This is a genomic window from Ruegeria sp. H9 (assembly GCF_056532915.1).
Genome location: NZ_JBQFNX010000003.1, coordinates 1 through 55,954 on the forward strand (window position 1 = coordinate 1; position 55,954 = coordinate 55,954).

Genomic DNA, 55,954 nt, shown 5'->3' on the forward strand with positions numbered 1-55,954 from the left:
GCGCGCCACTGGCGCGCTGCCGGGCCCAACGCGTTTGACGGCATCTTTGATGCAGGCAAACGGAGCGGGAGCTTTCCCTGTGTAATTCTTGCTTATCAAAGCTGAGCGAACAGCTCCGACAAGCGGCGCGTTTCGTTTTCGATCCCGAAGGGTGCATTCAACATGAACATACCTGATCCGACCATGCGATGACCTTCCCGCGCCGGAGGGAACGTGACCTCATGGCAAATCGTTTTGGGATATCCAGCGGATTTCAGAGACGAAATCATAGCCTTGTGACGTGCATCCGTCAGGATTGGATACCAAAGTGCGATCACACCCACGTTCCATTTGCGGTGCAGCTTGGCGATCACCCCGGGCAATCGGTCATACTCGGCCTTCACTTCATAACTGGGATCGATCAGCATCATCCCGCGCCGAGGGGTCGGGGGTAGCAACGATTGGGCCAACTCAAACCCATCCTGCTGATAGACCTTCGCACCGAACGGCGACAATGCCAGTGAAAGTGCCGAATGTTCCTGCGGATGCAGCTCGGCGAAATGCAGGCTATCCTGTTTTCGCAACAGGTTGGCCGCAATCAGGGGTGAACCGGGATACGCTTGCACGCCGTGACTGGCCTGTATGGTATCCAGCACCCGCGCCATTGGATGATCGGAATCAAACCAACCTTCGCGCCTGACGCGCCCGATCCCGGCGACAGCTTCACCCGTTCGAACCGCCTCAGCCGCGTCAAGGTGATATAGTCCACGCCCGGAGTGCGTTTCGATATAGCTGAGGGGTTTGTCCTTTTGGGTCAAATAACGCAGCGTCCACGCCAATAAAGCGTGCTTTTGCACATCAGCCAGATTTCCAGCGTGGTAAATGTGTTGATATGAGAGCATTATGCCTTCTAAAGTCTCCATCAATAAGGCGGAAAGGTGCTGATTGTCGCGGAATCAGCTCTTTAACCGGGCGAGTTGGCACCCTATAAGGCATCCGTCCCGGAACCGTCGAGTCGCGGGCAGTGGAAATTCTGACAAACGGGATCGGGGAAATATGGGCATCTTTGGCAATCTGGGCGGCCTGTTCACAGCCGACATGGCTATCGACCTTGGAACAGCGAACACGCTGGTTTATGTCAAAGGGCGCGGAGTGATCCTGTCTGAGCCCTCGGTCGTTGCCTACCACGTCAAGGATGGGGTCAAGAAAGTCCTTGCTGTTGGCGAGGACGCCAAGCTGATGTTGGGCCGGACCCCCGGCTCCATTGAAGCCATCCGTCCGATGCGCGAGGGTGTCATCGCGGACTTCGATACCGCCGAAGAGATGATCAAGCATTTTATCCGCAAGGTGCATAAACGCTCAACCTTCTCGAAACCCAAGATCATCGTTTGCGTCCCTCATGGCGCAACCCCGGTTGAAAAACGCGCAATCCGCCAGTCGGTTCTGTCTGCAGGCGCGCGCCGCGCGGGCCTGATTGCCGAACCGATTGCCGCTGCGATTGGTGCAGGAATGCCGATCACCGATCCAACCGGCAACATGGTTGTGGATATCGGCGGCGGGACCACCGAGGTTGCGGTTCTGTCGCTGGGCGACATCGTCTATGCCCGCTCAGTCCGCGTTGGTGGCGACCGGATGGATGAGGCGATCATCTCGTACCTGCGGCGTCAACAGAACCTGCTGGTGGGTGAATCAACTGCGGAACGGATCAAGACCACCATCGGTACCGCACGGATGCCAGACGACGGGCGTGGCCAGTCGATGCATATTCGCGGGCGCGACTTGTTGAATGGTGTACCGAAGGAAATCGAGATCAGTCAGGCTCAGGTGGCCGAAGCACTGTCTGAACCCGTGCAGCAGATTTGCGAGGCGGTGATGACAGCTCTGGAAACCACGCCGCCCGATCTGGCGGCTGATATCGTGGACCGGGGCGTGATGCTGACCGGTGGCGGTGCGCTGCTGGGTGATCTGGATCTGGCGCTGCGCGAGCAAACCGGTTTGGCAGTTTCTATTGCTGATGAAAGCCTGAATTGTGTGGCTTTGGGCACGGGCAAAGCACTCGAATACGAAAAACAACTGCGCCACGCGATTGACTACGAAAGCTAAGGCGCGCACCCTGATGGGGTGAAAACTCGGGCACGAGCAGCACGGGAAGGTAACCTGTGGCAAAGGACCGATCACAGCGCGATGAATACACGACACCTCTGCGTCGACTGTTGCTGGGGATTGTTGTACTGTGCCTGCTTGGTATCTTTCTGGTCTGGCGCATCGACAGCCCGCGCGTCGAAAGGTTCCGCGCACAGGTGGTGGACAAGGTTGTCCCCTCGATGGAGTGGGCAATGGTCCCGGTCACTGCGCTGGTGAACCTGTCTCGTGATTTCCAAAGCTATCAGCGGCTCAGCGAGCAGAACCAGGAATTGCGCAGCGAGCTGCGCCTGATGCGCGCCTGGAAAGAGGCCGCGCTGCAGCTGGAACAGGAAAACGCCCGCCTGCTGGACCTTAACAATGTTCGGCTCGATCCGCGCCTGACCTATGTCACCGGGGTGGTGATGGCGGATAGCGGCTCACCCTTCCGGCAATCTGTGCTGCTGAACGTGGGGGAGCGTGACGGGATCGTGGATGGTTGGGCAACAATGGACGGGATCGGAGTGGTCGGGCGCATATCGGGTGTTGGCCCGGATACCGCGCGCGTGATCCTGATGACCGATGCCTCAAGCGCGATCCCGGCGACGATCCAGCCTTCGGGGCAGACGGCGCTGATCGCAGGTGACAATACTTCGGCCCCTGCAGTGGAGTTTCTGGAAAACCGGGAACTCGTGCGACCGGGCGACCGGGTCGTTACATCAGGCGATGGTGGCGTGTTCCCCGGTGGCTTGCTGATCGGTCAAATCACGGTTGATCCCGGTGGCAGGTTGCGCGTGCGGCTGTCGGCAGATTTCGAGCGGCTCGAGTTTCTGCGCGTACTACGCTATCAGTCGGCCCCACCAATCACGGAATCCGGTGATATCGTCGGCCCCCGTCAACCCGAAGCATCCTTGACCCCATCCGAGGTCAATGATGGATAGGTCGGTCTCAGATCTGTGGGCCAAGCGCGGTCTCTATGTCGCTCTGGCGGTATTTGTGGTGTTTCTGCACCTGTTGCCGCTGGATACAAAACCTGATCGCCTGCCCTTTCCTGACATACTGATCGCTCTTACTTACGCTTGGGTTTTGCGGCGGCCGGAATGTATTCCGATCCTGATCATTGCCATCGTCATGTTCATGGCCGATCTGCTTTTGCAACGCCCACCCGGGTTGCTTGCTGCGTTGGTGGTTCTGGGTGCAGCCTATCTGCATTCCGCTGCGGCTGGCATGAAAGACAGCGGGTTTGTGGGCGAATGGGCAACCGTCGGGGCCGTGATCACGGTTGTGTTTGTGCTCAATCGACTCATTCTTGCTATCCTCTCGGTGCAACAGGCAACTCTGGGACCGGTAGTGGTGCAAGTTATTCTGACAATCGCAATCTATCCTGTGATGGTTTTGATGAGCCAAACTGTGTTTGGCGTAAGGCGCAAATCTGTTGCCGACAGCACGATGCCACGGGTGCGGCCATGAAGCAGCGCAAATCAAAGCCCAAGGGCCTTGCTTACAAACGTTTGCCGCGCCGCGCCTTGATCCTCGGTGGGCTACAAGCGGCCTTTATCGGGGGGCTGGCAGCCCGGATGCGGTTCATGCAGGTGGATCAAGCGGATGAATACCGTCTGCTGGCCGAAGAAAACCGGATCAACATCCGTCTGATCCCACCAACCCGGGGCCGGATATATGACCGGAACGGGCAGATCATAGGATTAAACTCTCAGTCCTATCGCATCGTCATCGTGCGCGAGGATGCAGGCGATATCGACAAGGTTATCGCCAAGCTTTCGGAACTGATCCCATTGACCGAGGATGAGATCGAACGTGCCAAAACCGAGATGCGTCGATCGGCCCCGTTTCTGCCGGTCACACTGGCTGATCAGGTAACTTGGGAGGATATTTCAAAAGTCGCAGTCAATGCCCCTGCATTGCCTGGCGTCACGCCCGAGGTCGGCATGACGCGCCAGTATCCACGTTACGAGGATTTTGCCCACGTTGTTGGCTATGTCGGCCCGGTCAGCGATTACGATCTAAGCCAAATTGAAGACCCTGAACCGGTACTACGTATTCCAAGGTTTCAGATCGGTAAGGTCGGGCTGGAAGCCAAGCAAGAGATCACATTGCGCGGTAAGGCGGGCGCCAAGCGGGTTGAGGTCAACGCCACAGGCCGGGTGATGCGCGAGCTGGACCGCCAGGTCGGTGAAGCCGGGGCAGATTTGCAATTGTCAGTCGACGCCAATCTGCAGCAATACGCGCAGGCGCGATTGGCTGGGGAAAGCGCCGCTGCGGTCGTGATCGATTGCGAAACCGGCGACATTCGCGCCATCAGCTCGGCCCCCAGCTTCGATCCGAACCTGTTCGTGCGTGGGATCTCGGTGGCGGACTATCAGATGCTAACGCAGGACAAGTATCGCCCGCTTGCCAATAAAACGGTGCAGGGCACCTACCCTCCTGGATCGACTTTCAAAATGATTACCGCCATGGCTGCGCTCGAAGCCGGGGTGATCAGCCCTTCCAGCACGGTGTACTGTCCGGGTCACATGAAAGTGGGCAGCCGCCGCTTTCACTGCTGGAAACGCGGCGGGCACGGGACGGTTGACCTTGAAACCTCGCTGAAGCGCAGTTGCGACGTCTACTATTACGACGTGGCAATACGTGTCGGGATCGACAGGATTTCCGAGATGGCACGCACCTTCGGACTGGGTATCAAACATGACATTCCGATGTCTGCCGTTGCCGCCGGGCTTGCCCCCAATCAGGAATGGAAGCAGCGGGTTCACGGACAGGACTGGCTGGTAGGCGACACCGCAAACGCGTCGATCGGTCAGGGGTTCATGCTTGCCTCACCGCTTCAATTGGCCGTGATGACCGCGCGTTTGGCGACAGGTCGCGCCGTGCAACCACGCCTTGTTCGATCAATCAATGGGGTTGAGCAGCCCTCGGGCGCGGGTGAACCGCTGCAGGTGAACCGCAACAACCTTGAGCAAGTGCGCAAAGCCATGTTCACAGTCTCGAATAACAGGCGTGGCACCGCGTATCGCAGTCGCATCATTGCCGATGAGTTCCGCATGGCGGGCAAAACCGGCACTAGTCAGGTGCGCAATATTACCAAGGCAGAACGCGCCGCAGGTGTAATCCGAAACGAAGACCTGCCATGGGAGCGTCGAGACCACGCCCTGTTCGTCAGCTTCGCCCCCTATGACAATCCGAAATACGCCGTGGCTGTGGTGGTGGAACACGGCGGCGGCGGCTCCAAAGCCGCGGCCCCAGTGGCGCGCGATATCATGCTGCAGGCACTCTACGATGGCACGCCACCGCTCGAAGCGTATCCGGCCGGAGATCGAGAACGCATAAAGGAACAACAGAAACGGCTGGAGGGTGACCGTCGCCCCAAAGCGCGTCCTGACGAGAAGGACCGCGCATGAGCTATCTTGAATATGCCGTCAAATCCACGCCGTCGGGGTTTCGCAAGTTCCTTTATATGAACTGGCCGCTCACCCTGTTGCTGATCAGCGTGGCAAGCGCGGGGTTCCTGATGCTCTACTCGGTCGCGGGTGGATCCTGGATGCCGTGGGCGGAACCGCAAATGGAACGGTTCGGTCTGGGCTTGGCAGCCATGTTTATCATTGCGCTGGTGCCCATCTGGTTCTGGCGGAACATGTCGGTTGTAGCCTATCTGGGCGCGATCGGTCTACTGATCGTGGTCGAACTGTTTGGAACGATCGGCATGGGGGCGCAGCGCTGGATTGATCTGGGCTTCATGCGGCTGCAACCCTCAGAAGTAATGAAAGTGGCGTTGGTGATGGTGCTGGCCGCCTATTACGACTGGCTGCCGGCGCACAAAACCTCGCGCCCGCTCTGGGTGATTATCCCGGTCATTCTGATCCTGATCCCTACATTCATGGTGCTGCGCCAGCCCGACCTAGGCACATCGATCCTGTTATTGGCTGCTGGTGGTGGTCTGATGTTCCTTGCCGGGGTGCATTGGGCCTATTTCGCTGCCGTGATTGCAGCGGGGGTTGGCCTGATTGCTGCAGTGTTCAACAGCCGAGGGACTGAATGGCAGTTGCTCAAAGATTACCAGTTCCGACGCATCGATACGTTTCTGGATCCTTCAACCGATCCGTTGGGAGCGGGATATCACATCACGCAATCGAAGATCGCTCTGGGTTCGGGGGGCTGGAATGGGCGCGGTTTCATGCAGGGAACGCAATCACGTCTTAACTTCCTGCCCGAAAAACACACCGATTTCATCTTCACCACCTTGGCCGAAGAGTTCGGCTTTGTCGGCGGCATCACACTGTTGATCCTTTACGGTCTGATCCTGATCTTCTGCATGGTCACGGCGCTGTCGACCAAGGATCGTTTCTCGTCTCTGGTGACACTTGGGATCGCGCTGAATTTCTTCCTGTTCTTTGCCGTCAATATGTCGATGGTGATGGGGCTGGCCCCAGTGGTCGGAGTACCGCTGCCGATGGTCAGTTATGGCGGCTCGGCCATGCTGGTCCTGATGGCCGCCTTTGGCATCGTTCAAAGCGCCCATATACATCGTCCCCGCTGAAAGGTTTCCCATGCCCGTGAATGTCCTGTTTTCCGCGCGCCCTGAGTTGTGGCCCGAGTATGAAGCTCTGATGCATCAATATTTGTCGGACGCAGGGCTAGATTTTCATCTGGCCACGGACATCCCAGCAGATCAGGTCGACTACATCGTTTACGCCCCGAACGGAGGGGTACAGGATTTCACGCCCTTCACACGGCTCAAGGCGGTGCTGAGCCTCTGGGCGGGGGTTGAGAAAATCTCGGGCAATGAAACCTTGACCGTTCCACTGGCGCGTATGGTTGACGGGGGGTTAACGCAAGGCATGACGGAATGGGTGGTGGGCCATGTGCTGCGCTATCACCTTGGGATGGACCAACACATTACGCTACAGGATGGGGTCTGGACACCTGATGCGCCACCACTGGCCCAGCAACGCACCGTCTGCATCTTGGGTTTGGGCGCATTGGGTGAGGCATCGGCCCACGCGTTGGCAGCGTTGAATTTCCGTGTCATCGGTTGGAGCCGTACCGCCAAGACTATTCCCGGCGTGACCTGTCTGCATGGTAAGAACGGGCTGCGCGATGCACTGTCCCAGGCCGAGATAGTGGTTTTGCTGCTGCCAGATACTCCGGCGACCGAAAACACGCTCAACGCCGAAACACTGGCGCTGTTGCCGGAAGGGGCCAAGATCATCAATCCGGGTCGCGGGCCGCTTATCGATGATGAGGCCCTGCTGGCCGCGCTGAATTCAGGGCAGGTCGGGCACGCCACGCTGGATGTCTTCCGCACCGAACCTCTGCCGACCGAGCATCCCTATTGGGCACATCCCAATGTGACGGTGACGCCACATATAGCCTCGGAAACCAGACCTGTTACCGCAGCTCAGGTGATCTGCGAGAACATTCGCCGAGGTGAAGCGGGTGAACCCTTTCTCCACCTCGTTGACCGAAAGCTTGGGTACTAGGCCGCGATCAGCCCGCGGCCTTTCAGCAAGGCTTCGACGCCAGGCAGACGTCCACGGAAGGCCAGATACAGCTCTTCCGCCTCGCGGGATCCGCCAGTTGACAGGATGTGTTCCTCCAGTGCCTTGGCGCGTTCGGGATCAAACGCACCGCCCGCTTCTTCAAAGGCGGCAAAGGCGTCGGCATCCATAACTTCGGACCACATATAACTGTAATAGCCCGAGCTATAACCGTCGCCCGCAAAGACATGGGCGAAATGCGGGGTGGCGTGGCGCATTCCAATGGCCCGAGGCATGCCGATTTCGGCCAGCACCTCGGCCTGTTTCTCCATCGGATCAGCGGGGGCAGCCCCCTCATGAAACGCCAGATCGACCAGGGCCGAGGCAACATATTCCACCGTCTGGAACCCCTGATCGAAATTGGCGGCCTGTAGCACCTTCTGCAACATCTCCTGCGGCATCGATGCGCCCGTTTCGGCATGAGTGGCGAACTCAGCCAATATCTCGGGCACTTCCAGCCAATGTTCGTAAAGCTGGCTGGGCAGTTCAACGAAATCACGCGCCACCGAGGTGCCCGAGATACTCTCATAGGTCACATTGGACAGCATCTGGTGCAGGGCATGGCCGAACTCGTGAAACAACGTTCGGGCGTCATCATAGGACAAAAGCGCTGGTTCACCTTTGGCAAAGTTACAGACGTTGATCACGACCGGAGCCTGTTCTTTCGGGTATTTCGCCTGCCCGCGCATTGCGCTGCACCATGCACCCGACCGTTTCGATCCGCGTGCAAAGTAGTCACCGATGAACACCGCAATATGCTGCCCGTCACGGGTCACCTCCCATGCACGGCAATCGGGATGATAGAGCGGCACATCAAGCGGCGCGAACTCCAGCCCGAACAGCCGTGTGGCGCAGGCGAAAGACGCCTCGATCATCCGGTCCAGTTGCAGGTACGGCTTCAGCGCCGCTTCATTGAGATCATGTTCGGCCTTGCGGCGTTTCTCGGCATAGTAGCGCCAATCCCACGCTTCCAGCGGGTCATTTACGCCCTCCTCTTGCATCATTGCCGTCAGCACCTCGGCATCTGCGTCGGCGCGGGATTTGGCGGGCTCCCACACATCCAGCAGCAACTCTCGCACGCGATCTGGTGTGCGGGCCATCTCGGTCTCAAGCTTGTAGGCGGCGAAGCTGGCATACCCCAGCAGCTTGGCGCGTTCTTCGCGCAGGCGCAGGATGTCCGCCGCAATCTCGCGGTTGTCGGTCTCACCTCCATTTGCCCCCCGTGCAGTCCACGCGCGATAAGCCTTTGCACGCAAATCCCGGCGGGGCGAGAATTGCAGAAAGGGCACGATAATCGACCGAGAGAGGGTCACCACCGGGCCATCCGCCCCCTTTTCCTGACCCGCTGCGCGCGCTGCATTGATAACAAAATCCGGCAAGCCTTGCAGGTCTTCTTCGGTCAAGTCCATGAACCAGTCGCGTTCATCCGCCAGCAAGTTCTGCGTGAAGGACGTGCCCAGAGACGCCAAACAGGCCTTGATCTCTTGCATTCTTGCATCGTCGGCGCCGGTCAACGCCGCCCCCGCCCGCACGAACCCGCGATGAGACAGCATCAAAACGCGCGCCTGTTCATCGGTCAGGTCCAGATTATCGCGCCGGTCCCATAAATCCGCCACCCGCTTAAACAGTGCTTTGTTTGATGAGATGCGCGAGTAGTGTGCCGCCAGTTTGGGCGAAAATTCGCGTTGCAGTTCTTCACGCTTGGGGTTGCTGTCCGCACCTGCAACGGTGAAAAAGACCGACAGAACCTTATCCATCTGCTCGCCTGTAGCCTCCAGCGCTTCGATCGTATTGGCGAATGTGGGCGTGTCCGGATTCGCTGCTATCGCCTCAATCTCGGCATCATGTGCGTGCATCGCCTGATCCAGCGCAGGGGCAAAGTCATCATCCGTGATCGTTGCAAAGGGCGCGATTTCGAAGGGCGTGTTCCAGTCGGACAGGATCGGGTTGGTCATTGAGGTCTCCTTTGACCTCATAGCTAAGACCGTCCGTCGAAATGATCCAGAGCTACCCGAGAATTTGAGCCCGCCTTAATGAGATGCCCCGCAGATCGGGCAATCGGTGCGACGCGCCAGGGTGATCTTGCGGCTTTCGCCGTATAGCGCATCGTAGATCAACATCTCACCTCGCAATGCCTGCCCGGCGCCGGTGATCACCTTGATCGCCTCAACCGCCATCATCGAGCCGACCACACCCGGCAGTGGGCCGATTACTCCAGCCTCGGCGCAAGAAGGCGCAAGGCCGGGGGCGGGTGCTTCGGGGAAAATGCACTGATAACATGGGCCGGTGGTGGCAGGGTCAAAGACGCTGAGCTGCCCTTCCCACTGCGACAGCGCGCCAGATATCAGGGGTTTTCCCAGTGCAACCGCCGTACGGTTTGCAAGGTAGCGGGTGTCGAAATTGTCAGTGCCGTCGAGGATCAGATCAAAATCAGCAAACAGATCTGCTGCAATCTCTTCGGTCAGGCGACGGTGGTACGGCAAGACGACCACGTTGGGATTCTGCGCCAACATAGACTGCTGGGCTGAAAACACCTTGGGCATACCGATATCAGCATCGCGGTGGATCACCTGCCGCTGTAGGTTGGCGTTCTCGACCACGTCATCGTCGATCACGCCGATTGTTCCCACTCCGGCGGCAGCCAGATATTGCAGGGCGGGCGCGCCGAGCCCCCCCGCACCGATTACCAGCACGCGCGCCTGTTTCATTCGCTTTTGGCCGGGACCGCCCAGTTCACGCAGAACGATGTGGCGGGCATAGCGTTCAAGCTCGGTCTCGCTGAACTGTTCGGATGGCTTGGCGGGCTCCGACGTCTGGCCGGACGCGGCGCGATTTCGCAACGCCTTCAAACCCCGCCCATAAAGCAGCACCAGCACAGCCGCTCCAGCGAGGATCAGCCACATCGCTGCCGACCCACCGGTCGCCTGACGCAACGGGTTTCCCTCAGGCAGCAGAAGTTGAGCAATAATCACGCCTGTCAAGAGCGCGCCAACAGAAACCAGCCGCGCGCTGCGCGACACCCCGGCAATATAGCCAACACCCCAAAGCCCGGCAGCAAGGATCAGAACCAGCAGCATCAGCCGCGCCCGGTCGAGCCGAAGCCACCCGCGCCGCGATCAGTCTCGGTCAGAGCCTCAACGTCCTGGAACATGGCCTGCACCACCGGTGCGACGATCAGTTGCGCGATACGTTCGCCATGCGTAATCTCGAAGGGGTCCTGACCCGCATTCATCACGATCACGCCCAACGGCCCGCGATAGTCGCTGTCGATTGTACCCGGAGTGTTGGGCAAGGTGATCCCGTGTTTCAAGGCAAGGCCCGATCGTGGACGCACCTGAACCTCGAACCCCTGCGGAATTTCGATCCTAAGGCCTGTCGGTATCAGCGCACGACGGCCCGGTTCAAGAATAACAGACTCACCATCCGGCAGATTGGCGCGCACATCCGCCCCGGCAGCACCCGCGGTTTCGTATGAAGGCAAGGGCACCAACGGGTCAGCCCCCTCCTCTCGGATCACGCGAATTGCCACCATACCTGTACCTCTTGTCTTTATGGCTGCTATCTGGTCAACGCGCCGGCGATCTTGGCTGCTAACCGCTTTGCCACATCATCCTTGCCCATACGCGGCCATTCTTCGGCACCTTGCTCTGAGATCAGGATCACCGCATTCTCAGAACCGCCCATGATACCTGTCGCGGGGCTGACATCATTCGCAACGATCCAGTCACATCCCTTGCGGGCACGTTTGGCCGTAGCATGTTCGATCACGTTGTCTGTTTCGGCGGCAAAACCCACCACCAAATCGGGCCTGCCACTTCCCATTCGCGCGATGCGCTTCAAAATGTCGGGATTCTCGGCAAACTCTAGCGCGGGCACCCCGTCGCGGCTTTTCTTCAGCTTCCGGTCCGAGGCACTGGATACCCGCCAATCGGCCACTGCAGCTGCAAATACCCCCGCATCCACCGGAAGCGCCGCGTCGACCGCATCCGACATTTGCAGCGCGGTCTCTACACGCACGACCTTTATGCCGTCTGGCGGAGGCACGTCAGCCGGACCCGTAACAAATGTAACATCGGCCCCCAATGCAGATAGCGCGCGTGCAACAGCTGTTCCCTGCGCGCCCGATGATCGGTTGGCGATGTATCGTACCGGATCAATTGGTTCATGTGTCGGACCCGATGTCACCAGAATACGTTTGCCAGCCAAAGGCCCATCCCCGAACTGCGCCTCAATCGCCGCGACAATTTCAAGTGGCTCCGACATGCGGCCCGGACCGTATTCACCGCAAGCCATATCGCCTTCGTTCGGGCCGACAAAACGCACGCCGTCTGCTTCCAGTTGCGCATGGTTACGCCGGGTTGCGGGATGCTCCCACATGCGGACATTCATCGCAGGCGCACACAGAACCGGCGTATCGGTCGCCATCAAAAGGGTCGAGGCCAGATCATTAGCTAACCCGCCTGCCATCTTACCCATCAGATCGGCCGTTGCCGGAGCAACCACGATCAGATCAGCCGAACGGGAAAGCTGAATATGACCCATCTCCGCTTCATCGGTCAGATCAAAGAGATCTCGATAGACCTTTTCACCGGCCAGGGCAGACACGGATAACGGAGTTACGAATTCTTCGGCAGCACGCGTCAAAACCGGCGTGACCGCCGCACCACGTTCCCGCAACCGCCGGATCAGGTCCAGCGACTTGTAGGCCGCAATCCCACCGCCGATAATCAGCAAAATACGTTTCGATGACAGCATGGCTCGCCCTTCCCGTCCCGGTCGGCCCTGACATTAGGCAACGCTGGCGGGCAGTTCCAGCAGTTAATTCTGCACCTCAAAGGCTTTGCAGGGGTCTTCTCGCTCGACTGTGGGGCTATCGATAACAGCATCAAAATCCCCGCTCACGACCCCATCTTCGGATTGTCCAAGCACAAAGACCTTCAAACCGGGGCGCAGTCGCGACAGAAAAGTCGGAATTCCGCGATCCTTACGGGCATGGCCATTGCCAGTGATGACCGCGACAGGCCCACCAGTTTCGTCGGTGGCGCGCAGAATGGCTCGGGTCAACACAGCGTCCCTCAGACGTTGAATGGCGACCATCTGCGGTAGAACTTCAGCGGGCAATGCGTCGCAATGTGCCGCCAGTTGATCAGCCTCGCGTGCGGCTTGATCTTCATCCGACAGGGGTACAGTCAATCCATATCTGGCCGCATCAGCCCCCAACGCTGTGGCCGCCCCGCGTTCCATAGCAGCGCGGGCCGCTTCACGCGGAACCATCGCGCCATACACCGGCACATCCGCGGCCTGAAAAATGGGGTAGTACATTCTAAGAGGCGGCCAGCCGGATTCTGCCCAGCGCAGAATTCGGGACAGCTCCTCGGGATTGGTTGCCGCTTTTTGAGCCAACCGCTGAGCACCTTCTTCGGTCACCATCTCCCAGACAACCGCCGTGGGCGTGATTGCTTCAACTGCTTCGGCTTGGACCAGATGATGCTGAGGGTTGTCATGTATCTCGCCCAGAATGACGACATCCGCGGCCCGCATGTCGGCCAACACGTCCTGAGGGATAAATTCAGCAGCTCGAACCGTTTGAGGCAAAGTGGCGAGCAACACAAAAGCTGTAAGAATCGCAAGAGGTTTCATGCGAAGAAGTGTTGCACCTCGCGCGATTGCGCTTCAAGGTTCTTGCGCATCTTTGTGAACGCTGCCGCCTCGAGCTGGCGCACACGCTCTTTCGACAGGCCAAGCTCTTTCCCAAGACTTTCCAGCGTCCGGGCAGGCTCACGCAGTTTTCTTTCGCGAACGATAAACCGCTCGCGATCGTTCAAAGCTTGCATCGCCGCCACCAGCCATTCGCGCAGTTGCTGGTTGTCGTGGCTGTTCTCTACTACCTCGGCGGCTTGTTCGCTGTCATCTTCCAGCGCATCAATCCACTCGCGCCCGTCCTCATCTGCAGACTGCACCGCATTCAGCGAGAAATCGGACCCTGCCAGACGGCCTTCCATCATCTCGACATCACGCAGCGGGACTCCGATTTCGGCGGCAATCTTCTGATGCAACTGATGGCGATCCAGCTCCAGCCCCTCAGTCGCGGCTTCGCGCTCCAGACGCGCCTGTACCCGACGCATGTTGAAGAACAGCGATTTCTGGGAAGAGGTCGAACCAGTGCGCACCATCGACCAATTGCGCATCACGTAATCCTGAATGCTGGCCTTGATCCACCACACTGCATACGTTGAAAACCGCACACCCCGATCCGGATCGAACTTGTCGGCGGCTTTCATCAAGCCCAGTCCCGCCTCCTGAATCAGATCATTCATCGGCGCGCCGTAGCGTTTGAATTTCGCCGCCATTGATATCGCCAGCCGCATATAAGCTGTAATGAGGCGATGCAGCGCCTGCTCATCGCGTTCGTCGCGCCAGGCATAGGCCAGTTTCAATTCAGTCTCCGCATCCAGCAGCTCGGCCTTCATTGCCTGCCGGGACATCGAAAAATCATGTGCGTTGTCGAGTGCCATGCAATTCTCCCCTTTTATCACAGGCGATGGGCCGGGCTTGCCTTGCCGACTTGTGGTCGATACGCAGGACAAAACCGGGTGGATCACCAGAAAGGTAATAAAAGTGCATGCCGATTTAACCTTTATCTTGGGCGGGGCGGCATCCGGAAAATCTGCTTTTGCGGAGCAACTTGCTGTTTCAACTGGGAAAAACCGCGTTTACCTTGCGACATCACAAGTGTTTGATGACGAGATGCGCCTAAAAATCAGGCAACATATTGCACAACGCGGCAGCGGGTGGACGACGATCGAAGCGCCATTTGATCTATCGCCGGAACTCGCAAAGCTGACAAATGATCAGATTTGCCTGATCGATTGTGCAACCATGTGGCTGACAAATCACCTGCTGGCAGAAAATAACCTAGAGGAAGCACAGGCCGGACTGCTTGAGGCGATGAAGACCTGTGCCGCCCAGATCGTTATCGTATCAAACGAGGTGGGCCATGGGATCGTCCCCGACAACGCCTTGTCCCGTCGATTCCGCGAGGCGCAGGGACGGCTGAACATCGCTCTGGCTGCGCAGGCAGATCGGGTGGTGCAGGTTACGGCCGGGCTGCCGCTGGTTCTCAAAGGGCAACCCCTATGACGCGCCTGCATTTGGTACGGCACGGCCCCACCCATGCTAAAACTATGGTAGGCTGGTCCGACCTTCCTGCCGACTTGAGTGATAAGGCCGCGATTGCACGGCTTGATGCGCATCTGCCTTCCAATGCCGTCGTAATCTCATCAGACTTGTCACGCGCCAGCGATACGGCCAGCGCCATTCAAGGCACGCGACTCCGCCTTCCGCACAACCGCGATCTGCGCGAAATCAATTTCGGCAACTGGGAGATGCGCCCCTTCGCCGAGATCGAGGCGGAAGATCCCGAGCTTTGCTTTGCCTACTGGGATAATCCGGGCGAGGTCAGGCCTCCAAACGGAGAAAGCTGGAATGAGGTCCGCGCGCGTGTCGATAGGGTCGTCGACACCCTGATCGCGGCCCATACTGGATGTGACCTAGTCCTGGTCGCCCATTTCGGAGTGATCCTGACTCAGGTCCAACGCGCTCTGGACATGGACGCCCAACACGCATTTGGTCACCGCATCGACAACCTGTCCGTCACCGAGATCACGCGCCATAACGATGGTTGGACCGTAGGTCGGATTAATCACCGACCGTGATAAGTGTGCGCACAAATCTCTGATTTACCGACAGGCCTCTGTCCGACATCGTTGCTGTATGACATTTGATCTCTTTATCGGTGACCGGTTGTTCTCCAGCTGGTCCATGCGCGGATGGCTGATGCTTGAGAAATTCGGCCTGCCATACCGCACCCATATGATTGGCCTTTATTCCGGCACAATGGCGGCGGATATGGAACCCCTGGCCCCGGCGCGCCTTGTTCCTGCGCTGCGTCTTCCAGATGGAACCGTGGTCGGCGAAAGCCTCGCGATGGCAGAGACATTGGCCGAACGTCACCCCGAAGCAGGGCTTTGGCCGTCAGACCCCGCAGCGCGCGCCACAGCACGGTGGCTTTGCGCTGAAATGGTAGCCGGTTTCACAGCGCTGCGGGGGCAATGCCCCATGCAGTTGAAGCATTGCTGGGAAGGGTTCAAACCTTCACCTGAAACGATGACTGATTTGCAGCGGATCGAAACCCTCTGGGCCCATGCACGGAAGGTCTCTGGCGCCGCGTCGGGCCCGCTGTTTGGTGCCTATTCTCTGGCTGATGTTTTCTACACGCCGGTCGCTGCGCGGATTGTCGGCTATGGCCTGCCCGTGTCCGAGGTCAATCGTGCATACTGCATGCACCTGCTCTCTGATATCGCAGTTCGGCAATGGCGCGCCATGGGCATGACGGTCGCGTATGAGCCCTTCCCGTATACGCAAGACCTTCCCGCACACAGCTGGCCAATTGGCGGGGATTCAGGGGCATTGGCGGTCAGCAACGGCCCCTCGGTCAACACAGCCTGCCCCTATTCCGGCAAGCCTGTGCAAGACTATCTGGAACTCGATGGCAAGATTTGGGGCTTTTGTAATCCGTTTTGCCGAGACAAGACCATTGCCGACCCTGAGGCGTGGCCGAAATTTACGGCGATTGTTGCTGACGTTAACGATTCTTAAACTGCAGCCATGGCAGCAACGTCCTGTTAACCAAGAACAGGATTGCCATGGTCGCCCGCGCCCACACCGTTGCCTTTCAAGGGGTCGATGCCCGCCCGGTCGAGGTGCAATGCGCCGTCTCACCCGGCCTTCCGGCCTTTTCCATCGTGGGATTGCCGGACAAGGCAGTCTCCGAAGCACGGGACCGGGTGCGCAGCGCGCTAAGTTCGATGGCGATCGCGCTGCCGTCGAAACGGATCACGATTAACCTTTCGCCTGCCGATCTGCCCAAAGAGGGCAGCCATTTCGACCTGCCTATCGCCGTCGCTTTGTTGACTGCGTTGGAAATCATTCCAGCGGATGCTGCCGAGGGCGCTGTCGCGTTGGGCGAGTTGTCTTTGGATGGTTCTCTGGTACCCGTCGTCGGCGCGCTGCCCGCCGCAATGACAGCAGCCGCCGATGATCGCAGCTTGCTTTGTCCCAGCGCCTCTAGCGCCGAAGCCGCGTGGGTTGACACCACGCAGGTAATCGGAGCGGGCTCGTTGGGGGATGTGGTGCGGCATTTTACCGGTCAGTCTGCGCTGCCCGCTGCGACACCGGGCGAAGTGAAACTATCACCCAATGCACGGGACCTGCGGGACGTGAAGGGGCAAGAGCGCGCCAAACGCGCCTTGGAAATCGCCGCAGCCGGGCGGCATCATTTGATCATGATCGGGACACCGGGTTCCGGCAAATCCATGCTGGCGGCGCGTCTGCCGGGTATTTTGCCGCCTCTGAGCCCGGTCGAAGCTTTAGAGACATCGATGATCCAGTCGCTTTGCGGCTTACTGGACGAAGGGGGCATCAGCCGCGCCAGACCGTTTCGCGAGCCGCACCATACCGCTTCGATGGCGGCGATCGTGGGCGGTGGCAAAGGTGCGAAACCCGGTGAGATATCACTGGCGCATAACGGCGTCCTGTTCATGGACGAGTTTCCCGAATTTCCGCGCACAGTTTTAGAAACCCTGCGCCAACCTATTGAAACCGGCAAGGTAATGGTCGCCCGCGCCAACGCCCATGTGAAATACCCATGCCGCTTTATGCTGGTAGCCGCCGCGAACCCGTGCAAATGCGGATACCTGACGGACCCATCCCGCGCCTGTTCACGCGCGCCGGTCTGTGGTGAGGATTACTTGGGGCGTATCTCAGGGCCGTTGATGGACCGGTTCGATCTGCGCATCGAAGTCCCTCCGGTCGGATTTACCGATCTCGACCTGCCGCCTACTGGCGACAGCTCTGCGAACGTCGCAGAGCGGGTTGAAGCGGCGCGCGCCATACAAGCAGATCGCTTTCGCGACACGCCAAATACCCGTCAAAACGCAGATGTCGAAGGCAATATGCTGGAAGAAATCGCCGCCCCTGATGCCCAGGGCAAAGAACTATTACTGAAAGCCGCGGAACGCTTTGGCCTGTCGGCCCGCGCCTTTCACCGCATCCTACGCGTGGCCCGCACCATTGCCGATCTCGAAGGTGAGCCGGATGTGCGCCGCCCCCATGTCGCCGAGGCGCTGAGCTTTCGCATCAGCGCCAAAGCAGGAGCTTAAAGTTTCGCCTCAATCGCTTGCCAGATTTTCTCGGCGATGTTCACGCCATTGAACCGCTCAAGCTCCTGAATACCAGTGGGTGAGGTCACGTTGATCTCGGTCAGGTAGTCGCCAATTACATCGATCCCCACAAAGATCTGACCACGTTCCTTCAATAACGGTCCAATCGCAGCGCAGATTTCCATATCTCGCTCGGACAGGCCGATTTTCTCGGGGCGCCCGCCCACATGCATGTTCGAGCGGGTCTCGCCCTCAGCCGGAACGCGGTTGATGGCGCCCACCGGCTCACCATCGACAAGTATGACCCGCTTGTCGCCATTGCGCACATCGGGCAGGAATTTCTGCGCGATCAGAGGCTCACGAGAAAAGCCGGTGAACAGCTCATGCAGCGACGTCAGGTTGCGGTCATTCGCATCAAGACGGAATACGCCAGCACCTCCGTTGCCGTAAAGCGGCTTGAGGATGATATCGCCATGCTTTTCCTTGAACGCCTTGATGGTTCGCAAATCCCGCGCAATCGTGGTGGGCGGAGTCAGTTCAGGGAAATCCAGAACCAGCAGCTTTTCGGGATAGTTTCGCACCCAAAACGGATCGTTAACCACCAGGGCCTGCCCCTTTAGCCGGTCAAGCAAATGGGTCGAGGTGATGTAGTGCATGTCAAACGGGGGGTCTTGGCGCAGCCAGACGACATCAAATTCAGCAAGGTCCACTTCACACTCAGGGCCCAACACTGCCGGGTTCCCAGCGACTCGTTGCACCGTCATGTCATGGCCGCGCGCCGTGATCTTGCCTTCCTGGTAAGCCAATTGATCCGGGCCATAATAAAACAGCTGGTGGCCGCGCGCCTGAGCCTCTTCTGCCAGACGGAAAGAGCTGTCGGCGTTGATATCCACGGCCCCGATTGGGTCCATCTGAAAGGCGATCTTCATGGTGTATCCCTCAATTCCACGCTCGATACATGGCGCAGAGGCTTGACGGGTTCAATGGGGGTCAGTCCAAACCAAAGGCGTTTTCGATGATTTGAACAGTTCCAGTGTCATCAACCAGTGCCGCATCAAACCGAGTATTCGTCAGCTGACCAGCAGGCTCCTGTTCAAGAAACTGGGCAGCGGATGCGCAAATTCGATCCATCTGTCGGCGACTAATCCGAGCGGCTGCACGGTCAAAACTACGGCTTTTCTTAACCTCAATGAAGACCAACCCATCTGCGTTGCGCGCGATCAGATCTATTTCACCGCCAGCACCGCGCCACCTGCGTCTTGCGATTGAATAACCCCGGCGCACGTATTCGGCGGCCACGCAAAGTTCGGCGGATTGTCCAGCGTGATAAGATACAGAACCCCGAACGGATCTCTGTGCCATATCATCCCTTTCCCAGCTTCAGAGCCATCTGATAGATCGGGCGGCGCGGCAGGCTGAACATCTCTGACACCAAATCTGCCGCATCACGCACCGAATGCGTTTGCAAAGCTTTTATCAATGCCTCTTCTACGTCAGAGTCCTTAACAGATTGCGAATGGGCGCGATCCACAAGCAGAACCACCTCGCCCTTAACCGATAAGCCCTCGTACTCTGTTGCCAGATCAGCGAGCGTCCCTCGGCGAGTTTCTTCAAACTTTTTGGTGAGTTCACGGCACAGGGCCGCCTGTCGGTCTCCACCCAAAATATCCGCGAGATCAGAGAGGCAGGCAGCCACGCGCTTCGGTGATTCATAGAAGACAAGCGTTCCGGGGACGCTGCGCAGGGATTCGATTCGTGAACGCCGTGCGCCAGAGGCATTGGGCAAGAACCCGGCAAAGAAAAATGCATCCGTGGGAAGCCCCGCCAATGTCAGCGCCGTCAAAACAGCAGACGGTCCCGGAGCACATGTCACGTTGTGCCCAGCCTCAGCCGCCTGACGGCCCAAATCATAGCCGGGATCGGCGATCAGCGGCATTCCCGCCTCGGACGCGTAAGCCACCGATTGCCCTTGTTCCAGCGCCTCAAGTATTTTGCCCCGCGCGCCCGCGCCGCTGTGATCGTGATAGGCCAATATACGGCGCCCTTCGAGCGGCACGCCATGGATTTCCATCAAACGTCGCAAGCTGCGTGTATCTTCGGCAGCAATCATGTCCGCCGAGGCCAAAACATCGAGCGCCCTGAGCGTAATATCGCGTGCCGTCCCGATTGGGGTGGCAATAAAGTACAGCCCAGCGGCCAATCTGATCTTTTGGAAATTCAAAGCTGGACCCTCACAGCGTGACGTTTATTATCGCGGTTCAATAGACCAAGGTGCCCTCAGACGCCGGATCAGGGAGTTTTCTTTTAGATGTTTACCGTTTGCAAGCCCGCACGCAAACTGGCGAAATCCGCCATAGTACTGGCCACGGCCGCTTTTCTGGCCGCCTGTGAAGTCGGCGGCATCAGCGGAGGCCCCTCGATCGACACCTCTGACCCGGTTCCGGTGGCCCTGTTGGTCCCAAGCGGATCACCTCAGTCTGGCGATGCGGCCCTTGCCCGTAGCCTTGAGAACGCAGCGCGGCTGGCTATCGCGGATTTGCCGAACGTCAAGATTGATCTGCGCGTCTACGACACGGCCGGCAATGCCGGAACGGCCTCGGCGGTTGCACAGCAAGCTGTAGCGGACGGGGCCAAGATCATTCTTGGGCCAGTGTACGCACAAGCCGCAAACGCGGCAGGACTTGCGGTGCTAAACAACAATGTGAACGTGCTGTCCTTCTCGAACAACACCAGCATTGCGGGCGGCAATGTCTATGTGCTTGGCCCCACTTTCCAGAACACGGCCAACAGACTGGTGAACTACGCCGGACAGCAGGGTAAAAACAGTACTGTCATTGTGCACAGCAATGACTCAGCGGGCCAGCTAGGCCAGTCTGCCATCGCTGCCGCGCTCAGCAACAGCCGCGTCAACAATGCGGGCACAGTTGGATATGACCGGTCTCAGCAGGGCGTGATCGATTCTGTTTCGGCGATTAAAGCAACGGTCGATTCGACCGGCGCAGATTCGATTTTCCTGACCGCGACAACCGCAGGCGCGCTGCCGCTTTACAGCCAGTTGTTGCCCGAGGCTGGTGTGTCTCCTGCGACAACTCAGTATATCGGCCTGACACGTTGGGACATTCCAGCCCAAACGCTGGAATTGCCTGGCGTACAAGGTGGCTGGTTCGCACTTCCCGATCCGGCAAAGGCACAGGCGTATCGCCAGCGTTACAACAACACCTACGGTGAGGCACCACACCCGATCAGCGGGCTTGCCTATGACGGAATCGCTGCGATCGGAGCCTTGGTTAGCCAGGGCAAATCGAACGCGTTGACAGGTGCAGCATTAACCCAGAACGCCGGTTTTCAGGGTGTCGGCGGTATTTTCCGCCTGCGACCGAACGGTACGAACGAACGCGGTCTGGCTGTTGCCACGATCCAGAACAAACAGGTGGTTGTGATTGACCCTGCCCCACAAAGCTTCTCTGGCGCCGGATTCTAATCGACCGGCGCAGGGCTCTGCGCCCGATGTCAATCTGATCTGCGCGGCTGACGAGATTTTTAACAACGCCGAGGTCAATGCCAACCTGTCCGCCGCTGTTGAAATCAGTTCGGACAACGCAGCCTTGCGCGCCGAGACGGTGCGCATTCTGCGAGAGGCGCAAAAGACAGGCCGCAAGGCGATTGCGGACGCCTTTGCCGAGCGCCCATTTGATGCACTGCCGCTGACGCATTCCTATACCTATCTGACGGATCAGATGGTCGGGACAGCAATGCGCATCGCCAGCGAGCATCTGCATCCGCTGGCAAATCCAACGCAAGGCGAGAAAATCGCTGTGCTGGCAGTGGGAGGTTATGGCCGGGGTGAGATGGCCCCGTCATCCGATGTAGATCTGCTTTTTCTGACGCCGTACAAAATCACCGCCTGGGCCGAGAGCGTGATCGAATCCATGCTCTATATTCTCTGGGATCTGCGGCTGAAGGTCGGTCACTCTTCACGCACGATCAAAGATTGCCTGCGTCTGGGGGCCGATGATTTCACCATCCGTACCGCCATGCTGGAACAACGGTATCTCGTCGGGGATCAGCCCCTTGCGCAAGAACTTGAAGCGCGCCTGAAGACCGATCTTTTCAAAGGCACCGAGCGGGAATTTATCGAAGCCAAGCTGAAAGAGCGCGATGAGCGGCACCTGAAGCAGGGTGAACGCTATATGGTCGAACCCAATGTCAAAGAGGGCAAGGGCGGCTTACGCGACCTGCAATCGCTCTACTGGATCGCAAAATACATCTATGGCGTAACGGACGTGGCCGAACTGGTCCCTATGGGCCTCTTTACGCCCGAAGAGTTTGACGAGTTCGCGCAAGCCGAAGAATTCCTCTGGGCCGTCAGGTCTCATTTGCATCTGGTGACGGGCCGCGCGACGGAACAACTGACCTTCGATCTGCAGGTCGAGGTGGCCGATCGTATGGGATATCAAGACCGCGCCGGTCGGCGCGCCGTCGAGGTGTTCATGCAACGCTATTTCCGCGAAGCGACCCGTGTGGGCGAATTGACACGGATTTTCCTGACCAAACTGGAAGCCTCGCACATGAAGGGCGCGGCCTTGCTGGAACGTATTTTCCGCCGTCGCCCCCGCGTCAAGGCCGGTTACCGCGTGGTCCATGGCCGCCTGGATATCGCGGACCCTGACACGTTCCTGTCAGACAAGGTCAACCTGTTACGGTTGTTCGAAGAGGGTTTGCGCACGGGTATGCTGATCCATCCCGACGCAATGCGGTTGGTAACGGCCAACCTGAACCTGATCGACGATGAGATGCGCAACGACAAAGAGGCGCGGCGCATCTTTCTTGATCTGATGCTGAAACACGGCAACCCCGAACGTGCCCTGCGACGCATGAACGAGTTGGGGGTTCTGTCAGCCTTTTTGCCCGAGTTTGAGCACATCGTGGCGATGATGCAGTTCAATATGTATCACAGCTATACGGTGGACGAGCATACGATCCAGTGCATCGTCAATTTGGCGCAGATCGAGCGAGGAGAGTTAATCGAGGAACTGCCCTTGGCGTCATCCATCCTGGAGGGTGGTGTTAGCCGAAAGGTTCTATACGTGGCTCTGTTGCTGCACGACATCGGCAAAGGACGCCCCGAAGATCATTCGATTCTGGGTGCGCAAATCGCGCGCAAAGTGGCACCACGATTAGGGCTGAGCAAGGCGGATTCTGAAACCGTCGAATGGCTTGTACGCTATCACTTGCTGATGTCCGATATGGCGCAAAAACGCGACATCTCAGACCCGCGCACAATCCGCGATTTCGCGAAAGCTGTTGCAACCGTCAAACGGCTGGACTTGCTGACGGTGCTGACAGTCTGTGACATCCGCGGTGTCGGACCAACGACCTGGAACAACTGGAAGGCTACATTGCTGCGCGCTTTGCATGCTGACACCAAACACGCACTGGAATCCGGGATGGAGGCGCTTAACCGAGCCAATCGTGGAGATGGGGCGAAAAAGCGGTTGCGGGCCGAATTGGAAAACTGGTCCAAATCTGACCTGAAAACCGAAACCGGGCGGCATTATGATCCGTATTGGCAGGGACTGAACCTTTCGACACATGTCGAATTCGCGGAAATGTTGAAATCGCTGGAGGACAGCGGCGATCCGGGTGCCGTAGAAATCCGTCTGCATCCGGATGAGGACCGCGACGCCACCCGCGCGTGTTTTGCCATGGGTGATCATCCGGGTATTTTTTCTCGCATAGCGGGGGCACTTGCCCTTGTAGGAGCCAACGTGGTTGATGCCCGCAGCTATACGACGAAAGACGGATATGTAACTGATGCGTTCTGGGTTCAGGACGCCGAGGGCCATCCCTTCGAGGCCACGCGCCTGCCTCGGCTGACCCAGATGATTCACAAGACACTCAGGGGTGAGGTTGTCGCACGGGACGCATTGAAATCCCGCGACAAGATCAAGAAGCGCGAACGCGCCTTCAACGTCCCGACCCATATCACCTTCGACAACGAAGGTTCAGAGATTTACACGATCATCGAAGTCGACACCCGCGACCGGCCCGGACTGTTATATGATTTGACGCGCACGATGGCAGCCGCCAATGTCTATATCGCGAACGCAGTGATCGCCACCTATGGCGAACAGGTGGTCGACACGTTCTATGTCAAGGATATGTTCGGCCTGAAATACCACTCTGAGGCCAAGCAACGCGGGTTGGAAGCCAAGCTGCGTGCGGCCATCACCGAAGGTGCCGAGCGGGCCGCATCATGAAGCCGATCCGCCTGATTTCGGGCTTTTTCACCGTTGGGTTCTGGACCTTGGCAAGCCGCATTCTGGGCTTTTTGCGGGAAATCCTGCTGACCGCTTATATCGGGCCCGGACCGGTGATGGACGCTTTCGTCGCAGCCTTCCGACTACCCAATATGTTCCGCCGCTTCTTTGCCGAGGGCGCATTCAACGCAGCCTTTGTTCCAATGTTTTCAAAACGCCTTGAAGGCGGTGAAGACGCCGAAGGTTTCGCACAGGATGCGTTTAACCTGTTGGCAGTGGCGGTGCTGGCGCTAGTCGGTCTGGCGATGGTCTTCATGCCCGCGTTGGTTTGGATAACCGCCGAAGGATTCTATGGTGATGAACGCTTCGATCTGGCGGTGGATTATGGTTACGTCGTGTTCCCCTACATCCTGTTTATGTCCCTCGCTGCGCTGTTTTCCGGAGTATTGAACGCTACCGGGCGCTTCGCCGCTGCAGCCGCCGCTCCTGTGCTGCTGAACATATTCGCCTGCTCCGCGTTAATCTTTGGCGCGATATCTGGTGGAGAAATCATACGCTGGCTCATCGCGGTCATCCCAGTCGCAGGCATCGCGCAATTGGCGCTTGTCTGGATTGCGACCGAACGCGCGGGAATTCGCATTCGGCCCGGTTGGCCAAAGCTCAGCCCGGAAATGCGCCGCATGGTGCGGATCGCGGTTCCTGCGGCGTTGGCCATGGGCGTAACGCAAGTCAATCTTGTAGTCGGACAGCTTGTGGCATCAAAAACCGAAAAGGCAGTCAGTTGGTTGTTTGCCGCAGATCGTTTGTATCAACTGCCGCTCGGAGTGGTTGGCATTGCCGTCGGCATCGTGCTGTTACCCGACCTGTCGCGCCGCCTGCGCGCAGACGACAAAGATGGAGCACGCAACGCCTTTTCAAGAGCCGGAGAGTTTACTCTGCTGCTGACCTTGCCTTCGACAGTCGCCTTTATGATCATCCCCGGCCCGTTGGTCTCGGTCCTGTTCCAACGTGGCCAGTTCAGCGCCGAAGATACAGCGGCGACCGCCTTGGCCGTGGCCATCTATGGTATCGGGCTGCCCGCATTCATGCTGCAGAAGCTGCTGCAACCGTTGTTCTTCGCCCGCGAGGATACCAAATCACCGTTTCGATACGCTGTGGTTGCAATGGTGGTGAATGCCGGGCTTGCCTTTGGGCTTTATCCCATTTTCGGGTGGATTGCGCCCGCAATCGCAGCGTCGACTGCTGGCTGGGCCATGGTTGCGCTGCTTGCAATCGGCGCGCGCAGAATGGGCGACGAAGCCCGATTTGATGACCGGTTCAAACAGCGGATCTGGCGGGTCGTGGCGGCATCGGCTGGCATGGGGGTGGTGTTGTTTACGGCCATTAACCTCTTCGGCTGGACGTTCGGCGTACCAGGCTGGCGTTACCTTGCGCTGATCGTGCTCATTGTAACTGCGGCGGTGGCCTACTTCCTTTTGGGGCACCTCTTGGGGGCCTTCAGGATTTCGGAATTCCGAACAGCGCTGCGCCGTAGCTAAGGCGCATCAATCCCGCCGGGTTTTGCTGAGGATACGCGCCCATCCACCCGGAGCCAGAAAGAAAGACAAACCAAACCCGGTGGCAAAACCGCCCAGATCGGCGACCCAATCCGAGGTCCCACCGAAGATCAGACCGAACAGCAACTGAATGCCCATAAGAACCGCGATCAGGCTGAATGCGCGCGATTGGTTTTCACCCACCAGAGAAAGCTTGCGCCATAGCAACCACGTGAACGCACCGATTAGCCCGTAGACCGGAGGAAACCCACCAACCAGTGGATATGGCGGGTTCAACAGCACTGCATAGGCCAACGCTCCGCCGACACCGGACAAGACGAATATGATCAGCATGGCGACGCTGCCAAAGACCTCAGCCACCATCTTCCCCATCGCCAGAACAAACACGCAGACGAACACAGCTTGTGTGAAATTGGCCTGAACAAAGGGATATGTGACAAAGCGGATCGCGTGTTCGAACGGCCAGCGCCCGTTCTGGACCATCCAATCGAATATATCGGGCGAAAACGTATATTGCTGCAACGCATCCAAGCGCCAACCAACAGCAGTCGGCCCTCCGACCAAGCCCCTGCTGCCAAGCAAGAAGATCAGTTCAATCCCGATTATGAACAGAACCAGCGCCACCACGACCGGCGGCAGAGGGTTCACGGGCGGTGTATAATGCTCACTGCTCATTGGGCTGGCCTTTCGCGGCTGTTGACGTCCCTTGGCCTCATGGGTAAGCGACGGGGGCTGATTTTTCCAGACAGGAGTTTCCTTCGATGACCGAGACCCAATTCACGCCGCGCGTGTTTTCCGGCATCCAGCCTTCAGGAAACCTGCACTTGGGTAATTACCTGGGTGCACTTAAACGTTTCGTGGATATGCAGGGGCCGGAATACGAGACCGTCTACTGCATGGTCGACCTCCACGCGATTACTGTCTGGCAAGATCCGGATCGTCTGCGTGAAAAGACCCGCGAAGTTTGCGCGGGGTTCATTGCCGCTGGTCTGGATCCCGAGAAATCCATCCTGTTCAATCAAAGCCAGGTGCCCGAGCACACACAGCTGGCATGGATCTTCAACTGCATCGCCCGTATCGGCTGGATGCAGCGAATGACACAGTTCAAGGACAAGGCCGGTAAGAATGCGCAGAACGCCTCTTTGGGTCTGTTCGCCTATCCTGCCCTGATGGCGGCAGACATTCTGGTCTATCACGCGACCCATGTGCCTGTTGGTGAAGACCAGAAGCAACATCTGGAACTGACGCGCGACATCGCAATCAAGTTCAACCATGACTATAGCGTCGATTTCTTTCCGGTGACCGAACCGGTCATCGGTGGGCCTGCGCCCCGTGTGATGAACCTGCGTGACGGGTCCCGGAAGATGTCGTCGTCAGACCCGTCTGATATGACGCGGATCAACATGACCGATGATGCCGATGCCATCGCCAAGAAGATCCGTAAAGCCAAGACCGATCCGGACGCTTTGCCGTCGGAGGTCGATGGCCTTGAAGACCGTCCCGAGGCGCGCAATCTGGTGAATATCTATGCCGCGCTTAGCGACCAGACGGCCGCACAAGTGCTGGCTGAGGTTGGCGGGAAGCAATTCGGTGAGTTCAAGCCAATGTTGGCAGAACTTGCGGTCTCGAAACTCTCGCCCATTTCAACTGAAATGGCGCGCCTGATGGGCGAAGAGGCCGAGATTGATCAGATTCTCGCCCGAGGTGCTGAACGGGCACGTGCAATCGCGGCCCCGATTCTGCAGCAGACCTACGAGATTGTAGGGATGGTCGGCGCGGGCAATTCCTGACCACGCGATCGCAATCCAAAAAGAACGCCGCCCTATCTCGGGCGGCGTTTTTAATTCCGTCGGCCCTTATGCCGCCTGCAGGCTCAGCATCTCGTGCACGATGGATTCCGCAACTTCGTGCGGGCTGACCGCCTCGGCTTTGGCCCGTGTCAGGATGCGATCCATCGTCTGCTCCAGCGCCTGCAACCTACCGGCGACCCAAGCTTCACGCTCTGCGACACGGAGGATTTCCGTCGCCACATTCACGATACCACCGCCATTGGCGACGAAGTCAGGGGCGTAAAGAATGCCACGCTCGTGGAGCAACTGCGCGTCCCGATCGCTGGACAACTGATTATTTGCCCCTCCGGCCACAGCGCCGACTTTCAGTAATGGAATACTCGTTTCGTTCAGGATGCCGCCGATCGCACAAGGCGCAAAGATATCCGCTTCAACGCCGTAGATCGCATCGGGTGCAACGACCCGTGCCGCAAACCGTTCGGCCACGCGGGCCGCTTGCCGGGTGTCGATGTCAGTTACGATTAACTGCGCACCAGAATCGTGCAACAACTGGCACAAATGCTCGCCTACATGGCCAAGACCCTGAACCGATACCGTCAGGCCTTTCAGGCCAGAAAGCCTGAACCGGTGCTGCGCTGTCACCCGGATAGCATTGAATATCCCGCGCGCCGTTATCGGAGACGGATCACCGCTGGCGAACTCACCTTCCGCCAGTCCAGCCACAAATTCGGTTTCAGACCCGATATGCGCCATATCTGCAGGCGTCATACCCATATCTTCTGCCGTCCAGTACAAACCGTTCAAACCTTGAATCACACGTCCAAAGGCCTGCAAAAGTTCAGGTGATTTATCCTCATGAGGATCCCCGATAATGACAGCCTTGCCTCCCCCGAGCGGCAGATCTGCCGCGGCGTTCTTGAACGTCATGCCCCTTGCCAGTCGCAAAGCATCGTCCAGGGCCTCGGCTGGGTGGCCATAAGGGCGCATGCGCACACCGCCCGCAGCGGGGCCACGTTGCGTTGAGTGGATCGCGATGTAGCCCAATAGACCAAGTGAGTTATCTTTGAATTCGACCACGCGCTCGTGCTCTGGCGCGTCTACGATGGTGATGTCCATTCTTCTCCTCCGGAATGCTTCCGAGAGTTTGCCACCTATCGTCGAGTGATTTTCACCCTTTTGTCACTATATCAGGGAAATTTTTGGTGCTAAAATCTAAAATTGAAAACTTTTGTGGAGTTTTTCGCCATGGATGATATCGATTCCAAGATAATCCGCGCCCTTCAAAACGATGGCCGTATGACTGTCATTGATTTGGCGGAGCATGTCGGGCTGTCCCCGACACCCTGCGCACGGCGTTTGGATCGGCTGCAGCGGGACGGGATTATCACCGGCTACGCCGCACAGGTCGACCCCGAGCGGCTTGGATTCGGCGTCACAATCTTTGTGTCTGTCGAGTTGGAGAAACAGGATCGCAACGCCATCGATTCCTTCGAAAAGGCCATTCGCCGCTGTGATGAGGTGATGGATTGCTACCTCATGACCGGATCACGCGACATTCTGCTGCGCGTGGTTGCCAAAGACCTCAATGCGTTTGATGCATTTCTGGAGAACCGGCTTATGAAAATTTCGGGCATTCGAAACCTACGATCAAACTTCGCTTTGCGCACCATGGTCAAACGCGAAGCGCTGCCTCAGCACCACGGATAATCTGCTGGACCTTGCGTCAGCCCCAACCTAGGTTTCCCCGAAGCTTGAGGGAGGGCGTAATGGCAGTCGGCAAAAACATCCGTACCTATTTCGATGGGCAATGGCACGACGGGGACGCCCCGATCATGCGGGCAGCCGATCATGGCGCATGGCTTGGCTCGTCCGTATTCGACGGAGCCCGCTTCTTCGATGGAATGACCCCGGATCTTGATGCCCATTGCGCCCGCGTAAATCGATCGGCCGAGGCGCTGATGCTCACACCATCTGTGACGACCGAACAGATGGTCGATCTGGTTTACGAAGGGTTACAGAGTTACGCACCAGACACCGCCGTTTACATTCGCCCCATGTATTGGGGCATCGACGGGGATCACACCGCCATCGTCCCTCAGGAAAACAGCACTGGCTTTGCCATCTGTCTTGAAGAAATCCCAATGGCACCCGAAACCGCCTCGGCGACGCTGACAACCACTCGGTTCCGCCGTCCTGTCCTGGAATCCGCTGTGGTCAATGCAAAGGCAGGGTGCCTGTATCCGAACAATGCCCGGATGTTGCAGGAGGCACGCAGCAAGGGCTTTTCGAACGCCCTTGTGGCCGACGCGATGGGGCATGTGGCCGAGACTGCGACCGCAAATATCTTCATGGCGCGCGATGGTGAGGTTTTTACTCCAATCCCCAATGGGACATTCTTGGCCGGGATTACACGCGCGCGGCATATTAAAAACCTGCGCGCCGACGGGGTAACCGTGCATGAAACCGTGCTGAGTTTCGATGACTTTCACGACGCGGACGAAGTGTTCATGAGCGGTAACATGAGCAAAGTGACGCCAATCACCGCGCTGGATGACACACGGTATCAGGTGGGCCCAATCGCCCGTCGCACACGCGAGATGTACTGGGATTGGGCTGCAAGCAATTGCTGATCTGCTCCTTTTCTGTTTCAATTGCCACTGCTTACCCTGTGGGGCATGATCCCGAAAACAAACGAGGACAAACATGCGCAAGTTCCTAGTCGTTCTGGACGACAGCCGTGAATGCCTGAACGCCATGCGCTTTGCCGCTATGCGTGCGGCACATACTGGCGGCGGGGTTACGGTTCTTTCGGTAATTCCACCGGACGAATTCAACCACTGGATCGGTGTCGCCGAGGTGATGCGCGAAGAGGCGCGTGAACGCATACACGCGCATTTCGAGGTGTTCGCCAAATGGATGCGCGACAAACAGGGTGTCGAGCCCGAATTGGCAATCCGTGAAGGCGATCCGGTGGCCGAAATCATTGAACATGTCCAATCCGATCCCGAGATCGGCGTATTGGTTCTGGGTGCAGGTACTGACAAAAAAGGCCCCGGACCGTTGGTGACACAACTGACCCGGAACTCTGGAAGCTTGCCCATTCCTATTACCATCGTGCCCGGCGATCTGAGCAAAGAGAAGCTGGAAGCCATCACCTGAGGTGAATTTATGTCCGCGAAGCTGCAGTTCTGGTTCGACTTCGCATCGACCTATTCTTATCTCAGCGCGATGCGTATCCAGCAGGCGGCTTCGGAATATGGAGTTGCCATAGAATGGCACCCATTCCTTCTGGGGCCGATCTTTGCTGAACAGGGATGGAACAACTCGCCGTTCAACCTCTACCCGGCAAAAGGTCGGTACATGTGGCGAGACATGGAACGGCTTTGCGCCGCGCGCGATTTACCATTTCGGCGGCCTGATCCATTTCCGCAAAACAGCCTGAAAGCAGCAAGGCTAGCGCTGGCGATCGAACCACCTGATCAACGGGCAGCCTTTGTACGCATTGTCTATTCTGCACAGTTTGGTTCCGGTCGTGATATATCGAATCCGGCGGTTCTGGCTGAGTGCCTTACCAAATCTGGCGTTTCGACTGATCTGATGGATCGGATAAGCGACCCCGCGATCAAGGCTGCCTTGTTCGAGCAAGTTACTCAGGCCAAGGCTAAACACATCTTTGGTGCGCCGAGTTTCGTTATTGGGGACGAGCTGTTCTGGGGTGATGATCGTCTGGATGATGCGATTTCTTACGCCGCCGCAATTTAGAACGGTTCCAAATCTTGACTTCCCCCGCACGGACGCGCATATCAGGTGCATCTTAGACGGAGCCGCGCCATGTTCATTCAAACCGAATCCACACCCAACCCGGCCACACTAAAATTCCTACCCGGCCAGACGGTTCTGGAAGCAGGCACCGCTGATTTTCCAAGCGCCGACGCTGCAGAAAAATCTCCGCTCGCCAAACGCATATTCGGTGTAAACGGCGTAACAGGCGTGTTCTTCGGCAACGATTTTGTCACGGTAACCAAATCTGATGACGTGCAGTGGGATCACATCAAGCCCGCAATTCTCGGCGCTGTGATGGAGCATTACCAGTCCGGCCAACCGGTTATGGGCGCAGGCGCAGAGACCGCCTCGGGCCACGCTGAACACACCGGCGAAGATGCAGAGATTGTCAACCAGATCAAAGATCTGCTGGATAGCCGCGTGCGTCCTGCTGTGGCTCAGGACGGCGGTGACATCACCTTCCACGGCTTTGACCGCGGCGTTGTTTATCTGCACATGCAGGGAGCCTGCGCGGGCTGTCCGTCCTCGACCCTAACGCTGAAAATGGGGATCGAGAACCTGTTGCGTCACTACATCCCCGAAGTGACCGAGGTTCGCCCTGTTGCCGTCTGAACCGACGATTTTGGCATTCGATACATCGGCCGCGCATTGCGCGGCCGCTTTGCTGCGAGAGGGCAAGATTATCGCATCGCACGCCGAGGCGATGGCTCGTGGGCAGGCGGAACGGTTGATGCCCTTGCTTGAAGAAATCCTGACCCGGAACAATTGCACATGGCGGCACCTTGATGCGATCGCCGTCGGAATCGGCCCCGGGAATTTCACCGGCATCCGAATCTCGGTATCCGCAGCGCGCGGATTGGCTCTTGGGCTCGGCGTGCCGGCGGTTGGGGTGTCGGGGTTTGATGCAGTTGCGGAAATTGCGCCCGACGGGCATCTCCCGGCGATAGCTGCACCGCGCGATCAGGTTTATGTGCAGCCTAAGGGGCGCGCGCCTTACCTGACCTCACGTCATGCCGCTGACGATATTGGTCCCTTGTATTTCTGCGAGGACCCAGAACAGCAGGCCCGTGCGATCGCCCAGGTGGCCGCTGGTCGTTGGACGACAGTTCAAGCGCCACCTGCTCCGCTTTATGTCCGCCCTGCAGATGCGGCCCCCTCCAGCGATGTACCACCGGTGCTTTTGGACGAATGACACCACAGGACATGGCAGAAACCCACGCCGCAGCCTTCACACAGTCACGTCCGTGGAGCGCTGAAGAATTCAGCAATCTGATCGCCAATCGCTTTACCCAAGTAGTTGGTGACAAACGGTCTTTCGCTCTCATTCAAGTGATCGGCGAAGAGGCCGAGCTGCTCACGATCGCGACACGTCCAGACTACCAAAGACGCGGGCTGGCGCGGCGCATCATGGCAGACTGGCACGCCAAGGCACGAGAACTCGGTGCAATCCGTGCATTTCTGGACGTTGCCTCAGATAACCATTCGGCGATATCTCTGTACCAAACCTGCGGATACACGCCATGCGGCAATCGCGCAGCCTATTATCATCGCAAAAGTGGCCCGAACGCCGATGCGATCGTCATGGAACGCCCCCTGAGCGAAAAATATTCGCTTTTTTAGACCATATGGTCAAAAATGTGTTGACCGAAGCTGTTGCAAACAGCTTCAATTCCCGCCATCACAACAGGTATGCTCGCTCTGAGTGGGTACCGGGGGATTAAGCCCCGGACCGATAACAGCCAACGGGAGTAACAAATGACATTTATGAAATCCTTGATGGGCGCAGCCGCTGCGGTTGCACTAACAGCAGGTGCTGCTATGGCAGAACCGGCCCTTATCTTTGATCTGGGTGGCAAGTTCGACAAATCGTTCAACGAAGCCGCGCATAATGGCGCTCAGCGTTGGGCGGAACAGACCGGCAAAAGCTATCGCGAGATCGAGCTTCAGTCGGAAGCGCAGCGCGAACAAGCGCTTCGCCGCTTTGCCGAAGCGGGCGCAAACCCGATTATCACAATGGGCTTCGCCATGGCCGATCCATTGGCTGCAGTGGCAGGTGACTATCCGGATACCAAATTCGTTGCGGTCGACGTGACCTGGCTGGAAGCCCCGAACATTCGCCAGATAGGATTTGCCGAACATGAAGGATCATACCTGGTCGGCATGATGGCGGCGATGGCGTCCCAATCCGGCACGGTGGGCTTTATCGGTGGTATGGATATCCCTCTGATCCGTCACTTTGGTTGTGGTTATGCACAAGGCGCGAAGTCCGTGAACCCGGACATCAACGTTGTTGCCAATATGACAGGCACCACCCCTGCAGCATGGAACGACCCGGTGAAGGGCTCGGAGTTGACCAAAGCACAGATCAGCCAGGGTGCTGACGTGATTTACGCCGCTGCGGGCGGTACCGGTGTTGGCGTTCTGCAAACCGCAGCCGACGAAGGCATCCTGTCAATCGGTGTCGATAGCAACCAGAACCACCTGCACCCGGGCAAGGTCCTGACCTCGATGCTCAAGCGTGTGGACGTTGCTGTATATGACGCCATGAAAGCTGGCGAAGACGTCCAGACCGGTGTTTACACCATGGGTCTTGCACAAGATGGCGTTGGCGTTGCGATGGATGAAAACAACGCGGAACTGGTGAGCGAAGAAATGAGCTCGGCCATTGAAAGTGCCCGTCGCGACATCATCGATGGCAACGTAAGCGTTGTCAGCTACTACGAGAACGACAGCTGCCCTGCACTGCAGTTCTGATGTAACTGGGGGCGGGGGCCATGGCCTCCGCCCTGCACCACTCTGCCGCATGCGGCCCTTTCGGCAACCCAAGGACAAGATATGACCGTCCCCGCCATTGAACTCAAAGGGATTTCCAAAGCCTTTGGGCCGGTTCAGGCTAATAAAGATATTTCTATCAGCGTCGCCCGCGGAGCGATCCACGGGATCATCGGTGAAAACGGAGCGGGCAAATCCACGCTGATGAGCATCCTCTACGGATTTTACAAAGCCGACAAAGGCGAAATCTGGATCAACGGCACCAAGACCGACATTCCTGACAGCCAGGCGGCGATCGCCTCGGGCATCGGGATGGTGTTTCAGCATTTCAAACTGGTCGAGAATTTCACCGTTCTGGAAAACATCGTTCTGGGTGCGGAAGACGGTGGGCTGTTGGCTCCGTCGCTGGCGAAAGCCCGGAAAGAGCTGAAAGATCTAGAGGAAGAATACGAACTGTTCGTCGACCCTGACAAACGCATCGATGAGATCGGTGTGGGCATGCAGCAGCGGGTTGAGATTCTCAAGGCGCTCTACCGCAAGGCCGAAATTCTGATTCTGGACGAACCCACGGGCGTTCTTACCCCTGCCGAGGCGGACCAGCTGTTTCGCATTCTCGACCGGCTGCGGTCCGAGGGTAAAACAATCATCGTGATCACGCACAAGCTGCGCGAAATCATGGAGAACACCGATACGGTTTCGGTTATGCGCCGTGGTGAGATGACCGCCACCGTCAAAACAGCTGATACCAATCCGCAGGCACTGGCCGAATTGATGGTTGGCCGCAAGGTCTTGCTACAGGTTGATAAGGTGCCTGCACAGCCGGGCAAACCGGTTCTGGAAATCGAAAACCTCAGTGTCACCGATTCGGCCGGTGTCGAGCGTGTCAAAGGCATCGACCTAACCGTTCGTGCGGGTGAGATCGTTGGCATCGCGGGCGTTGCTGGCAACGGGCAGTCCGAGCTGCTTGAAGTTTTGGGCGGTATGCGACCCGGGGTAGGCTCGATCAAACTGAACGGCGAGCCTCTGGCGTTGCACGGCCCCGGATCGGACGGGCAAGCGCGGCGCGCCCGACATATCGCTCATGTCCCCGAGGATCGGCAGCGCGAAGGCCTGATCATGGATTTTCACGCGTGGGAGAACGTGGCGTTCGGCTACCACCGCGACCCTGCTTACAAACGCGGGCTGTTCATGGACAACGCTGCCCTGCGTGCCGACACCGAAGCCAAGATCGAGAAGTTCGATGTGCGCCCGCCCAATGGCTGGCTGACGGCAAAAAGCTTCTCGGGCGGCAATCAACAGAAAATCGTCGTTGCACGAGAAATCGAGCGCAATCCCGATCTGCTGCTGGTGGGCCAGCCCACACGCGGCGTGGATATCGGTGCCATCGAGTTCATTCATAAACAGATCGTCGCCTTGAGGGATCAGGGCAAAGCAATCTTGCTGGTCTCGGTCGAGCTGGAAGAGATCTTCTCACTCTCGGACCGGATCGCGGTCATGTTTGACGGACATATCATGGGCGAGCGTCTGCCCGCCGAGACGGATGAAAAAGAACTAGGCCTGCTGATGGCCGGTGTTGCAGGAGAGGCCGCCTGAACCATGGATAAAATGCCCAAATGGGCCGATGTGGTGCTGATCCCGCTAATCAGTCTGCTTCTGGCCACAATCCTTTCGGCAATCGTCATCCTTGCCATCGGGGAAGATCCGCTTGAGGCGGTAAATCTGATGGTCACTGGGGCCCTAGGGTCAACCTACGGCTGGGGCTATACACTTTATTACGCAACGAACTTCATCTTCACCGGACTCGCGGTTGCAGTTGCCTTTCACGCGCGCTTGTTCAACATCGGCGGCGAGGGTCAGGCCATGCTGGGCGGACTGGGCGTTGCCATCGTCTGTCTATCGGTCCCTTGGCCGCATTGGACAATAGCTTTGCTGGCCGCCTGTGCTGCTTCGATGATCTTCGGTGCAGCCTGGGCCGCGATCCCGGCCTATCTGCAGGCGAAGCGGGGCAGCCATATCGTGATCACCACGATCATGTTCAATTTCATCGCTGCCGCTTTCCTGAATTACATGCTGGTCAACGTCATGCGCCCGCAAGGGTCGCAAGACCCAGCAACGGCTCGTTTCCCCGAGGCAGTGCATCTCCCGACTTTCCAGTCGATGTTCTCGAGCGCCGAAAACATCGTTTTCCGAGGTGCGCCTGCCAACATCTCGTTCTTCGTCGCAATCCTTGCGTGTTTTGTTGTCTGGGCGCTGATCTGGCGAACTCGGTTGGGCTATGAAATCCGCGCCTACGGCCATTCGGAAACCGGTGCCGTCTACGCCGGTATCTCGCCTGTACGCATCACGATTATTGCCATGCTGATCTCGGGCGCTCTGGCGGGCCTGATGGCAGTCAACAACGTGATGGGCGAAGCCGAGCGGTTGGTGCTGAACGCAACCGAAGGCGCGGGTTTCATTGGAATTGCCGTGGCACTGATGGGTCGGTCGCATCCATTCGGGGTATTTCTAGCCGCTATTCTGTTTGGGTTTCTGTATCAGGGCGGGGCCGAACTGGCGCTTTGGACATCGATTCCGCGCGAACTGATCGTGGTCATCCAAGCGCTGGTCATTCTGTTTACCGGAGCACTGGACAACATGGTGCGCATGCCGCTTGAAAAGCTGTTCATGGCGCTTCGGAAGGGGTCGGCCTGATGGATTTCTTCCTGACACTCATCCAGGTTCTGGATTCGACCATCCGACTGGCTACGCCTTTGCTGCTTGCCTGCCTGGCCGGACTATACTCCGAGCGCGCGGGCATCTTCGACATCGGCCTTGAAGGCAAGATGCTGATGTCAGCATTCTTCTCGGCTGCCGTCGCCGCCGTAACCGGTTCGGTGTGGCTGGGATTGCTGGCCGGGATCGCGGCATCTCTGGTCCTTTCGGCGCTACACGGGTTTGCGTCGATCACGTTCCGGGGCAATCAGCTGATCTCGGGGGTTGCGATCAACTTTCTCGCCTCAGGTATGACCGTTCTTGTCGCCCAAAGCTGGTTCAAGCAGGGTGGTCGTACGCCATCATTGTTCGGTGAAGGGCGGTTTGAATCTGCAGAATTCCCTTATGCGATCGGTCCGACTGACGCCGAACTGACAGGCCGTCCAGTTTCCGAGCTGATGTCTGAAACCAATCCCCTGCATATGGCCTATTCCGAGCTTCTGTCTGGCCATTCCATTCTGGTGTACGTGGCTTTCCTTATGGTGCCACTGACTTGGTGGATTCTGTTCCGCACCCGGTTCGGGCTGCGTCTGCGCGCGGTCGGAGAGAATCCTGCGGCGGTGGATACTGCTGGAGTTTCGGTTGTAGGTCTCCGCTACGCAGCGGTTGCGATTTGCGGCGTACTTTGCGGCATCGCAGGTGCCTACCTGGCCACCGCGCTGCAAGCAGGCTTTGTGAAAGAGATGACCGCCGGGCGCGGATTTATCGCACTGGCTGCTTTGATCTTTGCAAAATGGCGTCCGTGGCACGCGATGTGGGCATGCCTGTTGTTCGGGCTGTTGCAGGCCATTGCCTTGCGTTTCCAGAACATCGATTTGGGCGGGGTCGTGATCCCGGTGCAGGTCATGGACGCCCTGCCCTATATCCTGACCGTGGTGATTCTTGCCGGGTTCGTCGGCAAGGCCATACCGCCACGCGCAGGCGGCGAACCATATGTAAAGGAACGCTGATAGAGCCAGTTCAGGACTGCCCCTCAGTCCTGTTTGCTGCAAAGCGGCATACAGAGTTGATTTTGTATGCCGCAACCGCTCTAAGGGGGTATGGACGTGTCCCGCATCAGTTCCGCAGCCATGCTATCGACTATTTTCAGGTTGAGCCACGGAAACAACTAGATGGCCCTACCTGGCACGCGCGCTTCGTCTGTTGAGATTTATGTTACCAATGGCTTTGCCACACCTCGTGGTACGGCCTCTCCTGTCTAGAAGAAGCCATGCAGATTTACCTCCCGATTGCCGAAGTATCCGTAAACGCGTTTCTACTGTTTGGACTGGGTGGAATGGTGGGCATTCTGTCTGGAATGTTTGGCGTTGGCGGTGGGTTTTTGATGACTCCACTGCTGTTCTTCATCGGCATTCCGCCTGCAGTGGCGGTTGCAACCGAGGCAAACCAGATTGTTGCTTCATCATTTTCTGGGGTGCTGGCGCATTTCAGGCGCCGAACCGTGGACCTTAAAATGGGTACAGTCCTTTTGGTCGGAGGGCTGACAGGCGCTGCGTTGGGTGTTGTTGTCTTCAACTATCTCAAGAGCCTCGGACAGGTCGATCTGCTGGTCAAACTTTGCTATGTCGTATTTCTGGGCATCATCGGCAGTCTGATGTTTGTCGAAAGCCTGAACGCGATTAGAAAAACGCGGAAAGGCGGCACGCCGCCTCCGAAACGACGCCAGCGCGGTTGGGTGCACGCCATGCCGTTCAAGATGCGGTTTCGGACGTCGGGCCTGTACATCTCGGTCATTCCACCGCTTGTCGTAGGCCTGTTTGTCGGTGTCCTGTCTGCTATCATGGGTGTCGGCGGCGGGTTTATCATGGTGCCCGCGATGATCTACCTATTGGGCATGCCGACCAAGGTTGTTGTCGGAACTTCGCTGTTTCAGATCATCTTTGTAACCGCCTTTACCACTATGCTGCACGCCACCACCAACTATACCGTTGATGTCGTGTTGGCGGTTCTTCTGCTCGTCGGTGGCGTAGTTGGTGCCCAAATCGGAACAGTCATCGGTGCCCGAATGCCGGCTGAACAACTGCGTGTTTTGTTGGCGGCTCTGGTACTTGTTGTCTGCGGCAAGCTGGCGCTTGATCTTCTGCTTCAACCCGCCGAGTTGTATTCGCTTGGCGATGCAGGAGGGCATTAAGATGCTGCGTCTGATTGCTCTTCTTTGTCTGATCTGTCTGCCAGCCTACGCAGCCGAAGAACAGGTTGTTCTGGGCCTAAGTCAGGATCGGGTGTCGATTACCGCCAATTTTGACGGGTCAGAAATACTGGTTTTCGGCGCGGTAAAGCGCGAAGCTCCAATCCCGGACGGTCCACCGCTTGAGGTCATCGTATCGGTGGTCGGCCCATCCGAACCAGTCACCGTACGCCGCAAAGAGAAACGGTTCGGTATCTGGGTGAACACCGACAGCCTTGTTGTTGATCTGGCACCAAGCTTCTACGCCGTTGCCACCAGCGCCCCGTTTTCCGAGGTTCTGACCCAGACCGAAGACCTACGCTATAAGGTTTCGATCGAGCGTGCCATCCGGTCGGTCGGTGCGGACATGAGCATTCAAGGCGCACAGGATTTTTCCGAGGCGGTCATCCGCATCCGCGAAGATGAAGGGCTGTACTCGATCCGGGAAAACACAGTGGCTGTGGACGAACAGACGTTGTTCCGCACATCAATCGACATGCCGTCGGACCTGACCGAAGGCGACTACAGCGCCCGTATCTTCCTGACACGAGACGGAAAGGTGGTCTCGACCTTTGAAACCTCGATAGGAGTACGCAAAGTCGGGCTTGAGCGTTTCTTGTACGCGATGTCGCGTGAACAACCCATTTGGTACGGGCTTATGTCACTGGCCATCGCGATTGCCGCCGGTTGGGGCGCTTCGACAGCCTTCCGCCTACTGCGCGAGAACTGATCGTCACCCGCGACCGATATAGGGCATGGTCGTGGCCATAACGGTCATGAACTGCACATTCGCCTCAAGCGGCAGTTCGGCCATATGCAGTACCGAGCGGGCGGCATCCCCGACATCCATGGTGGGATCAGGGTCGCGGCCTTCGGCAAGTGCCTCATCGACCAGCCCTTGCACCATCGGGGTGCGCGCATTTCCGATGTCGATCTGACCACAGGCAATTCCAAAACTCCGCCCGTCCAGAGACAGGCTGCGCGTCAGACCGGTAATCGCGTGTTTCGTCGCAGAATAATGCACCGAGTTCGGGCGCGGCACATGAGCAGCGATTGAACCGTTGTTTATGATACGCCCCCCCTGCGGCGCCTGAGCCCGCATCGCAGCAAATGCAGCCCGTGCACACAGGAACATGCCGTTCAGGTTCACATTGACCGAGCCGTACCAATCCTCAAGCGCGATCTGGTCGATGGTGCCACCAGGGGAAAAAATCCCGGCATTGTTGAACAGCACGTCCAATCGCCCGGTCTGTCGGGTGAATGCAGTAAAGGCGTTTGCAACGGCATCCGGGTCAGTCACATCGGGCGACCAGCGGGATCGCCGAGGCGTTATGCTGTGCCATAGCATGAAGTTTGTCAGCGCTGCGGGCCAGAAGCCCGACAGTCCATCCTTCTGACAGAAACAGCTCGGCGGTGGCGCGGCCTATGCCCGAGCTTGCACCGGTCACGATGATCGTCTTCATGTCTCTTCCGCCTCCAATGTCAGGGATGGTGCCGCAACCGCACGCAGGTCATCTACACGCAGCGGGTGGGTCGGTTTCGACAAGCGGTTCCGCACTACCCAGATTAGCCTCTCCTGTGCGCGGGTTATGGCGACATAAGCTAGGCGCTTCCACAACGGTTGCCCGGCCTCAGTACGGCCCATGCGGGCGGCTGCGTAGATGTCTGGCGCAAAGACCTGAACCGTGTCCCATTGCGACCCTTGCGCCTTATGGATCGTCACAGCGGCACCATGCAGGAACGTTGCCCCCATACGGGCAGCATAGGGAATGAACGGCTCCTCCTCATCGGGCTTTTCAATCTGCACGATCGACGCCGCCGAGACCTGAGGGTCTTCGGCCCCCATCACATGCAACCGCGAAAAACCCGGCTTGCGACCAGGGCCAAGATAGATGACCTGTGCGCCTTTGATCAGCCCGCGCGCCTCAAGGTCCAGCCGCTTTTTGCGGTGCTTCAACGGCAGCTCAATGCCGTCACAAATCAACGGTTCCCCTTCCAGTAGTTCAGTTTCCGGCGCGCCATGTACGGTGCGGAACGCCTGAATCAGCCGGATTCGGGTCGCATTGCGCCAGACAAGAACCGGGCTGCGCGCCATCAGATCAACCTCGACCCGCTGTCCCCAGACAACGCGGCCATCCTTTCGGGCAGTGTCCTCGATCAGACGTTCGAAATCCTCAAACCCCATGGCCGGATCGGACAGAGCATGGGCGAGGTCTAGGATCGGGTTATCCGCAGTTTGCCGATGCACGCGATGCAGGATTTGCTTGCGCGGCTCTGGCAACCCGTCAAACACCATCGAGCCCGATTGGTTGACCGGCGCCAACTGCGCCGGATCACCAAATAGCAACAATGTTGGGAAGATTTCCTTTAGATCCTCGAATTGTCGGTCGTCTAGCATCGAGGCTTCATCCACAAAACCGATATCCAGCGGCTCTTCCCGACGTTTCCAGCCGGTGATGAAATCCGAACCGCGCAACCCAGCAGCGGCCAGCGCACCAGGGATGGATTTGTTGTTGGCATAGAACGCGGCTGCGCGGTCCAGCGCTTCGTCTGTCAGCCCTTCGATCTCGGGCCGTTCGTCATTGCCCGCGAGCCATTCGGCGATCCGCTCGTATTCAGGGTCGTAAACAGGCGTATAAAGGATGCGATGGATCGTCGTCGCGGGCACCCCACGCAGCCGCAATACGCTAGCGGCCTTGTTCGTCGGCGCGAGGATCGCAAGGCTGCGCTTGTCGCGGGATTTGCGGCTTTCGAAATCGCCCGAGATCAGGTTGACCCCCGTCTCGGCCAAAGCTTTGTAAAGCTCTGCCAGCAACAGGGTTTTGCCCGATCCAGCCTTGCCAATAACGGCCATAACACCAGACTTTCCGCTGCCGGGCAGTTTCAGCAGAGCGTCGTCTTCAAGGTCTACTCCGGCACCTCGCAACATCTCGGCAATGTTGTCAAAAGCGGCGGCCTGATCTTCGGAAAATGTGACTTGGGGCAAGGACATGGCGCGACCCTACAGGGACGCGCCGCGCGCTGCCAGATGCCGATTGGTTTTTCCGTATGCTTATGCCGACAAAGCGAACCGGTGCTGTGCGCCATGGCCAAATGCTGTCTTGAACCACAGGCGCGACAACTCTCGCGGGATGCCTGCGCGGGCTGCTACACGGTTGCAATCATCCGCTGAATAAGGCCACAGGCCGACCGAGATCTGATCGCGCCCTTTCCCTTCGGTGCCCAAAACCACCGGAGACGATCCGATCATACGGTAGATCCGGATCATGCGGGCATCAAAAACGCCCGCTATGTGGGTCAGGCCAAACCCTTCCATCACCTCACCGCCGCTCAGCATGATGGCCCCAGCAGTATGAGCGCTGGCGTTGCGCGAGAGGCAAAAGCGAGTGACCTCCCAGATTAGTGGGCTTCGGATCGGACTGCCCCCGGTGAGATGTCCGAATATGTCGTTCACCATGACCGGACCGGTCGTCGGTAGGATCCGCATGGACCCGCCATGGCTGCCATCTGCCTCTTCCCAAATCACATAGAGCGGGTTCAGGTCATCGTACTGATCCCGCTCTTCCCCCTTTTCATTAACCTTAACATCCCAGCCAAGGCGGGTTTTGAACTGATCCGCGCGATCCCTGTACATCCCCCTGGCCAATTCCGGAAAGTTATGCAGCTCATCGGCATACAAATAACGCAACATGACGTGTTCCCCTTGTCGTCCATAGTTGGAACAAAGGGGGTACGAACACGTGGTTAATTTAAGGTGAGACCACCGTACGGTCGTTAAACGACTATTAATCCTCTACTGAGTGCAGTGGCGATTGCATGAGTCGTATTTTGCGCACCGAGTTTTGAGCGTGCGCTTTCGATATAGGCCCTGAGCGTATGCTCAGAAATGGAAAGCGAGTGCGCCACCTGCGCTCGGCTATACCCCAGCGCCAGCAATGTCATTGCATCGATTTCGCGGGGCGAGAGCCCCCGCATGTTGTCCGGCTGCCGTTCTTTTGCAAATTCCAGCGCTTTTCGATTGAGGAAATGCGCCACCAATATGAGATCTCGGCCATACGTTTCGACAAATGCCTGCCATGCGATGTCATCACAGCTGTTGTTGACCGTAAACAGCGCGAATTGCCCGCCTGGCCCCCGCAGCGGGATCGAATAGCCCTGATTGCCGACGCCATGTTCCTGCGCGTCCTGCAGGAAGGCCTTTACTGCTTTGCCCGACCAGTTCAGCTGTTTCCAGTCCACAGCGTGAAATCGCTGAAAACAACCCAGAATAACCGGATCAATACGATGATAATTCCTGTCTCGATACCGTTCATCCCAGGCATCCGAATAAGTCGTGAACCCGTATTGATCCCCGGCCCCATCAACCCAATGATATGTCATGTGGTCAATTTGCAGCTTGTCCCGCAACTGGACTGCTACGCTGGTCAGCTCGTCAAGCGTGCTGGTGCTTTCCAAATCCCCTAGGATCTGGCTCAAATCGAATTTTCTTCCCATTCGCGGGCGCGCAAGCCTCATCCTTTGAGGACGCAATCTCGGCCGCGGCGATCAGTCTTGTGTCGTCAAGCTGCTCGGCCAGCGCGCTCAACCCATTCGCCACAGCAAAGGCGTTGAGGTCCGACAGAACGTCCAAAATCCACTCATTTTGCGCCATCAGGGTGTCCCCGAAATAGTTAACGAAGGGTTAACACAACCATAACATGTGCAGACTAATTCGGCCTACTCGCTGCTTTCTACTCCCCAGAAATAGCGGGGGGCGATTTCTTAAAGCATTGAAAATACATAATCATCGATAGAAACGATGAACACCCGCAAGGCGTGTGTGCGCCCTGCGGGTGTTGCAGCTGCTGTTCGCCTGAGACCGTTAGTCGCGGGCAGCCAATACTTCTTCAAGGGTGCGCATGCCTGTATGCGGAGCCTGAACCAGCACCGACATGTTGCCCGGCTTGTGTTCGTTACGCATCATCTTCATGTGCGCCTCAGGCAGATCCTGCCAAGTGAACACTTCGGACATGCACGGATCCAAGCGGCGCTCGACCATTAGCTGGTTTGCAGCCGAAGCCTGTTTGAGATGCGCAAAATGCGAGCCCTGCAAGCGTTTTTGGTGCATCCACATGTAACGCACGTCGAAGGTCAGGTTGTAGCCAGTGGTCCCGGCGCAGATCACAACCATACCTCCCTTTTTCACGACAAAAGTGGACACCGGGAACGTGCTTTCGCCGGGGTGCTCGAACACCATGTCGACGTTCACACCTTTGCCGGTAATATCCCAGATGGCCTTGCCAAACTTGCGGGCTTCTTTGAACCATTCAGCATATTCCGGAGTATTCACCGTGGGCAGCTGGCCCCAGCAGTTGAAATCCTTGCGGTTGATGACGCCTTTGGCGCCAAGGTCCATCACAAACTCACGCTTGCTTTCATCCGATATCACGCCGATCGCATTGGCACCCGCGGTGTTGATCAACTGTATCGCGTAAGAGCCCAGACCGCCCGATGCGCCCCAAACCAGGACGTTCTGGCCCGGCTTCAGATCGTGCGGCTCGTGCCCAAAAAGCATCCGATAGGCTGTTGCCAAGGTCAGCGTGTAGCAGGCGCTTTCTTCCCAGGTCAGGTGCTTGGGACGCGGCATCAGCTGCTGTGCCTGAACATTTGTAAACTGCGCGAACGAGCCATCAGGTGTCTCATATCCCCAGATGCGCTGGCTGGGCGAATACATCGGATCACCACCGTTGCAGTGTTCGTCATCGCCATCGTCCTGGTTGCAGTGAATCACGACTTCATCGCCGACTTTCCAGCGCTTCACTTTGTCACCAACCGCCCAGACGATGCCCGACGCATCTGAACCTGCGATGTGAAAGGGTTGGCCGTGGCCATCAAACGGGCTGATCGGCTTGCCAAGCGATGCCCAGACGCCGTTGTAGTTTACACCCGCCGCCATAACGAGAACCAGCACTTCGTGGCTGTCCAGCTTCGGGACATCAACGACTTCCAACTGCATCGCTGTGTCTGGCTCACCGTGGCGCTCTTTCCGGATGGCCCAGGCATACATTTGCTTGGGAACATACCCCATCGGGGGGATTTCACCCATCTCGTAGAGGTCCTTTTCCGGCGCCTCATACGACGCGATACCGCTGTCGACATCCAAAGCCATGCTGGCCTCCTTTTTCCAACTGTTGCCGCGCCGCAGAATCGCGGCTTTCCAAAGACGAAATATTAGCCCCTGAGTAATATTGCAACCGTTTTTGGTATCTATTTTGTAATTTTATGACCCAGCAGTTGCAGAAATACTTTCTGCACTTGCATCATTCTCAGCCCGAACAACGGGTTCTGATGCTGCCGCGTAATAAGCAAGCAGCTCTGATCGCTCGCCTGATGGGCGCAACACTCCAGCCTCGCGACGCAGAATCCGTCGCTCGACCAACTGATTGATGGCATCGTCAACAGCCTCTCCATCATCCTGGGCAACCGCATCGCCGCCCAACGTCAGCAAACGCGCCTTCAACTCCTGCTCTGACATTTCGCCTTCTTCCTGAACCAGCCGACACGCTGCAGGCACTGGAACAAAGGGAATTGCGGCACCGATCCTGCGCATCAACTCGCGGGCCAGATCGGTCGTTAGGTCACGTTCGTGCGCGACTCGAAATTCCTTTAGAGAAATCGGTGTCGCATACCGCACCGAGGCAATCCCGAATCTCTTGTAGCGCCCGACGAGCTTGCGCCAAATCTGCTTGAGCGACCAGCGGGTGATAACCCCGATCCGCGCGCGGAAGCGGCGTTCACTATCCTTCGCTGCCGCTGTTAATACGGTATCTTCAAGCACCCGATCATAGTTCAAAGCAACCGGAACAAACACCACATCCCGCCCCTGCGGTTCGACTCCGTCAAGGATATACTTCAACAATCCCAGCTTGGGGCGCCCCAGTTTGCCAGTCAGACTCAGCCCGCCCTCAGGGAACATGGCCTGCGTCACGCCCGCTTCGGTCGCGTGCCTTACATAGCTTGCAAGGACCTGTCGATATAGGTCGCTACCCGACTTGCGGCGAATGAAATAGGCCCCCATCGCGCGAATCAATCGACTTAGTGGCCAGACACGGGCCCACTCGCCCACAGCATAGGATAAGGTCGAATGGTCTGCCGCCAGATAGGTGACCAGCACGTAATCCATATTGCTGCGGTGGTTCATGACATAAACGACCGTCGCATCGGGATCGATACTGTCCAGCGCGGCTTTGTCCTCGTAACCCAACTGCACCTTGTAAAAGGCGTTACTCAGCATGCGGGCAAAACGGATCGCGATGCTGAAATACGCCACTGTCGAGAATGAGGGCGCAATCTCGCGCGCATAACGCCGTGCCAATTCTGAGGCAACAGCGTCAGGCACACCTTCTTCTTTGGCATGCTGCTGCACCGCCCGGCTTACTTGCGGGTCATAGATAAGCCGTTGAATCATGTCATGCCGCCCCGCCAACTTGAACGGTTGGATCGGGCGCTGAAGGCGCTTGTTCAACCGTGCGACGGCGCGCTCAAGGCGGCGGCGGAAAAACCAGCGCACCGACGGAAACAAAAAATGAGAGGCAAATGTGACCGCGGCAAACAGCACGATCAGCACAAACAGCCAAAGCGGGATTTCCACAGTCTGCATCATTCGGGCACAGTGCCATCAAACGCGACCACCCACAATCTGCAGAAACCGTCGATGCCGCAACGCAGCGAATTGACATGTACTGAAAATTACTATTTACCACCATAGAACGTAATTTTGTTACCCACCGATCCGCGAGGCCCGACCCATGACGCAGTTGCAGAAAGATCGCCCCTGGCTCATCCGTACATATGCCGGTCACTCAACGGCCAAAGCGTCAAATGCGCTTTATCGTGCGAACCTAGCCAAAGGTCAGACCGGCCTGTCCGTGGCCTTCGATCTGCCAACCCAAACAGGGTATGACAGCGATCACACTTTGGCGCGCGGCGAAGTTGGAAAAGTTGGGGTTCCGATCTGCCATCTGGGGGACATGCGGGTTCTGTTCGATCAAATTCCGCTGGAACAGATGAATACCTCGATGACGATCAATGCGACTGCTCCTTGGCTTTTGGCGCTATATATCGCAGTTGCCGAGGAACAGGGCGCGGATGTCTCGAAATTGCAGGGGACCGTCCAGAACGACCTGATCAAGGAATACCTGAGCCGCGGCACTTATGTGTGCCCACCCAAGCCATCGCTGAAGATGATCGCGGACGTGGCCGAATATTGCTACGATAACGTGCCCAAATGGAACCCGATGAATGTGTGTTCGTACCACCTGCAAGAAGCAGGCGCGACGCCCGAGCAAGAGCTGGCCTATGCTCTGGCGACTGCCATTGCAGTGCTGGACGAACTTCGCCCGCGCGTTCCGGCTGAAGACTTCCCGGCACTCTGCGGGCGGATTTCGTTTTTTGTGAATGCGGGCATCCGGTTTGTCACCGAAATGTGCAAAATGCGCGCCTTTGTGGATCTTTGGGACGAAATTCTGCAGCAGCGCTATGGCATTGAAGACCCCAAGTTCCGCCGATTCCGTTATGGCGTTCAGGTAAACTCGCTGGGACTGACCGAACAGCAGCCGGAAAACAACGTTTATCGCATACTGATTGAAATGCTTGCGGTGACGCTATCCAAACGTGCCCGCGCACGTGCGGTGCAGTTGCCTGCATGGAACGAAGCGCTCGGCCTGCCTCGTCCATGGGATCAACAATGGTCGATGCGGATGCAACAAATCCTCGCCTATGAAACCGATCTGCTGGAATATGGCGATTTGTTCGACGGCAATCCGGTTGTCGACGCCAAAGTCGAAGAACTTAAAAATGGCGCACGGGCCGAATTGGCTAATCTCGAATCGATGGGCGGCGCGGTAGCCTCGATCGAATACATGAAATCGCGGCTGGTCGAGTCCAATGCCGAGCGCCTGAACCGTATTGAACGCAATGAAACTGTCGTCGTTGGCGTAAACAAATGGACCGAGGGCGAAGCCTCACCTTTGCAGACCGAGGATGGCGGCATCATGGTCGTCGACCCGGCGGTTGAACAGGAACAAATCGGGCGCTTGAACGACTGGCGTGCGGATCGGGATGACGCCGCCGTGGCTGCGGCGTTACAAGCCCTGCGCGAAGCAGCGAAATCTGGTGCCAATGTGATGGCACCTTCAATCGCTGCGGCCAAGGCCGGTGTCACAACTGGCGAATGGGCCGAGGAAATGCGCAAGGCCTACGGTACATATCGTGGACCAACCGGCGTCTCGGGATCTGTTTCGAACAAAACCGAAGGTCTGGAAGACTTGCGCGCGGCCGTAGATGCGGTAAGCGACCGTCTGGGGCGCAGGCTGAAGTTTCTTGTTGGCAAACCTGGTCTGGACGGACACTCGAACGGAGCCGAACAGATCGCCTTCCGCGCACGCGACTGTGGCATGGATATCAGCTACGAAGGTATTCGTCTTACGCCCGAAGAAATCGTAACTGCGGCACAAGAAGACAAAGCGCATGTGATTGGTCTATCTATCCTCTCTGGCAGCCACCTGCCTTTGGTGAAGGACGTGATGACGCGGCTGAAAGCAGCAGGGCTAAGCGATATTCCCGTCATTGTAGGTGGGATCATCCCCGATGAGGACGCGGATCAATTGCGTTCCATGGGTGTATCGAAAATCTATACGCCGAAAAATTTCGAATTGAATGCAATCATGGGCGATATCGTCACATTGGTTGACCCAACGGAAATTGCGGCTGAATAGAAAAGCATATTACAGAAATCTCCATTTCTATTTCCGGTAAAATGGGAATAGATAGGTTCGGGTTTATTCAATTTCCCCTGCAATAATTAGGGGAATAGCCGAAATGGAGAAGATTATGGCAATCGATCTTGAAAAAATGTCGCGCAAAGAACTGCTCGAATTGCGCAATCGGGTCGAAAAGGCGCTAAAAACCGCCGAAGTGCGTGAGCGAAAAGAAGCGTTGAAAGCCGCCGAAAAGGCGGCGGCGGAATATGGGTTTTCGTTGTCTGAATTGTCAGGAGACAGCGCTAAATCGGTAAAATCATCTAAAGCGAAGTATCAAAATCCGAACAATCCGTCGCAAACCTGGACCGGGCGGGGCCGCAAACCGCAGTGGGTTCATGACGCCATAAAAGCCGGTACCGATATTACTGATCTGGAAATCTGATCGGGGGCAAGTGGCAAAATGACTATCCATATTGGAGCCCAAAAAGGCGAGATTGCCGAAACCGTTCTTTTGCCCGGCGACCCGTATCGTGCAAAATGGGCGGCCGAAACGTTTCTTGAAGACGTAAAGCTGGTAAACGAAGTGCGTGGCATGCTGGGGTTCACCGGCACCTGGAAAGGAAATCGTGTTACCATTCAGGGTAGTGGCATGGGGATGCCGTCTCTGTCGATCTACGTGAACGAATTGATCCGTGACTACGGCGCCAAAACTTTGATCCGGATCGGGTCCTGTGGCGGGATGCAAGACAGTGTGAATGTGCGTGATGTTATTCTGGCGATGACGTCGACCACACTCAGCACCCCTTCGCGCGGGATCATGAGAGAAATGAACTTCGCCCCTTGCGCGGATTGGGGTCTTTTGCAGTCTGCAGCATTGGCTGCACAAGCCAAAGGTACGCCAACCCATGTTGGCGGCATCTATTCATCCGATGTCTTTTATGACGAACGCCCGGACCTGAACGAACAAATGGTTCGGCACGGTATTTTGGGTGTCGAGATGGAAGCGGCAGAGCTTTACATCCTTGCCGCGCGTCACAAATGCCGCGCATTGGCGGTACTGACAGTCTCGGACCACCTGTTGACCGGCGAAGCCCTGCCCTCCTCGGACCGAGAAAGCAGTTTTGGCGACATGGTCGAAATCGCGCTGCAGGCGGCGTTCCCGGACAGCTGAATTGCGCGATATCTAGCGCCCGTGCGTGCGGTCATATCCGTTGCGCGCGGGGCTGCGCCATCCCTCAAGCGCACTTTCAGCCGGGGCAAAGGTTTCTACCAGCAGGGGATAACAGGCTGCGGTATCCGATGAATGCTCGGACGAGCAATCACCGCCCGGGCACGCGCTTAGATTTCCCAGCAGGTCAATCTCGGCGAAAAACTCAAGATAGTCTCCCGGACGGACAGGTGAGGCTTTCATGAAATACTGCCCGGTATCACGCGTGAAACCGGTGCACATGAACACGTTCAATACATCATGTACCGCAGGCTCGGCTTCGGTCAAAGAGACGCCCAAATGATCCGCCAGCGCGCGTGTCAGATTCGAATGGCAACAGTGATGGTACTGGGATCCAGCTAGCAGATTACCGGTATAGGGATCACATCGGGTCCCGATCACATCGTGCACCGACCCGCCGAAATCATCGATTCCGTACCACCCCAGCGTATCTGCAATGATTGTCGCCATCGGTCGCATATGTGGAAAGCTCGACCACATGCGCTCACCCACGGTGATATGTGTGCCATGCAACGCGCGCGTCTTGCCGGAATAGAACCGCTCGGAAAGGTCGTTGAGGTTCCACAGGTTTAGATCGCCAACTTGCGATCCTTCAACAGAAGTGATCCGAAAGAAATGCCCTGCAGGCACCTCAAAGCATTGCGCATCTCGCGGTGGCACCAACACCTCACCCGTTTTGTGCGCTGTATCACGCGCAGTTTGATAGAGCCCTAGATCGGGTTTTGGTAGCCCTTCATTCGGGTAGCAAATAACGGGCGCAATCGCGCGGCGCGCATCTGCATCCATGGGTGGGCGGGGAGTATTCCGAGATTCTGACATGGGCCGAGAGTGGCGCAGTTCGGCCCGGTGGGAAACCCCCAACAGCAGCTATTGTCCTTTCAGACACTGTGTGGGCTCAACATCAGATTTTGACACCGCGCCACAGTAAGCACAGCGCCACTGGCCCTCGCTTCGATGTTGCCGCCACCTGCAGTCGCGCGTCAGAGACGACGTGCGGGACCGCCAGAAAAAATAGGCAAAAACGCCAGCGGCGAGCAGAAGCAATAGAACGGGCATAGCTCCGCATTGCCTATTGTGTCGTAATTTTCAAGCCCGCGCGACACGGTTAAGCCGCGTTCGCATATTCAAACAATTCTGGTGTTTCGTCTTTGGCCGGAACTTTGGGCTCGGGCGTATAATAGGCCCAAGCTTGCTCCAGAAATTCCAACGCTTTGGCTGCGTCGTGTTTTTGGTTTTGCATGTTCATCGGAGTGACCTCTTTTCGAACTCATCACTCCTCCCTGCGCCAACTTTAGATCCGCGCTCGTACAAGCGCATCGCATAGTTTTGCAGAGGCGGCATGCACTTGCCGCAACCCGGCAAGTGCTTTGTTTTGGTGCGTGATCAGACCGCGCGGTCCACCATCATCTTCTTGATTTCTGCAATCGCTTTGGCCGGATTCAGACCCTTGGGACAGGTCTTGGCGCAGTTCATGATGGTGTGGCAGCGATACAGCTTGAAAGGATCTTCCAGCTCGTCCAAACGCTCACCGGTGGCCTCATCCCGACTGTCGATGATCCAGCGGTAAGCATGCAACAGCGCGGCAGGGCCGAGATAGCGGTCGCCGTTCCACCAGTAGCTGGGGCACGAGGTCGAGCAACTGGCACACATCACACATTCATAGAGACCATCCAATTTCTTGCGGTCTTCGATGGATTGCTTCCACTCTTTTGCCGGACGATTGGTCTTAGTCTCCAACCACGGCATGATCGAGGCGTGTTGGGCGTAGAAATGAGTCAGATCAGGGATCAGGTCCTTGACCACCGGCATATGGGGCAGCGGGTAGATCTTCACGTCGCCCTTGATCTCATCCATCCCATAGATACAGGCCAGCGTGTTAATCCCGTCGATGTTCATCGCGCAGGACCCGCAGATGCCTTCGCGGCACGAACGGCGGAAGGTCAGAGTCGGATCGATCTCATTCTTGATCTTGATCAGAGCGTCCAGAACCATCGGGCCGCAAGTATCCATATCGACGAAATAAGTATCGACGCGCGGGTTCTGGTCATCATCCGGGTTCCAGCGATAGATCTGGAATTTGCGCACATTGGTCGCGCCGTCGGGCTTGGGCCAGGTTTTACCGGTGGTGATCCGGGAATTCTTGGGGAGGGTCAGTTGTACCATGGGTTCCTCTCCTTAGAACGTCCGCGCCTTGGGCGCGATTCTTTTCATGCTGATGCCGCCCTCGTCTTCGGTCGTCAGCGGATCAACGATAACCGGACGGTAGCTAAGCTCTACTTTATTGCCATCGACACGGCTGACCGTGTGGACGCGCCAGTTCTCATCGTCACGCTCGGTGAAATCTTCATGGGCGTGTGCACCGCGGGATTCCTTACGCGCTTCGGCACCAACGATGGTGGCGAGCGCGCTTGGCATCAGGTTGGTAAGCTCGAGCGTCTCCATCAGATCGCTGTTCCAGACCAACGATCTGTCAGAAACCTTCAGGTCGTCCATCTTGGCAGCGATCGCGGTCATCTTCTCGACGCCCTCAGCCATGGTCTTCGAGGTGCGGAAAACCGCCGCGTCCTCTTGCATGGTGCGCTGCATCTCAAGCCGCAGATCTGCGGTTGGAATTGCGCCGCTGGCGTTGCGCGCCGCATCGAACCTGTCAAACGCTTTATCTACAGAGGCCTGGTTCAGAACCGGGTTCGACGCGTCGGCATCCACAACTTTGCCCGCCCGGATCGCCGCCGCACGGCCAAACACCACGAGGTCGATCAGCGAGTTTGAACCAAGACGGTTTGCCCCGTGAACCGAGGCACACCCGGCCTCGCCCACAGCCATCAGACCAGGGACCACGGCGGTCGGGTTGTCGGCTGTCGGGTTCAGAACTTCACCCCAATAGTTCGTCGGGATACCACCCATGTTATAGTGCACGGTCGGCAGAACCGGGATCGGTTCCTTGGTAACGTCAACACCGGCAAAGACGCGCGCAGATTCTGAAATGCCCGGTAGGCGTTCCGCCAAAGCTTCGGCTGGCAAATGGCTGAGGTTCAGATGGATGTGATCGCCGTTGTCACCGTGGCCGCGCCCTTCGCGAATTTCCATGGTCATTGAACGGCTAACGTAGTCGCGCGGCGCGAGGTCTTTGTACTGAGGCGCATAGCGCTCCATGAATCGCTCGCCCTCCGAGTTGGTTAGGTATCCGCCTTCACCACGTGCACCTTCGGTGATCAGGCAGCCCGATCCGTAGATGCCGGTTGGGTGGAACTGAACAAATTCCATATCCTGCAGTGCAAGACCCGCGCGGGCCACCATACCACCACCGTCGCCGGTGCAGGTATGTGCCGAGGTTGCACTGAAATAGGCGCGGCCATAGCCGCCGGTCGCCAGAACAACCATCTTGGCGTTGAAGACGTGCATCGTGCCGTCGTCCAACTTCCAGCACACGACCCCCTGACACTGTCCGTCCTCAGACATTATCAGATCAATGGCGAAATACTCGATGTAGAACTCGGCGTTGTTCTTCAGCGACTGACCATACAGCGTGTGCAGGATCGCATGACCGGTCCGGTCGGCGGCGGCACAGGTCCGCTGCACGGCGGGGCCTTCGCCAAATTCGGTGGTGTGGCCACCAAATGGGCGCTGATAGATCTTGCCTTCTTCGGTCCGGCTGAATGGCACTCCGTAATGTTCTAGCTCATATACGGCTTTGGGTGCTTCACGCGCGAGGTATTCCATCGCATCGGTGTCACCCAGCCAGTCCGAGCCCTTTACGGTGTCATACATGTGCCACTGCCAATGGTCTGGCCCCATATTCGACAAGGACGCCGCAATGCCGCCTTGGGCGGCCACTGTGTGTGAACGAGTCGGAAATACCTTCGTCACGCAAGCGGTGCGCAAACCCTGCTCGGCCATGCCCAATGTTGCACGCAGACCCGCGCCACCGGCACCGACAACCACCACGTCATATTCGTGGGTTTCGTATTCATATGCTGCTGTCATTGTTCTTGTTCCTTACTGCGCATATCCGAGGGCCAGACGCGCGAGCGCAAACAGACCCGCAGCAATGAGTGTGTATGCAAAAGCTTGCGCGGCCATCAGCGCCAGCTTTTCCGCGACGCCATGCACGTAGTCCTCAATCGCTTCCTGGGCTTCGCGCAACAAATGCGGGACGACAACAACCAGTGTCAGACCCATGATAATCGCCGGGAACGGGCGGCTGTAATAGGCCAGAGCCTCTTCGTAGGTTCCGCCTAGGGCGTGCCCGAAGGTAAATACAAACAGCGGAACAAGGATGACCAATGCCGCCGAGCTGAGCATCATTTGCCAGTGGTGATGTGTACCTGCACGTCCGGCCCCCATGCCCTGCGCGCGTTTACGGTCTGTGAGAAACTGCATCGCGAACCTCCCCTTAAAGCGCTACGGCTGTGATCAGAGCCAGAACAGTTGCCAGCACGAACATGCCAATGCCCATCTTCTCGGACACTTCAACATTCACGCAATATCCCAGATCCCAGATGACGTGCCGTAAACGGCCCAGCATGTGATAGAAAATGGCCCAAGCCGCGCCGAACATGATCAGATCACCCAGGAAACTGGTCATCAATCCATTGATCAGCTCAAAGGCGCTTTCCGATGTGGCCGCAGCAAGTAACCACCAGACGACCAACAAAGCCAAACCAAAAGACGCAAGACCCGTGATGCGCACCATAATCGAAGATATGGACGTCATCTGTGGACGATAGATCGTCAAATGTGGAGAAAGCGGGCGGTTGCCTCGATTTACATCGGCCATGTTGGCTCCTTTTCGGTTGGCTACCGAACGTTTTACTGTTTTTTACGACTCTGTCACGCGCTGCAGGTGCAAAATCCAGTAAATTTAACGCAAAATCGCTGATAAGCCGTGTTTGTGATCACACAAAATATTCTCGTGATCACAAATCACATTCGATACCGCCAATGTTAGCGTTTTCAATGAAAAAGCAATGTGATCACGAATCTATTATTGGAGCGGCGTCAGCCCTGCAGTCTGCTGTGTCACCTCGCGTAAAAGCTTCTTGCGAATACGTTCGGGATAATCCGCGAAGCCTGCTGCAGAGACGACAAAGGCCCCCTCGCCAACGATGACGTTCTCGAAGAAATAGGCTGTCAGATCGGGTTCACTTTCTTCTATCGCGATCGCGTTCACCGTGATGCCGCGATCCCGCAGTTTGGCGTGGATGGTCGACGGCTCGATTCCTTCATTCGAAATTCCGTCGCCCGAAAGATCAATAAGATGCCTTTCGCATTCGGGCACGTCGTCAAAGCTGGCAACCGTCATATCGAGCGCCTCACCTATCGCAGTTGAGAAGTTACGCCAGACACGAGGGTCAGCTGCGACCTGATCAGCAAAACGGTCCAGGGTGTTAAAACTATCGATCCGGGTCCAGGGGATCGTGATCCTCTGGCGAGAACTGCCTGTCCATTGCACAAGCATCAGCCGAGCCTGTCCGCGCACCAAGGCCTCGGATACGATAGGGTCCCGCAGACCTGCGGCAAGACCGTCCATTTGGATACGATATTCCTCGGAATCAACCGAGCCTGAAACGTCTACGGCCAAGGCCAGAGCCAAATCACAAGCATAGGCCTGAGATGCCAGATACAGGCTGGCGGCGAGCGCACGAAACATCATCATGCGCCAAGCGTAGCATGGATTTCGCGGACCGTGATCACATGAATGTCAGCCGCCAGAAGGCATTGGCTACATTGGCATAAGAGCCCAATAATCCAAATCTAACAGAACGTTAGACAGGTACTTACCCTCGTCATTGCGCAAAGTGAAAGGCTCGCCGCCTTTGGTCGCAACAAGGCGCAAGCGGATGGCACCGATTCCGGGAGTTCCGGTCTCGGCCTTGTCCAAAACTTCGGACCAGGCTTTGATCGTATCGCCCGAGAAACAAGGGTTGGCGTGGGCACCGCCGTTCAGGCCAACGATCATCTGCGCATTCGCCAGGCCATTAAACGACAAGGCACGCGCCATTGAGATAACGTGGCCGCCATAGATCAACCGTCCC

56 protein-coding genes and 1 pseudogene (1 of these 57 cut by a window edge) are annotated in these 55,954 nt (G+C 57.4%); 30 read left to right on the top strand and 27 right to left on the bottom strand.

The genetic code is table 11. From position 1 onward, the window contains the following. Positions 1–95: 95 nt before the first annotated feature. Positions 96–881, bottom strand: a complete 786-nt coding sequence (locus ACR0CZ_RS14120) for a 23S rRNA (adenine(2030)-N(6))-methyltransferase RlmJ (RefSeq protein ID WP_170395898.1) — start codon at positions 879–881, stop codon at positions 96–98. Positions 882–1,035: 154 nt separating this feature from the next. Here ACR0CZ_RS14120 and ACR0CZ_RS14125 point away from each other — a divergent pair, with 154 nt between their 5' ends. The 6 genes from ACR0CZ_RS14125 to ACR0CZ_RS14150 are packed head-to-tail and all read left to right on the top strand — an operon-like array spanning position 1,036 to position 7,595. Further along, positions 1,036–2,082, top strand: a complete 1,047-nt coding sequence (locus tag ACR0CZ_RS14125; RefSeq protein ID WP_039523195.1) for a rod shape-determining protein — start codon at positions 1,036–1,038, stop codon at positions 2,080–2,082. A 56-nt stretch (positions 2,083–2,138) separates the two neighbouring features. Then, positions 2,139–3,041 (top strand): rod shape-determining protein MreC, encoded by a 903-nt coding sequence (gene mreC, locus ACR0CZ_RS14130; protein WP_170395896.1) that lies wholly within the window; start codon positions 2,139–2,141, stop codon positions 3,039–3,041. Then, positions 3,034–3,570, top strand: coding sequence for a rod shape-determining protein MreD (locus tag ACR0CZ_RS14135; RefSeq protein ID WP_170396096.1), 537 nt, complete (start codon positions 3,034–3,036; stop codon positions 3,568–3,570). Before mreC ends, ACR0CZ_RS14135 begins: the two co-directional genes overlap by 8 nt. Further along, a complete protein-coding gene (gene mrdA, locus ACR0CZ_RS14140) occupies positions 3,567–5,516 on the top strand; it encodes a penicillin-binding protein 2 (protein WP_170395894.1) in 1,950 nt (649 codons plus the stop codon). Before ACR0CZ_RS14135 ends, mrdA begins: the two co-directional genes overlap by 4 nt. Further along, positions 5,513–6,652 carry a rod shape-determining protein RodA gene (gene rodA, locus ACR0CZ_RS14145; protein ID WP_170395892.1) on the top strand — a complete coding sequence of 380 codons (1,140 nt, stop codon included), beginning with the start codon at positions 5,513–5,515 and terminating at the stop codon, positions 6,650–6,652. Before mrdA ends, rodA begins: the two co-directional genes overlap by 4 nt. A gap of 10 nt (positions 6,653–6,662) precedes the next feature. After that, positions 6,663–7,595 (top strand): 2-hydroxyacid dehydrogenase, encoded by a 933-nt coding sequence (locus tag ACR0CZ_RS14150; RefSeq protein ID WP_170395890.1) that lies wholly within the window; start codon positions 6,663–6,665, stop codon positions 7,593–7,595. On the opposite strand, the gene ACR0CZ_RS14155 is transcribed toward ACR0CZ_RS14150, so the two are convergent. The 6 genes from ACR0CZ_RS14155 to ACR0CZ_RS14180 all read right to left on the bottom strand — a co-directional run bounded on the left by ACR0CZ_RS14155 (position 7,592) and on the right by ACR0CZ_RS14180 (position 14,167). Next, positions 7,592–9,607, bottom strand: coding sequence for a M3 family metallopeptidase (locus ACR0CZ_RS14155; protein ID WP_170395888.1), 2,016 nt, complete (start codon positions 9,605–9,607; stop codon positions 7,592–7,594). The genes ACR0CZ_RS14150 and ACR0CZ_RS14155 overlap by 4 nt on opposite strands. Positions 9,608–9,682: 75 nt before the next feature. Continuing rightward, the gene (locus ACR0CZ_RS14160; RefSeq protein ID WP_170465926.1) at positions 9,683–10,729 is read right to left on the bottom strand and encodes a molybdopterin-synthase adenylyltransferase MoeB; all 1,047 of its coding nucleotides are present in this window, start codon (positions 10,727–10,729) and stop codon (positions 9,683–9,685) included. After that, the gene (gene dut / locus ACR0CZ_RS14165; protein ID WP_170423776.1) at positions 10,729–11,184 is read right to left on the bottom strand and encodes a dUTP diphosphatase; all 456 of its coding nucleotides are present in this window, start codon (positions 11,182–11,184) and stop codon (positions 10,729–10,731) included. Before dut ends, ACR0CZ_RS14160 begins: the two co-directional genes overlap by 1 nt. A 26-nt stretch (positions 11,185–11,210) precedes the next feature. Beyond that, positions 11,211–12,407 (bottom strand): bifunctional phosphopantothenoylcysteine decarboxylase/phosphopantothenate--cysteine ligase CoaBC, encoded by a 1,197-nt coding sequence (coaBC, locus tag ACR0CZ_RS14170; RefSeq protein WP_170423774.1) that lies wholly within the window; start codon positions 12,405–12,407, stop codon positions 11,211–11,213. Between the two features lie 63 nt (positions 12,408–12,470). Next, a complete protein-coding gene (locus tag ACR0CZ_RS14175; protein ID WP_170395880.1) occupies positions 12,471–13,292 on the bottom strand; it encodes a ChaN family lipoprotein in 822 nt (273 codons plus the stop codon). Next, positions 13,289–14,167 (bottom strand): RNA polymerase factor sigma-32, encoded by an 879-nt coding sequence (locus tag ACR0CZ_RS14180; RefSeq protein ID WP_170423772.1) that lies wholly within the window; start codon positions 14,165–14,167, stop codon positions 13,289–13,291. Before ACR0CZ_RS14180 ends, ACR0CZ_RS14175 begins: the two co-directional genes overlap by 4 nt. A 103-nt stretch (positions 14,168–14,270) precedes the next feature. Between ACR0CZ_RS14180 and cobU the strand changes: the two genes are divergently transcribed. From cobU to ACR0CZ_RS14200, 4 genes are read left to right on the top strand one after another with little or no spacing between them, the layout of a single operon-like run. Then, complete coding sequence (gene cobU, locus ACR0CZ_RS14185; RefSeq protein WP_170465962.1) at positions 14,271–14,792, top strand: bifunctional adenosylcobinamide kinase/adenosylcobinamide-phosphate guanylyltransferase; 522 nt, start codon at positions 14,271–14,273, stop codon at positions 14,790–14,792. Next, on the top strand, positions 14,789–15,367 hold the full coding sequence (locus tag ACR0CZ_RS14190; RefSeq protein ID WP_170465923.1) for a histidine phosphatase family protein: 579 nt from the start codon (positions 14,789–14,791) through the stop codon (positions 15,365–15,367). The genes cobU and ACR0CZ_RS14190 overlap by 4 nt, the downstream gene beginning before the upstream one ends. Positions 15,368–15,425: 58 nt before the next feature. Then, the gene (locus ACR0CZ_RS14195) at positions 15,426–16,310 is read left to right on the top strand and encodes a glutathione S-transferase (protein WP_170395874.1); all 885 of its coding nucleotides are present in this window, start codon (positions 15,426–15,428) and stop codon (positions 16,308–16,310) included. A gap of 47 nt (positions 16,311–16,357) precedes the next feature. Beyond that, positions 16,358–17,872, top strand: a complete 1,515-nt coding sequence (locus ACR0CZ_RS14200) for a YifB family Mg chelatase-like AAA ATPase (protein ID WP_170395872.1) — start codon at positions 16,358–16,360, stop codon at positions 17,870–17,872. Here ACR0CZ_RS14200 and gshB read toward each other — a convergent pair. The 3 genes from gshB to rsmI all read right to left on the bottom strand — a co-directional run bounded on the left by gshB (position 17,869) and on the right by rsmI (position 20,093). After that, on the bottom strand, positions 17,869–18,801 hold the full coding sequence (gene gshB, locus ACR0CZ_RS14205) for a glutathione synthase (protein ID WP_170395871.1): 933 nt from the start codon (positions 18,799–18,801) through the stop codon (positions 17,869–17,871). The genes ACR0CZ_RS14200 and gshB overlap by 4 nt on opposite strands. A gap of 61 nt (positions 18,802–18,862) precedes the next feature. Next, positions 18,863–19,234, bottom strand: a complete 372-nt coding sequence (locus tag ACR0CZ_RS14210; RefSeq protein ID WP_170395869.1) for a YraN family protein — start codon at positions 19,232–19,234, stop codon at positions 18,863–18,865. Position 19,235: 1 nt separating this feature from the next. Further along, positions 19,236–20,093 carry a 16S rRNA (cytidine(1402)-2'-O)-methyltransferase gene (rsmI, locus tag ACR0CZ_RS14215; protein ID WP_170395867.1) on the bottom strand — a complete coding sequence of 286 codons (858 nt, stop codon included), beginning with the start codon at positions 20,091–20,093 and terminating at the stop codon, positions 19,236–19,238. 87 nt (positions 20,094–20,180) lie between these two features. On the opposite strand from rsmI, the gene ACR0CZ_RS14220 reads away from it, so the two are divergent. The 3 genes from ACR0CZ_RS14220 to murJ are packed head-to-tail and all read left to right on the top strand — an operon-like array spanning position 20,181 to position 25,670. Beyond that, positions 20,181–21,353, top strand: a complete 1,173-nt coding sequence (locus tag ACR0CZ_RS14220; RefSeq protein WP_170395865.1) for a penicillin-binding protein activator — start codon at positions 20,181–20,183, stop codon at positions 21,351–21,353. Next, positions 21,313–24,132: a [protein-PII] uridylyltransferase gene (locus ACR0CZ_RS14225; protein WP_170395863.1), complete on the top strand. Its 2,820-nt coding sequence runs from the start codon at positions 21,313–21,315 to the stop codon at positions 24,130–24,132. The genes ACR0CZ_RS14220 and ACR0CZ_RS14225 overlap by 41 nt, the downstream gene beginning before the upstream one ends. Beyond that, positions 24,129–25,670: a murein biosynthesis integral membrane protein MurJ gene (murJ, locus tag ACR0CZ_RS14230; RefSeq protein WP_170395861.1), complete on the top strand. Its 1,542-nt coding sequence runs from the start codon at positions 24,129–24,131 to the stop codon at positions 25,668–25,670. Before ACR0CZ_RS14225 ends, murJ begins: the two co-directional genes overlap by 4 nt. Positions 25,671–25,676: 6 nt before the next feature. On the opposite strand, the gene ACR0CZ_RS14235 is transcribed toward murJ, so the two are convergent. Further along, positions 25,677–26,363, bottom strand: coding sequence for a rhomboid family intramembrane serine protease (locus tag ACR0CZ_RS14235; RefSeq protein WP_170395859.1), 687 nt, complete (start codon positions 26,361–26,363; stop codon positions 25,677–25,679). Positions 26,364–26,449: 86 nt separating this feature from the next. Between ACR0CZ_RS14235 and trpS the strand changes: the two genes are divergently transcribed. After that, positions 26,450–27,478: a tryptophan--tRNA ligase gene (trpS, locus tag ACR0CZ_RS14240; RefSeq protein WP_170395857.1), complete on the top strand. Its 1,029-nt coding sequence runs from the start codon at positions 26,450–26,452 to the stop codon at positions 27,476–27,478. Positions 27,479–27,544: 66 nt separating this feature from the next. Here the strand turns inward: trpS and ACR0CZ_RS14245 are convergent, their stop codons facing one another. Continuing rightward, positions 27,545–28,594: a Glu/Leu/Phe/Val dehydrogenase dimerization domain-containing protein gene (locus ACR0CZ_RS14245; RefSeq protein WP_170395855.1), complete on the bottom strand. Its 1,050-nt coding sequence runs from the start codon at positions 28,592–28,594 to the stop codon at positions 27,545–27,547. A 129-nt stretch (positions 28,595–28,723) separates the two neighbouring features. Between ACR0CZ_RS14245 and ACR0CZ_RS14250 the strand changes: the two genes are divergently transcribed. The 13 genes from ACR0CZ_RS14250 to ACR0CZ_RS14310 all read left to right on the top strand — a co-directional run bounded on the left by ACR0CZ_RS14250 (position 28,724) and on the right by ACR0CZ_RS14310 (position 39,681). Beyond that, complete coding sequence (locus tag ACR0CZ_RS14250; protein ID WP_170395853.1) at positions 28,724–29,185, top strand: Lrp/AsnC family transcriptional regulator; 462 nt, start codon at positions 28,724–28,726, stop codon at positions 29,183–29,185. Positions 29,186–29,244: 59 nt separating this feature from the next. Continuing rightward, positions 29,245–30,108, top strand: a complete 864-nt coding sequence (locus tag ACR0CZ_RS14255) for a branched-chain amino acid aminotransferase (RefSeq protein ID WP_480537160.1) — start codon at positions 29,245–29,247, stop codon at positions 30,106–30,108. Between the two features lie 73 nt (positions 30,109–30,181). After that, a complete protein-coding gene (locus ACR0CZ_RS14260) occupies positions 30,182–30,637 on the top strand; it encodes a universal stress protein (protein WP_074736907.1) in 456 nt (151 codons plus the stop codon). A gap of 9 nt (positions 30,638–30,646) precedes the next feature. Beyond that, positions 30,647–31,240, top strand: a complete 594-nt coding sequence (locus tag ACR0CZ_RS14265) for a 2-hydroxychromene-2-carboxylate isomerase (RefSeq protein WP_170395849.1) — start codon at positions 30,647–30,649, stop codon at positions 31,238–31,240. Positions 31,241–31,309: 69 nt separating this feature from the next. Beyond that, a complete protein-coding gene (locus tag ACR0CZ_RS14270; RefSeq protein WP_170395847.1) occupies positions 31,310–31,873 on the top strand; it encodes a NifU family protein in 564 nt (187 codons plus the stop codon). Further along, positions 31,863–32,453: a tRNA (adenosine(37)-N6)-threonylcarbamoyltransferase complex dimerization subunit type 1 TsaB gene (gene tsaB / locus ACR0CZ_RS14275; RefSeq protein WP_170465917.1), complete on the top strand. Its 591-nt coding sequence runs from the start codon at positions 31,863–31,865 to the stop codon at positions 32,451–32,453. Before ACR0CZ_RS14270 ends, tsaB begins: the two co-directional genes overlap by 11 nt. 11 nt (positions 32,454–32,464) lie before the next feature. Beyond that, on the top strand, positions 32,465–32,881 hold the full coding sequence (locus ACR0CZ_RS14280) for a GNAT family N-acetyltransferase (protein ID WP_480502871.1): 417 nt from the start codon (positions 32,465–32,467) through the stop codon (positions 32,879–32,881). Positions 32,882–33,016: 135 nt separating this feature from the next. Then, a complete protein-coding gene (locus tag ACR0CZ_RS14285) occupies positions 33,017–34,015 on the top strand; it encodes a BMP family lipoprotein (protein ID WP_170395841.1) in 999 nt (332 codons plus the stop codon). Between the two features lie 81 nt (positions 34,016–34,096). Further along, positions 34,097–35,626, top strand: coding sequence for an ABC transporter ATP-binding protein (locus ACR0CZ_RS14290; protein ID WP_170395839.1), 1,530 nt, complete (start codon positions 34,097–34,099; stop codon positions 35,624–35,626). A gap of 3 nt (positions 35,627–35,629) precedes the next feature. After that, entirely contained in the window at positions 35,630–36,724 is a 1,095-nt protein-coding gene (locus tag ACR0CZ_RS14295) for an ABC transporter permease (RefSeq protein ID WP_170395837.1), read from the top strand. Next, on the top strand, positions 36,724–37,734 hold the full coding sequence (locus ACR0CZ_RS14300) for an ABC transporter permease (protein WP_170395835.1): 1,011 nt from the start codon (positions 36,724–36,726) through the stop codon (positions 37,732–37,734). The genes ACR0CZ_RS14295 and ACR0CZ_RS14300 overlap by 1 nt, the downstream gene beginning before the upstream one ends. Positions 37,735–37,994: 260 nt before the next feature. Next, on the top strand, positions 37,995–38,915 hold the full coding sequence (locus ACR0CZ_RS14305) for a sulfite exporter TauE/SafE family protein (protein ID WP_170395834.1): 921 nt from the start codon (positions 37,995–37,997) through the stop codon (positions 38,913–38,915). A 1-nt stretch (position 38,916) separates the two neighbouring features. Then, positions 38,917–39,681 (top strand): TIGR02186 family protein, encoded by a 765-nt coding sequence (locus ACR0CZ_RS14310; RefSeq protein ID WP_170395832.1) that lies wholly within the window; start codon positions 38,917–38,919, stop codon positions 39,679–39,681. A gap of 3 nt (positions 39,682–39,684) precedes the next feature. Here ACR0CZ_RS14310 and ACR0CZ_RS14315 read toward each other — a convergent pair. The 7 genes and pseudogenes from ACR0CZ_RS14315 to ACR0CZ_RS14345 form a co-directional block, all read right to left on the bottom strand. After that, positions 39,685–40,414 (bottom strand): annotated as a pseudogene (locus ACR0CZ_RS14315) (SDR family oxidoreductase). Next, positions 40,411–41,943 (bottom strand): AAA family ATPase, encoded by a 1,533-nt coding sequence (locus ACR0CZ_RS14320; protein ID WP_170395830.1) that lies wholly within the window; start codon positions 41,941–41,943, stop codon positions 40,411–40,413. Before ACR0CZ_RS14320 ends, ACR0CZ_RS14315 begins: the two are co-directional and overlap by 4 nt. A 60-nt stretch (positions 41,944–42,003) precedes the next feature. Continuing rightward, a complete protein-coding gene (locus ACR0CZ_RS14325) occupies positions 42,004–42,642 on the bottom strand; it encodes an acyl-homoserine-lactone synthase (RefSeq protein ID WP_170395828.1) in 639 nt (212 codons plus the stop codon). An 83-nt stretch (positions 42,643–42,725) separates the two neighbouring features. Then, the gene (locus ACR0CZ_RS14330) at positions 42,726–43,445 is read right to left on the bottom strand and encodes a helix-turn-helix transcriptional regulator (protein WP_170395826.1); all 720 of its coding nucleotides are present in this window, start codon (positions 43,443–43,445) and stop codon (positions 42,726–42,728) included. Beyond that, the gene (locus ACR0CZ_RS14335) at positions 43,384–43,602 is read right to left on the bottom strand and encodes a hypothetical protein (RefSeq protein ID WP_152610760.1); all 219 of its coding nucleotides are present in this window, start codon (positions 43,600–43,602) and stop codon (positions 43,384–43,386) included. The genes ACR0CZ_RS14330 and ACR0CZ_RS14335 overlap by 62 nt, the downstream gene beginning before the upstream one ends. Before the next feature lie 210 nt (positions 43,603–43,812). After that, positions 43,813–45,099 carry a crotonyl-CoA carboxylase/reductase gene (gene ccrA, locus ACR0CZ_RS14340; protein ID WP_170395824.1) on the bottom strand — a complete coding sequence of 429 codons (1,287 nt, stop codon included), beginning with the start codon at positions 45,097–45,099 and terminating at the stop codon, positions 43,813–43,815. Between the two features lie 111 nt (positions 45,100–45,210). Further along, entirely contained in the window at positions 45,211–46,593 is a 1,383-nt protein-coding gene (locus ACR0CZ_RS14345; RefSeq protein WP_170395815.1) for a 1-acyl-sn-glycerol-3-phosphate acyltransferase, read from the bottom strand. Positions 46,594–46,738: 145 nt separating this feature from the next. Between ACR0CZ_RS14345 and ACR0CZ_RS14350 the strand changes: the two genes are divergently transcribed. From ACR0CZ_RS14350 to deoD, 3 genes are all read left to right on the top strand, one after another. Then, a complete protein-coding gene (locus ACR0CZ_RS14350; protein ID WP_170395813.1) occupies positions 46,739–48,706 on the top strand; it encodes a protein meaA in 1,968 nt (655 codons plus the stop codon). A 115-nt stretch (positions 48,707–48,821) separates the two neighbouring features. Continuing rightward, the gene (locus ACR0CZ_RS14355; protein WP_170395811.1) at positions 48,822–49,133 is read left to right on the top strand and encodes an H-NS histone family protein; all 312 of its coding nucleotides are present in this window, start codon (positions 48,822–48,824) and stop codon (positions 49,131–49,133) included. 18 nt (positions 49,134–49,151) lie between these two features. After that, the gene (gene deoD, locus ACR0CZ_RS14360; protein ID WP_170395810.1) at positions 49,152–49,862 is read left to right on the top strand and encodes a purine-nucleoside phosphorylase; all 711 of its coding nucleotides are present in this window, start codon (positions 49,152–49,154) and stop codon (positions 49,860–49,862) included. 12 nt (positions 49,863–49,874) lie between these two features. On the opposite strand, the gene ACR0CZ_RS14365 is transcribed toward deoD, so the two are convergent. From ACR0CZ_RS14365 to ACR0CZ_RS14400, 8 genes are all read right to left on the bottom strand, one after another. Continuing rightward, positions 49,875–50,738, bottom strand: coding sequence for a DUF1989 domain-containing protein (locus ACR0CZ_RS14365; protein ID WP_170395808.1), 864 nt, complete (start codon positions 50,736–50,738; stop codon positions 49,875–49,877). 286 nt (positions 50,739–51,024) lie between these two features. After that, positions 51,025–51,165 carry a hypothetical protein gene (locus ACR0CZ_RS14370; RefSeq protein ID WP_170395806.1) on the bottom strand — a complete coding sequence of 47 codons (141 nt, stop codon included), beginning with the start codon at positions 51,163–51,165 and terminating at the stop codon, positions 51,025–51,027. Between the two features lie 137 nt (positions 51,166–51,302). Continuing rightward, a complete protein-coding gene (locus tag ACR0CZ_RS14375; protein ID WP_170395804.1) occupies positions 51,303–52,082 on the bottom strand; it encodes a succinate dehydrogenase iron-sulfur subunit in 780 nt (259 codons plus the stop codon). Positions 52,083–52,094: 12 nt separating this feature from the next. Further along, positions 52,095–53,903 carry a succinate dehydrogenase flavoprotein subunit gene (gene sdhA / locus ACR0CZ_RS14380; protein ID WP_170395802.1) on the bottom strand — a complete coding sequence of 603 codons (1,809 nt, stop codon included), beginning with the start codon at positions 53,901–53,903 and terminating at the stop codon, positions 52,095–52,097. Positions 53,904–53,915: 12 nt separating this feature from the next. Next, positions 53,916–54,299 carry a succinate dehydrogenase, hydrophobic membrane anchor protein gene (locus ACR0CZ_RS14385; protein ID WP_170395800.1) on the bottom strand — a complete coding sequence of 128 codons (384 nt, stop codon included), beginning with the start codon at positions 54,297–54,299 and terminating at the stop codon, positions 53,916–53,918. 13 nt (positions 54,300–54,312) lie between these two features. Continuing rightward, positions 54,313–54,696 carry a succinate dehydrogenase, cytochrome b556 subunit gene (gene sdhC, locus ACR0CZ_RS14390; RefSeq protein WP_170395798.1) on the bottom strand — a complete coding sequence of 128 codons (384 nt, stop codon included), beginning with the start codon at positions 54,694–54,696 and terminating at the stop codon, positions 54,313–54,315. Positions 54,697–54,903: 207 nt separating this feature from the next. Continuing rightward, positions 54,904–55,575, bottom strand: coding sequence for a DUF1194 domain-containing protein (locus ACR0CZ_RS14395; RefSeq protein WP_480454258.1), 672 nt, complete (start codon positions 55,573–55,575; stop codon positions 54,904–54,906). A 66-nt stretch (positions 55,576–55,641) separates the two neighbouring features. Beyond that, positions 55,642–55,954, bottom strand: partial view of a MaoC family dehydratase gene (locus ACR0CZ_RS14400; RefSeq protein WP_170395796.1) — the end only. The gene runs 716 nt beyond the window's last position; 313 of the gene's 1,029 nt are visible here — the last part of the coding sequence; its start codon lies beyond the right edge, outside the window; its stop codon occupies positions 55,642–55,644.

Excerpts from the sequence above, each read along its gene's own strand:
- ACR0CZ_RS14120 (WP_170395898.1), bottom strand. The coding sequence starts at position 881 with ATGCTCTCATATCAACACATTTACCACGCTGGAAATCTGGCTGATGTG.
- ACR0CZ_RS14125 (WP_039523195.1), top strand. The coding sequence starts at position 1,036 with ATGGGCATCTTTGGCAATCTGGGCGGCCTGTTCACAGCCGACATGGCT.
- ACR0CZ_RS14135 (WP_170396096.1), top strand. The coding sequence starts at position 3,034 with ATGGATAGGTCGGTCTCAGATCTGTGGGCCAAGCGCGGTCTCTATGTC.
- mrdA (WP_170395894.1), top strand. The coding sequence starts at position 3,567 with ATGAAGCAGCGCAAATCAAAGCCCAAGGGCCTTGCTTACAAACGTTTG.
- rodA (WP_170395892.1), top strand. The coding sequence starts at position 5,513 with ATGAGCTATCTTGAATATGCCGTCAAATCCACGCCGTCGGGGTTTCGC.
- ACR0CZ_RS14150 (WP_170395890.1), top strand. The coding sequence starts at position 6,663 with ATGCCCGTGAATGTCCTGTTTTCCGCGCGCCCTGAGTTGTGGCCCGAG.
- ACR0CZ_RS14155 (WP_170395888.1), bottom strand. The coding sequence starts at position 9,607 with ATGACCAACCCGATCCTGTCCGACTGGAACACGCCCTTCGAAATCGCG.
- ACR0CZ_RS14160 (WP_170465926.1), bottom strand. The coding sequence starts at position 10,729 with ATGCTGCTGGTTCTGATCCTTGCTGCCGGGCTTTGGGGTGTTGGCTAT.
- dut (WP_170423776.1), bottom strand. The coding sequence starts at position 11,184 with ATGGTGGCAATTCGCGTGATCCGAGAGGAGGGGGCTGACCCGTTGGTG.
- coaBC (WP_170423774.1), bottom strand. The coding sequence starts at position 12,407 with ATGCTGTCATCGAAACGTATTTTGCTGATTATCGGCGGTGGGATTGCG.
- ACR0CZ_RS14175 (WP_170395880.1), bottom strand. The coding sequence starts at position 13,292 with ATGAAACCTCTTGCGATTCTTACAGCTTTTGTGTTGCTCGCCACTTTG.
- ACR0CZ_RS14180 (WP_170423772.1), bottom strand. The coding sequence starts at position 14,167 with ATGGCACTCGACAACGCACATGATTTTTCGATGTCCCGGCAGGCAATG.
- ACR0CZ_RS14190 (WP_170465923.1), top strand. The coding sequence starts at position 14,789 with ATGACGCGCCTGCATTTGGTACGGCACGGCCCCACCCATGCTAAAACT.
- ACR0CZ_RS14195 (WP_170395874.1), top strand. The coding sequence starts at position 15,426 with ATGACATTTGATCTCTTTATCGGTGACCGGTTGTTCTCCAGCTGGTCC.
- ACR0CZ_RS14200 (WP_170395872.1), top strand. The coding sequence starts at position 16,358 with ATGGTCGCCCGCGCCCACACCGTTGCCTTTCAAGGGGTCGATGCCCGC.
- gshB (WP_170395871.1), bottom strand. The coding sequence starts at position 18,801 with ATGAAGATCGCCTTTCAGATGGACCCAATCGGGGCCGTGGATATCAAC.
- ACR0CZ_RS14210 (WP_170395869.1), bottom strand. The coding sequence starts at position 19,234 with ATGGCACAGAGATCCGTTCGGGGTTCTGTATCTTATCACGCTGGACAA.
- ACR0CZ_RS14220 (WP_170395865.1), top strand. The coding sequence starts at position 20,181 with ATGTTTACCGTTTGCAAGCCCGCACGCAAACTGGCGAAATCCGCCATA.
- murJ (WP_170395861.1), top strand. The coding sequence starts at position 24,129 with ATGAAGCCGATCCGCCTGATTTCGGGCTTTTTCACCGTTGGGTTCTGG.
- ACR0CZ_RS14235 (WP_170395859.1), bottom strand. The coding sequence starts at position 26,363 with ATGAGCAGTGAGCATTATACACCGCCCGTGAACCCTCTGCCGCCGGTC.
- trpS (WP_170395857.1), top strand. The coding sequence starts at position 26,450 with ATGACCGAGACCCAATTCACGCCGCGCGTGTTTTCCGGCATCCAGCCT.
- ACR0CZ_RS14245 (WP_170395855.1), bottom strand. The coding sequence starts at position 28,594 with ATGGACATCACCATCGTAGACGCGCCAGAGCACGAGCGCGTGGTCGAA.
- ACR0CZ_RS14250 (WP_170395853.1), top strand. The coding sequence starts at position 28,724 with ATGGATGATATCGATTCCAAGATAATCCGCGCCCTTCAAAACGATGGC.
- ACR0CZ_RS14255 (WP_480537160.1), top strand. The coding sequence starts at position 29,245 with ATGGCAGTCGGCAAAAACATCCGTACCTATTTCGATGGGCAATGGCAC.
- ACR0CZ_RS14260 (WP_074736907.1), top strand. The coding sequence starts at position 30,182 with ATGCGCAAGTTCCTAGTCGTTCTGGACGACAGCCGTGAATGCCTGAAC.
- ACR0CZ_RS14265 (WP_170395849.1), top strand. The coding sequence starts at position 30,647 with ATGTCCGCGAAGCTGCAGTTCTGGTTCGACTTCGCATCGACCTATTCT.
- ACR0CZ_RS14270 (WP_170395847.1), top strand. The coding sequence starts at position 31,310 with ATGTTCATTCAAACCGAATCCACACCCAACCCGGCCACACTAAAATTC.
- ACR0CZ_RS14280 (WP_480502871.1), top strand. The coding sequence starts at position 32,465 with ATGGCAGAAACCCACGCCGCAGCCTTCACACAGTCACGTCCGTGGAGC.
- ACR0CZ_RS14285 (WP_170395841.1), top strand. The coding sequence starts at position 33,017 with ATGACATTTATGAAATCCTTGATGGGCGCAGCCGCTGCGGTTGCACTA.
- ACR0CZ_RS14290 (WP_170395839.1), top strand. The coding sequence starts at position 34,097 with ATGACCGTCCCCGCCATTGAACTCAAAGGGATTTCCAAAGCCTTTGGG.
- ACR0CZ_RS14295 (WP_170395837.1), top strand. The coding sequence starts at position 35,630 with ATGGATAAAATGCCCAAATGGGCCGATGTGGTGCTGATCCCGCTAATC.
- ACR0CZ_RS14300 (WP_170395835.1), top strand. The coding sequence starts at position 36,724 with ATGGATTTCTTCCTGACACTCATCCAGGTTCTGGATTCGACCATCCGA.
- ACR0CZ_RS14305 (WP_170395834.1), top strand. The coding sequence starts at position 37,995 with ATGCAGATTTACCTCCCGATTGCCGAAGTATCCGTAAACGCGTTTCTA.
- ACR0CZ_RS14310 (WP_170395832.1), top strand. The coding sequence starts at position 38,917 with ATGCTGCGTCTGATTGCTCTTCTTTGTCTGATCTGTCTGCCAGCCTAC.
- ACR0CZ_RS14320 (WP_170395830.1), bottom strand. The coding sequence starts at position 41,943 with ATGTCCTTGCCCCAAGTCACATTTTCCGAAGATCAGGCCGCCGCTTTT.
- ACR0CZ_RS14325 (WP_170395828.1), bottom strand. The coding sequence starts at position 42,642 with ATGTTGCGTTATTTGTATGCCGATGAGCTGCATAACTTTCCGGAATTG.
- ACR0CZ_RS14330 (WP_170395826.1), bottom strand. The coding sequence starts at position 43,445 with ATGGGAAGAAAATTCGATTTGAGCCAGATCCTAGGGGATTTGGAAAGC.
- ACR0CZ_RS14335 (WP_152610760.1), bottom strand. The coding sequence starts at position 43,602 with ATGGCGCAAAATGAGTGGATTTTGGACGTTCTGTCGGACCTCAACGCC.
- ccrA (WP_170395824.1), bottom strand. The coding sequence starts at position 45,099 with ATGGCTTTGGATGTCGACAGCGGTATCGCGTCGTATGAGGCGCCGGAA.
- ACR0CZ_RS14345 (WP_170395815.1), bottom strand. The coding sequence starts at position 46,593 with ATGATGCAGACTGTGGAAATCCCGCTTTGGCTGTTTGTGCTGATCGTG.
- ACR0CZ_RS14350 (WP_170395813.1), top strand. The coding sequence starts at position 46,739 with ATGACGCAGTTGCAGAAAGATCGCCCCTGGCTCATCCGTACATATGCC.
- ACR0CZ_RS14355 (WP_170395811.1), top strand. The coding sequence starts at position 48,822 with ATGGCAATCGATCTTGAAAAAATGTCGCGCAAAGAACTGCTCGAATTG.
- deoD (WP_170395810.1), top strand. The coding sequence starts at position 49,152 with ATGACTATCCATATTGGAGCCCAAAAAGGCGAGATTGCCGAAACCGTT.
- ACR0CZ_RS14365 (WP_170395808.1), bottom strand. The coding sequence starts at position 50,738 with ATGTCAGAATCTCGGAATACTCCCCGCCCACCCATGGATGCAGATGCG.
- ACR0CZ_RS14370 (WP_170395806.1), bottom strand. The coding sequence starts at position 51,165 with ATGAACATGCAAAACCAAAAACACGACGCAGCCAAAGCGTTGGAATTT.
- ACR0CZ_RS14375 (WP_170395804.1), bottom strand. The coding sequence starts at position 52,082 with ATGGTACAACTGACCCTCCCCAAGAATTCCCGGATCACCACCGGTAAA.
- sdhA (WP_170395802.1), bottom strand. The coding sequence starts at position 53,903 with ATGACAGCAGCATATGAATACGAAACCCACGAATATGACGTGGTGGTT.
- ACR0CZ_RS14385 (WP_170395800.1), bottom strand. The coding sequence starts at position 54,299 with ATGCAGTTTCTCACAGACCGTAAACGCGCGCAGGGCATGGGGGCCGGA.
- sdhC (WP_170395798.1), bottom strand. The coding sequence starts at position 54,696 with ATGGCCGATGTAAATCGAGGCAACCGCCCGCTTTCTCCACATTTGACG.
- ACR0CZ_RS14395 (WP_480454258.1), bottom strand. The coding sequence starts at position 55,575 with ATGATGATGTTTCGTGCGCTCGCCGCCAGCCTGTATCTGGCATCTCAG.